The organism is Erwinia sp. 1181_3 (assembly GCF_052824965.1).
In genome coordinates, this window is record NZ_VTDE01000015.1 from 55966 (window position 1) to 105727 (window position 49762).

At 54.4% G+C, this 49762-nt stretch carries 46 protein-coding genes and 2 pseudogenes (1 of these 48 cut by a window edge); 27 read left to right on the top strand and 21 right to left on the bottom strand.

Features of this window, described 5'->3' with window-relative positions; genetic code table 11:
• The 3 genes from FY046_RS22270 to FY046_RS22280 form a co-directional block, all read left to right on the top strand.
• A protein-coding gene (locus FY046_RS22270; RefSeq protein WP_133846770.1) for a choline transporter crosses the window boundary here: on the top strand, positions 1–338 show its 3' portion. Its footprint begins 1702 nt before the window's first position; the window shows 338 of its 2040 coding nt (coding positions 1703–2040); its start codon lies off the left edge, out of view; the stop codon is at positions 336–338.
• Positions 339–450: 112 nt separating this feature from the next.
• On the top strand, positions 451–684 hold the full coding sequence (locus tag FY046_RS22275) for a type II toxin-antitoxin system Phd/YefM family antitoxin (protein ID WP_133846771.1): 234 nt from the start codon (positions 451–453) through the stop codon (positions 682–684).
• Positions 685–689: 5 nt separating this feature from the next.
• Positions 690–1019 carry a type II toxin-antitoxin system RelE/ParE family toxin gene (locus FY046_RS22280; protein ID WP_446186496.1) on the top strand — a complete coding sequence of 110 codons (330 nt, stop codon included), beginning with the start codon at positions 690–692 and terminating at the stop codon, positions 1017–1019.
• Positions 1020–1046: 27 nt separating this feature from the next.
• Here the strand turns inward: FY046_RS22280 and FY046_RS22285 are convergent, their stop codons facing one another.
• On the bottom strand, positions 1047–1907 hold the full coding sequence (locus tag FY046_RS22285; RefSeq protein ID WP_200643749.1) for a DMT family transporter: 861 nt from the start codon (positions 1905–1907) through the stop codon (positions 1047–1049).
• Positions 1908–2045: 138 nt separating this feature from the next.
• Between FY046_RS22285 and FY046_RS22290 the strand changes: the two genes are divergently transcribed.
• The 5 genes from FY046_RS22290 to FY046_RS22310 all read left to right on the top strand — a co-directional run bounded on the left by FY046_RS22290 (position 2046) and on the right by FY046_RS22310 (position 5555).
• Positions 2046–3428: an aminotransferase-like domain-containing protein gene (locus FY046_RS22290; protein ID WP_171149750.1), complete on the top strand. Its 1383-nt coding sequence runs from the start codon at positions 2046–2048 to the stop codon at positions 3426–3428.
• A gap of 172 nt (positions 3429–3600) precedes the next feature.
• Positions 3601–4083: an Hcp family type VI secretion system effector gene (locus FY046_RS22295; protein WP_171149749.1), complete on the top strand. Its 483-nt coding sequence runs from the start codon at positions 3601–3603 to the stop codon at positions 4081–4083.
• A 27-nt stretch (positions 4084–4110) separates the two neighbouring features.
• The gene (locus FY046_RS22300) at positions 4111–4710 is read left to right on the top strand and encodes a peptidoglycan recognition protein family protein (RefSeq protein ID WP_167863518.1); all 600 of its coding nucleotides are present in this window, start codon (positions 4111–4113) and stop codon (positions 4708–4710) included.
• Positions 4704–5120, top strand: coding sequence for a hypothetical protein (locus FY046_RS22305; protein WP_133846775.1), 417 nt, complete (start codon positions 4704–4706; stop codon positions 5118–5120). Before FY046_RS22300 ends, FY046_RS22305 begins: the two co-directional genes overlap by 7 nt.
• Positions 5121–5123: 3 nt before the next feature.
• Positions 5124–5555 carry a hypothetical protein gene (locus FY046_RS22310; protein WP_446186497.1) on the top strand — a complete coding sequence of 144 codons (432 nt, stop codon included), beginning with the start codon at positions 5124–5126 and terminating at the stop codon, positions 5553–5555.
• 75 nt (positions 5556–5630) lie between these two features.
• On the opposite strand, the gene FY046_RS22315 is transcribed toward FY046_RS22310, so the two are convergent.
• Positions 5631–6632 carry a LysR substrate-binding domain-containing protein gene (locus tag FY046_RS22315; RefSeq protein ID WP_421509803.1) on the bottom strand — a complete coding sequence of 334 codons (1002 nt, stop codon included), beginning with the start codon at positions 6630–6632 and terminating at the stop codon, positions 5631–5633.
• A gap of 81 nt (positions 6633–6713) precedes the next feature.
• On the opposite strand from FY046_RS22315, the gene FY046_RS22320 reads away from it, so the two are divergent.
• The 7 genes from FY046_RS22320 (at position 6714) to FY046_RS22350 (ending at position 14854) form a co-directional block, all read left to right on the top strand.
• Positions 6714–7667 (top strand): MBL fold metallo-hydrolase, encoded by a 954-nt coding sequence (locus tag FY046_RS22320; RefSeq protein WP_227536483.1) that lies wholly within the window; start codon positions 6714–6716, stop codon positions 7665–7667.
• 177 nt (positions 7668–7844) lie between these two features.
• Positions 7845–8405, top strand: a complete 561-nt coding sequence (locus FY046_RS22325; protein ID WP_133846779.1) for a GNAT family N-acetyltransferase — start codon at positions 7845–7847, stop codon at positions 8403–8405.
• 28 nt (positions 8406–8433) lie between these two features.
• Positions 8434–10053, top strand: a complete 1620-nt coding sequence (locus FY046_RS22330) for an ABC transporter substrate-binding protein (protein WP_446186498.1) — start codon at positions 8434–8436, stop codon at positions 10051–10053.
• 11 nt (positions 10054–10064) lie between these two features.
• A complete protein-coding gene (locus FY046_RS22335; RefSeq protein WP_446186499.1) occupies positions 10065–11057 on the top strand; it encodes an ABC transporter permease in 993 nt (330 codons plus the stop codon).
• A 3-nt stretch (positions 11058–11060) separates the two neighbouring features.
• The gene (locus FY046_RS22340) at positions 11061–11897 is read left to right on the top strand and encodes an ABC transporter permease (RefSeq protein ID WP_212816242.1); all 837 of its coding nucleotides are present in this window, start codon (positions 11061–11063) and stop codon (positions 11895–11897) included.
• Positions 11894–13489, top strand: a complete 1596-nt coding sequence (locus FY046_RS22345) for a dipeptide ABC transporter ATP-binding protein (protein WP_446186500.1) — start codon at positions 11894–11896, stop codon at positions 13487–13489. The genes FY046_RS22340 and FY046_RS22345 overlap by 4 nt, the downstream gene beginning before the upstream one ends.
• Before the next feature lie 24 nt (positions 13490–13513).
• A complete protein-coding gene (locus FY046_RS22350) occupies positions 13514–14854 on the top strand; it encodes an LLM class flavin-dependent oxidoreductase (protein ID WP_446186501.1) in 1341 nt (446 codons plus the stop codon).
• Positions 14855–14943: 89 nt separating this feature from the next.
• On the opposite strand, the gene FY046_RS22355 is transcribed toward FY046_RS22350, so the two are convergent.
• The 4 genes from FY046_RS22355 to FY046_RS22370 all read right to left on the bottom strand — a co-directional run bounded on the left by FY046_RS22355 (position 14944) and on the right by FY046_RS22370 (position 19026).
• Positions 14944–15765: a Cof-type HAD-IIB family hydrolase gene (locus tag FY046_RS22355; RefSeq protein ID WP_133846785.1), complete on the bottom strand. Its 822-nt coding sequence runs from the start codon at positions 15763–15765 to the stop codon at positions 14944–14946.
• Between the two features lie 17 nt (positions 15766–15782).
• A complete protein-coding gene (locus FY046_RS22360) occupies positions 15783–16856 on the bottom strand; it encodes an MFS transporter (RefSeq protein ID WP_133846808.1) in 1074 nt (357 codons plus the stop codon).
• 219 nt (positions 16857–17075) lie between these two features.
• Entirely contained in the window at positions 17076–18071 is a 996-nt protein-coding gene (locus FY046_RS22365) for an ROK family transcriptional regulator (protein WP_171149742.1), read from the bottom strand.
• Positions 18072–18147: 76 nt separating this feature from the next.
• Complete coding sequence (locus tag FY046_RS22370) at positions 18148–19026, bottom strand: LysR family transcriptional regulator (protein WP_133846809.1); 879 nt, start codon at positions 19024–19026, stop codon at positions 18148–18150.
• 231 nt (positions 19027–19257) lie between these two features.
• Here FY046_RS22370 and FY046_RS22375 point away from each other — a divergent pair, with 231 nt between their 5' ends.
• Positions 19258–20424 (top strand): MFS transporter, encoded by a 1167-nt coding sequence (locus tag FY046_RS22375; protein WP_133846787.1) that lies wholly within the window; start codon positions 19258–19260, stop codon positions 20422–20424.
• On the opposite strand, the gene FY046_RS22380 is transcribed toward FY046_RS22375, so the two are convergent.
• Both FY046_RS22380 and FY046_RS22385 read right to left on the bottom strand, forming a co-directional pair.
• Positions 20421–21071 (bottom strand): Qnr family pentapeptide repeat protein, encoded by a 651-nt coding sequence (locus FY046_RS22380; RefSeq protein WP_133846788.1) that lies wholly within the window; start codon positions 21069–21071, stop codon positions 20421–20423. The two genes, FY046_RS22375 and FY046_RS22380, sit on opposite strands and share 4 nt — an antisense overlap.
• Position 21072: 1 nt before the next feature.
• Positions 21073–22179: a tyrosine-type recombinase/integrase gene (locus tag FY046_RS22385; RefSeq protein ID WP_133846789.1), complete on the bottom strand. Its 1107-nt coding sequence runs from the start codon at positions 22177–22179 to the stop codon at positions 21073–21075.
• A 1306-nt stretch (positions 22180–23485) separates the two neighbouring features.
• Between FY046_RS22385 and FY046_RS22390 the strand changes: the two genes are divergently transcribed.
• On the top strand, positions 23486–23890 hold the full coding sequence (locus FY046_RS22390) for an H-NS family histone-like protein (protein WP_159338394.1): 405 nt from the start codon (positions 23486–23488) through the stop codon (positions 23888–23890).
• 38 nt (positions 23891–23928) lie between these two features.
• On the opposite strand, the gene FY046_RS22395 is transcribed toward FY046_RS22390, so the two are convergent.
• Both FY046_RS22395 and FY046_RS22400 read right to left on the bottom strand, forming a co-directional pair.
• Positions 23929–25287 carry a pyridoxal phosphate-dependent decarboxylase family protein gene (locus FY046_RS22395; protein WP_213202504.1) on the bottom strand — a complete coding sequence of 453 codons (1359 nt, stop codon included), beginning with the start codon at positions 25285–25287 and terminating at the stop codon, positions 23929–23931.
• The gene (locus tag FY046_RS22400) at positions 25284–26486 is read right to left on the bottom strand and encodes an MFS transporter (protein WP_213202501.1); all 1203 of its coding nucleotides are present in this window, start codon (positions 26484–26486) and stop codon (positions 25284–25286) included. The genes FY046_RS22395 and FY046_RS22400 overlap by 4 nt, the downstream gene beginning before the upstream one ends.
• Before the next feature lie 88 nt (positions 26487–26574).
• On the opposite strand from FY046_RS22400, the gene FY046_RS22405 reads away from it, so the two are divergent.
• The 7 genes from FY046_RS22405 (at position 26575) to FY046_RS22435 (ending at position 34315) form a co-directional block, all read left to right on the top strand.
• Complete coding sequence (locus FY046_RS22405) at positions 26575–27021, top strand: winged helix-turn-helix transcriptional regulator (protein ID WP_133846793.1); 447 nt, start codon at positions 26575–26577, stop codon at positions 27019–27021.
• Between the two features lie 113 nt (positions 27022–27134).
• The gene (locus FY046_RS22410; protein ID WP_133846794.1) at positions 27135–28763 is read left to right on the top strand and encodes a TIGR04028 family ABC transporter substrate-binding protein; all 1629 of its coding nucleotides are present in this window, start codon (positions 27135–27137) and stop codon (positions 28761–28763) included.
• Positions 28764–28769: 6 nt separating this feature from the next.
• A complete protein-coding gene (locus FY046_RS22415; protein WP_446186502.1) occupies positions 28770–29714 on the top strand; it encodes an ABC transporter permease in 945 nt (314 codons plus the stop codon).
• Entirely contained in the window at positions 29711–30571 is an 861-nt protein-coding gene (locus FY046_RS22420) for an ABC transporter permease (protein WP_159338390.1), read from the top strand. Before FY046_RS22415 ends, FY046_RS22420 begins: the two co-directional genes overlap by 4 nt.
• Positions 30568–32187 (top strand): dipeptide ABC transporter ATP-binding protein, encoded by a 1620-nt coding sequence (locus FY046_RS22425; RefSeq protein WP_242462109.1) that lies wholly within the window; start codon positions 30568–30570, stop codon positions 32185–32187. Before FY046_RS22420 ends, FY046_RS22425 begins: the two co-directional genes overlap by 4 nt.
• The gene (locus FY046_RS22430) at positions 32184–33215 is read left to right on the top strand and encodes a putative FMN-dependent luciferase-like monooxygenase (RefSeq protein ID WP_212816236.1); all 1032 of its coding nucleotides are present in this window, start codon (positions 32184–32186) and stop codon (positions 33213–33215) included. The genes FY046_RS22425 and FY046_RS22430 overlap by 4 nt, the downstream gene beginning before the upstream one ends.
• Positions 33212–34315: an alkylhydroperoxidase domain protein gene (locus FY046_RS22435; protein WP_446186503.1), complete on the top strand. Its 1104-nt coding sequence runs from the start codon at positions 33212–33214 to the stop codon at positions 34313–34315. The genes FY046_RS22430 and FY046_RS22435 overlap by 4 nt, the downstream gene beginning before the upstream one ends.
• A 1199-nt stretch (positions 34316–35514) precedes the next feature.
• Here the strand turns inward: FY046_RS22435 and map are convergent.
• From map to FY046_RS22455, 4 genes and pseudogenes are all read right to left on the bottom strand, one after another.
• Positions 35515–36294, bottom strand: coding sequence for a type I methionyl aminopeptidase (map, locus tag FY046_RS22440; protein WP_133846709.1), 780 nt, complete (start codon positions 36292–36294; stop codon positions 35515–35517).
• A gap of 5 nt (positions 36295–36299) precedes the next feature.
• Complete coding sequence (locus FY046_RS22445; protein ID WP_167863534.1) at positions 36300–36539, bottom strand: ParD-like family protein; 240 nt, start codon at positions 36537–36539, stop codon at positions 36300–36302.
• 150 nt (positions 36540–36689) lie between these two features.
• A pseudogene (locus tag FY046_RS22450) lies at positions 36690–37157 on the bottom strand (integrase core domain-containing protein); the annotation flags it as partial.
• 38 nt (positions 37158–37195) lie between these two features.
• Entirely contained in the window at positions 37196–37966 is a 771-nt protein-coding gene (locus tag FY046_RS22455) for an AraC family transcriptional regulator (RefSeq protein WP_167863535.1), read from the bottom strand.
• 115 nt (positions 37967–38081) lie between these two features.
• Between FY046_RS22455 and FY046_RS22460 the strand changes: the two genes are divergently transcribed.
• Positions 38082–38990, top strand: coding sequence for an EamA family transporter (locus FY046_RS22460; RefSeq protein WP_133846718.1), 909 nt, complete (start codon positions 38082–38084; stop codon positions 38988–38990).
• Positions 38991–39195: 205 nt separating this feature from the next.
• A complete protein-coding gene (locus FY046_RS22465) occupies positions 39196–40506 on the top strand; it encodes a methyl-accepting chemotaxis protein (RefSeq protein WP_167863536.1) in 1311 nt (436 codons plus the stop codon).
• A gap of 31 nt (positions 40507–40537) precedes the next feature.
• On the opposite strand, the gene FY046_RS22470 is transcribed toward FY046_RS22465, so the two are convergent.
• The 3 genes from FY046_RS22470 to FY046_RS22480 form a co-directional block, all read right to left on the bottom strand.
• On the bottom strand, positions 40538–41731 hold the full coding sequence (locus tag FY046_RS22470; RefSeq protein WP_167863537.1) for a CobW family GTP-binding protein: 1194 nt from the start codon (positions 41729–41731) through the stop codon (positions 40538–40540).
• A gap of 146 nt (positions 41732–41877) precedes the next feature.
• Positions 41878–43122, bottom strand: coding sequence for an LVIVD repeat-containing protein (locus tag FY046_RS22475; RefSeq protein ID WP_133846721.1), 1245 nt, complete (start codon positions 43120–43122; stop codon positions 41878–41880).
• Positions 43123–43132: 10 nt separating this feature from the next.
• Positions 43133–44197, bottom strand: a complete 1065-nt coding sequence (locus tag FY046_RS22480; RefSeq protein WP_133846722.1) for a sugar ABC transporter substrate-binding protein — start codon at positions 44195–44197, stop codon at positions 43133–43135.
• Between the two features lie 194 nt (positions 44198–44391).
• Between FY046_RS22480 and FY046_RS22485 the strand changes: the two genes are divergently transcribed.
• On the top strand, positions 44392–45480 hold the full coding sequence (locus FY046_RS22485; RefSeq protein WP_446186504.1) for an oxidoreductase: 1089 nt from the start codon (positions 44392–44394) through the stop codon (positions 45478–45480).
• Between the two features lie 497 nt (positions 45481–45977).
• Here the strand turns inward: FY046_RS22485 and FY046_RS22490 are convergent, their stop codons facing one another.
• The 4 genes and pseudogenes from FY046_RS22490 to FY046_RS22505 all read right to left on the bottom strand — a co-directional run.
• Positions 45978–46961 carry a replication initiation protein gene (locus FY046_RS22490; RefSeq protein ID WP_133846724.1) on the bottom strand — a complete coding sequence of 328 codons (984 nt, stop codon included), beginning with the start codon at positions 46959–46961 and terminating at the stop codon, positions 45978–45980.
• A gap of 1218 nt (positions 46962–48179) precedes the next feature.
• Positions 48180–48392, bottom strand: a complete 213-nt coding sequence (locus tag FY046_RS22495; protein WP_133846725.1) for a plasmid partition protein ParG — start codon at positions 48390–48392, stop codon at positions 48180–48182.
• Positions 48389–49015: a ParA family partition ATPase gene (gene parA, locus FY046_RS22500; protein WP_133846726.1), complete on the bottom strand. Its 627-nt coding sequence runs from the start codon at positions 49013–49015 to the stop codon at positions 48389–48391. The genes FY046_RS22495 and parA overlap by 4 nt, the downstream gene beginning before the upstream one ends.
• A gap of 533 nt (positions 49016–49548) precedes the next feature.
• A pseudogene (locus FY046_RS22505) lies at positions 49549–49762 on the bottom strand (hypothetical protein); the annotation flags it as partial.

The following is a 49762-nucleotide window of genomic DNA, read 5'->3' on the forward strand; positions in this document are numbered from 1 at the left end:
GGGCGAAAGTGCAGGTGAATGAGCTGCCCGCCGTGGATGACGAGCGTCTGAACCATCTGGAACTGCTGGTGGATATGGCTGATGAGCAGAGCTTCCTCTACCAGATTTGGCCGCAGCGTTATTCGGTTCCGGCGTTTACTTATCGTGCACGCAGTGGGAAATCGGACTACTTCCGTCTGGAGACCTTCCTGCTGGAGGGGACACAGGGCAACGATTTGATGGACTACACCCGTGAGCAGATCATCAATGACATTCTCGACCAGTATGAACGGCACCTGACCTTCCTGCATATTCACCGGGAAGCGCCGGGTAACGCCATGCCTTTCCCCGAAGCGTAACGGGTATAAAAACCAGACTCCGGTCTGGTTTTTTTTGCATCAAACGGGGATAATCATCTTTTAATGGTCTATATTCAGACCGGTTGCGCAACACGTTCAACGGGAGAATCCAGTGAGAGTAGAAACGATCAGCCACATTAAAAAAAATGCCGCCACGCTCGACGTCTCCGAGCCTATCATCGTGACGCAGAATGGTATCCCGGCCTACGTTATCGAATCCTATGCTGACAGGCAGGCTCGCGACAGTGCCGTTGCGTTGCTGAAACTGATGACGTTATCGGAAAAAGATGCGGCTGAGGGTAAGGTTTACTCACGCGATCAACTGTTAGCCAGCCTGGATAACTAACCGGAATGGCAGATGTCACGATTGAATACACCGGGACGGCAAGAAGCACATTATTGCAGTTGAGAAATCATCTTATCGCCTGCGGCGTTGCGCCTTTTCCCGTCATTGAGTGCATTATTGATGAGTTCGAAAGCAAAGTGTCCGCTTTTCCTGTGGGCTGCCAGCTGTGCCCTGAATTGCTAAAAATTGGTTCTGACCGCTATCGCGAATGCAAAACGCAGAAGGGTTACCGGGTACTTTACTCCGTCGACGGGTTTCGGATTCGGGCACACGCGGTACTGTCTCAACGACAGGATATTGTGCAGCTTTTGTATCAGCGACTGATTGAGTTTTGATACCCGGTTTCTTCCGGGTACCGCCTTTCAGGCGAAGCGTTTCGCCCCCGCCACGCAGAGAATAATCGCGCCCGCACAGGCCACCATTCCGAGGGCTACGGGTTCATGAAGGAACAGGGCGCTGAGCAGCAGCCCGAAAAAAGGTTGCAGAAGCTGGAGCTGCCCTACCCCGGCAATGCCCCCCAGTGCCAGCCCGCGATACCAGAATATAAACCCAATCAGCATGCTGAACAGAGAGACGTAACCGAGGCTGAACCACGCGGGAACGCTGATGCCATGCCAGCTATGCGGCAAATTGATCAGCCCTGTCACCACCATCACCGGCAGCGCCAGCAGCAGTGCCCAGCTGATCACCTGCCAGCCACCGAGCCGCCGCGATAACCCGGCCCCTTCTGCGTAGCCCAGACCGCACAGCAGAATAGCGGCCACCATCAGCAGATCCCCGGTTAACGATCCCGCCTGGTCGCTTGCGATGGCAAATCCCGCAACGATGCCTGCACCCAGCAGGGAGAACAGCCAGAATGCCGGGCGGGGGCGTTCACCGCCTCTGAGTACGCCAAAAATGGCGGTGGAAAGCGGTAACAGACCGATAAACACCAGCGAATGCGCCGCAGTCATCTCTCGCAGGGCAAGCGCGGTCAGCAGCGGAAAACCCACGACGACGCCAGTGGCGACAATTAACAGCGACAGGGCATCACTGCGCGCAGGACGTTTCTGACGTAATAGCAGTAATAATCCCCCGGCCAGTAACGCGGCAATGACCGCGCGGGCAGAGGTCAGAAACAGGGGCGAGAATCCCCCGATCGCTACCCTTGTCGCAGGCAGTGACCCGCTGAAAATGATCACGCCGGAAAGCCCACTCCACCACCCTGCTGTTGCTCGCGCCATATGTCCTCTGCTATGAATATAAACGGTAAACTCCCGCAGATAGTAGAGCGCATCGCGTGCAGTTCGAAGATACACTGCCATACAATTTTGTTGTTCTGTATGGCTTACACCACCCATACAGTTGATGGCTGAAAACGCATGACCCGCACAGAAACACTGATTGATGATATTCGCCGCAGGATAGCGACAGGCGCACTGGTACCGGGCGATCGGCTGGCGTCGGTGCGGCGCTATGCCGCCATGATGACGGTTTCCCCTTCTACGGTGGTGGAGGCTTATGATCGGCTGGCAGCCGAAGGGCTGATCCGTGCGCGTCGCGGGGCGGGTTTCTACGTTTCTGGAACCCCGCTGGTCACCCGAAGTCTGGCGGATAACAGCAACTCGCGGCGACGCGAAGTTGACCCGTTCTGGGTCTCGCGCCAGTCGCTGGATGCCAGTGCCGGGGAGCTGACGCCCGGCTGCGGCTGGCTGCCTGCCGACTGGATGCCCCATGAGGCGCTGCGCAAAGGTTTACGCCAGCTGACGCGTTCTTCCGATACGCTACTGACGGATTATGGCAGTTCGCGAGGGTCAGCGACTCTGCGGCATCTGCTGCTGGCTCGTTTCGCCCGCGAAGGGCTTTCGGCCTCGATGGAACAACTGATGCTGACCGGGTCGGGCAGCCAGGCGCTGGATTTACTCTGCCGCTTTCTGCTGCGTCCAGGTGACAGCGTGGTGGTGGACGACCCCTGCTACTTCAATTTCCAGGCACTGCTGCGTGCTCATCAGGTGAATATAGTCGGTGTGCCCTATACCCCAACCGGGCCGGATATTGCGGTGTTTGAGCAGGTTGTCGCGACGGTGCGTCCGCGCCTGTATATCACCAACTCCGCGCTGCATAATCCCACCGGCGCCTGTCTTTCCGCGCAAACGGCCTATCGGGTGCTGAGTGCCGCCGCGGCAAACGACACCCTGATCATTGAGGATGATATCTTTGCCGACTTCGAACCTGACCCTTCCCCACGGCTGGCGATCCCCGACGGGCTTGATCGCGTCATCCGTACGGGCAGCTTCTCGAAAACGCTTTCGGCTTCCGTGCGCTGTGGCTATATCGCCTGTCGCGCAGAGTGGATTGAAGGACTGATTGACCTGCAAATTGCCACCAACTTCGGTGGCCCCAGCCCATTATCCAGCGAGCTGATCGCCAGCGTACTGGCCGGGGGAAGCTATCGTAAACATCTGGCTGACGTCATCACGCGATTGGATCGCGCCAGAAAAGAGGCCACCGAACGCCTGAGCGCGCTGGGGATTACTCCGTGGATGGTGCCACGCGGCGGTTTCTACCTCTGGTGTCGCCTGCCGGAGGGCGTTGACTCTGCACTGATCGCCCAGCGTTGCCGGGAAGAGGGTGTCGTACTTGCCCCGGGGAATGTGTTCAGCGTTTCCCAGTCAGCGACAGCATATTTGCGTTTCAACGTGGCGCATCTGAATGCCCGTGTTTACCGCGTATTGCAACAGGCGATAGCGGAACAGCAGTCTTAAGGTGAAGTAGATCAGGTCATTTTTTGTCCATTATGAGGATAGTGTGATCTGACAGGCACAAACAGATCGTTATTTTATTTAGGCTGCCCGTCATGCGGTACGGGTTATGCATGGATTTCAACCCGTTACCTGAGGTGTAGATTTTTTACTGGTATTCAACAGGGATGAAATTATGGCGCAGGACGTTTTTATAAAGATCGAGGGTATTACAGGGGAATCTCTGGACGCTACGCACAAAGGAGATATTGAGGTTCTTAGCTGGGACTGGTCTGTGGGCCAAACAGCGAATATGCACTCTGGCAGTGGTGGCGGTGCGGGGAAATGCATTGTCGGGGATCTTCGTTTTGAACATTATTTCGATAAAGCCAGCCCAAACCTTCTGCAGTATTGCCTGACCGGAAAACATATCCCGGAGGCGGTACTGATCATGCGCAAAGCAGGCGGTTCTCCACTGGAATATCTGCGTATCACGCTTCAGGAAATTATTATTACCGGGGTTGAGTCTGTCGGTTATAACACCATGCCTGCCGCCAGAGAGGAGGTCGCACTCTCTTTCTCACGCGTAAAGGTTGATTATGTTCTACAGAATGCGGAAGGGACATCTGCGGGTACGATTTCTACAGGGTTCGACATTAAAGCGAATGCCATCATTTAAGTAAGCTGAACACAAGGAAGGGTAAATATGTTATTTGTGGATAAAAATGGTTTAGTAGATGCAACACGTATTAGTGTAAAACGATTCCGTACGATAGAACGTGGGGATATGGATCAAGTGAATGGGATTGTGGTGCATCAGACCGGTGGTTCAACTGCTGAGAGTGCTTTCAATAGCTACCAAAGTGCAGGTGCAAACGGCGCTCATTTCTTGATAGATAAAGAAGGTAAGATCTATCAAACCGCGTCATTGTTTAAAGTGACAAATCATGTTGGAAATATAAGATCCAGGTGTTACATGGAGAAAAAATGCACTCCATCTGAGATTTCCACAATAAGACCATTTTTAAATAAATATAAAAAACTTTCTCATTTAGAACAGAAGAAATCATATCCTGAAAGGTATCCAGCGAATTTCGACTCATTAGGCATTGAAGTTGTGGGTAAACCTGTTTCCGGTGAGGGAGAAAATGCCATTTATGAAACAGTCAATGATGCACAAAACAGTGCATTAAAATGGCTTGTTTATGAATTGTCGGATACGTTGAAAATATCAATGTCTGAGGTGTTTAGACATCCGGAAGTGTCATACAAAGTTAAGACTGAGGCAGGCACTGCAAAATGGTAAGGTACGGCTATTTTATATTATTATTGGTATTCGCCATCCCTGTAGCTTTTGCAACACATGTACCGTCCAGGAAAATTGTTGAGATAAAAATCAATGAAGTGGGTAAAAGCGAAGATGCATCGGAAAATGTTAAAAGTGGCTGTCGGACATTCGTCATTACAGAGGTGGATGTAAGATCCTTTTTTTCAAAATCTTATCCAGTTCCATTAAAATTCAATGTTCACGATCGCTATTCTCCCTGCTTTTCCAGAGGTGAAGTTAAGTTTAGCGATAACACACGAGGCGAGTGGAAAATATCCTCCAGTGGCGGGGGAACCTTGCTCTGGGATACTGGAGATGTGGCAACATTATTTTATGATGACTATCAATGGACAGATCCGTTTGAAGACACGTACAGCAGCGAGAACTGAAAAATGGTCAATATAAAGTTAATGGCATTTTTTATCATTTATTTATTTTCAGGTTTTTCATATTCAAAGGAGGTCAAAAATATTGAGAACCTCAAATATGACATCGTCGATGAAGGGCGCAGTAAGGTTGAGCAGGAAGGGTGTGCATTGTTCAGTCCAACTAAAGAACAACTTATTGACTACTTTAATAAGGCTACCAGAATGGACGAGGGTGGTTCAATAGGGAATCAGTATTATTCACCGTGCATAACAGTAGGAAAAGTTACCTTCGAAGACGGAAATTCAGTGAGCTTTACACTACAGTCAAGTGGATTCACTTCGGGTAACTTCGGGAACAAAGAGGCCATCTATTTTTTTCACAAAGACAACAAATGGTATGACCCTTTCGAGTGTACTTATGCCATGGGCGATGAATCCGAACCGGGATGCGATTAAACAGCCTGATAAAACGGATAAAGCCTTACCGCCTGGAGTACGTCTTCACTGGCGTACTCCGTTTCTGCCTTCACATTAAAAATCCTCTCGTTCCTGGCATGTCGGTTGGTCTCGCTCAGACATCCAATCCGCGCTGGCTGTCGTTTCATCCTCACCCGTTTTACCCATCTCCCCCCGCAGTTTTTCCAGTAGCCACAGCAATGCCGGGTCGTGACTGCGGCGGGTGTTCCACATCAGGGAGAGCGTAAAGTCCGGGGCGCTGACCGGAACGGCGCTACGGCATAAACCATAATGGTCAACCCAGCCGCTGGCCAGCCCGGTGGGAACGGTGGTCAGCGCGGGGATCTGCTTCAGCATTAACGGCAGTGACGAGAAATGCGGCGTCACATAGCGTACCCGGCGAGTGAGATTCTGGCGGCCCAGCTGTTCGTCTATCTGGCTGTGGCTGGCTCCCCGATAAGAAACCAGAAGGTGATCGTGAGAGAGATATTCTTCAATGGTTAGCGGCGAAGTAAGTGCTAACTGGTGGGGGTGCCAGAGCGTACAAAACCCCATGCGAACGACAGGCTCACGGATGACATCCGCAGGCGCCCCCTGCCCGACAGAGATCGCCACATCAACCTTATCGCGCTGCACCAGCTCTTCGTCGAGAAACGGATCGCTGGCCGTCGTCTGCAGTTGGATTCCGGGTGCCTCGCTGGCGAGTGTCGCCAGCAGCCCCGGCATCAGCCAGCGTTCCACCCAGTCACTCATCCCCAGGCGGAAAGTGTGCTCGTCCGTTGTCGGGTTAAATGTGGGCGGCTGAAACAGCACCTGCTGCATCCGTTCCATCATCGGCAGCAGTGAGACGACCAGCGCCTCCGCACGCGGCGTCGGCGCCATGCCTTTTGCCGTGCGCACAAACAGCGGATCGTTAAACATGGTGCGCAGCCGCGCCAGCGCGCCGCTGACGGCAGGTTGCCCCAGATGCAGCCGCTCAGCCGTACGGGATACGCTCCCCTCCCGGTGCAGCACCAGCAGCACCGTCAACAGATTCAGGTCAATGCGACTAAAATCATTTTCTCTGATGTTGCTCATTACTTTAATCGATTTGAATGATGATGAGGCGGTCAGGATACTGTCATTCACGCCAAAACAACACGACTAAGTGAGACTATCATGACGCTTCTGAAAATGCTGATCGCCAGCCTGGCCCTTTCCGGCACCGCCCTGGCGGCGACAGCGCCAGCTCCGCTGGAAACTCAGGCTCCGGGCTATTACCGTATGACGCTGGGCAAGCTGCGCATCACCGCCGTGTCTGACGGCACGGTCACGATTCCGCTGGACAAATTACTGACTCATATCTCCCCGCAGCAGTTGCGTGAACGGTTGGCCGCCGATGCCATGACTCCGCAGGTGGAGACCTCGATCAATGCCTTTGTGATTGATAATGGCCAGCAGCGGGTACTGGTGGATGCGGGAGCCGGGGATCTGTTCGGCCACAACGGCGGGCATTTACTGGAAAATCTGGCGGCAGCAGGCTATCCGGCAGAGACCATCAATGCGGTGCTGTTAACGCATATCCATGCCGATCACTCTGGGGGTGTTTCACGCAGCGGCAGGCCGGCGTTCCCCAATGCGCAGGTGTATGTGGAAAAGAAAGATGCGGATTTCTGGCTCAATCCTGCTAACACCAGCAAGGTGGAAACCAGCCAGGCGCATACCTTTGCCGAGTCTGAACGTACGCTGCGCCCGGTAATTGATGCCGGTCGCCTGACGACCTTCTCTGCGCCGGCTACGGTATTCGCTGGCATCCGGGCGGTTCCGGCAGCAGGACACACACCGGGCAGTGTGCTCTATCGCGTGGAAAGTGAAGGGCAGACGCTGGTACTGTGGGGCGATATCATTCATGCGAAAACGGTGCAGATGCCGGATCCGCATGTGGCGATTCACTTTGATGTGGATCAGCAGCAGGCCGTACGGACGCGTGAAGCGGTACTGGCGCAGATGGCGCAGGAAGGTGACTGGGTAGCGGCCGCACATATTGCTTTCCCGGGATTCGGTCATGTCAAACGTGACGGCAGCGGCTACCGTTGGGTGGCGGCAAATTATACCACTCAGTTAAGCCATTAATTATTCCGGGGCACGTCAGTGCCCCGAACTGTGTTTTTATCCTATCAGTACCTATTTTTCTTTCCTGCCTGAGAGTAAGCTTTTAACTACGCATCGTTATCATATTTTTATCTTTCACAGTTATTCATCATGCTGTTAATAATTGTCTCACCTTAACGCCACAAAGGTGGAGCGATCATGACTGAACGTATTCGTTTAGCTAAACCGGAAGACGCTGAATTACTGCATGATCTGTTACAACGTGCCTATGCACCGTTATTAACGCAGGGTATTCATTTCACCATTACCCAGGCCTCGGTGGGGGATGTTGCCGCCGTCATTGCCAGTGAATCCACCTTCGTCCTGGAACAGAACGGACAACCGGTGGCCACGCTGACGGCACGCTTCCCGTGGACTGAGACCAGGCGGCAGCTGGCGCCGTGGCCGTTCCTGCACTGGTTTGCCGTTGATCCGGCTCACAAAGGCCAGGGGCAAGGCAGCCGGATTATCCGCTATGTCGAAGAAAGTTTTCTGCGCGACACCTTAAAATCGCCTGCCGTTTATTTAGCCACCGCCATTAAACATCCCTGGCTGACCGATCTCTATTTACGCCGCGGCTATCAACCTTTTCACCGGGCAATTAATCCACTGGGCGTGGAACTGGTGTATTTAACCAAGGTGCTCGATCAGCAGCGATATCAAAACGCCAAAATAAAAGAATACGTGCACGACTTTATTGAAACCTCACTCACCGCCTGAACGCGTTGATGACTTATCTGGGAAAACTATGCGCTTAAATAATAAAGTGGCCATGATGGCCACGTTGTCATTGCTGTCGATCTCTATTGCCTCTTCTTTTGCTGCTGATAAACCGCGTTCCGGAGGCACTTTAACCTGGGGTGTGGAAACCGAGCCTAATACGCTCAACCCTCAGCTCAATGGCCAGTCAAAGGCCGAACTGATCCTGCGCGTGGCCTATGAATCCCTGCTGGCACGTAAGGCCGATGGCAGCTTTGTTCCGTGGCTGGCCGAGCGCTACCGCGTTGAAGACGGCGGGAAACGCCTGTACTTCACCCTGCGTAAGGATGTGCACTTTTCCGATGGTGAGAAGTTCAACGCCCATGCGGTGGCGGAAAACTTCCGCCATATTCAGGATCCGGCCTACTGCGCAGGCTCAAGCCTGTGTGCACTGGGCGGCCATATCGCCACGGTGGAAACCCCGGATGACAGTACGCTGGTGATTACACTGAAAGACGCGTATTCGCCCTTCCTCTCCTTTGCTGCCGGGCTGAAGTTGATTTCGCCAAAATCCTGGCAGTCGCCGCAGTTGAAATCAGGCGGAACCGATCTCGCCGGAACGGGGCCGTTTATTCTCCAGCGCTACGAAAAAGGCCAGCAGATTGTCTATGTGAAAAACAAAGATTATCGCTGGGCATCGGCCAACGCGGCGCATCAGGGGCCGGCCTGGCTTGATGGTGTGACCTACCGTTTCCTGCCTGAATCTTCAGTGCGTACCGGGGCGTTGTTATCAGGTCAGGTGGATCTGATTGAAGGGGTTTCCGGGAACGATGCGGCTGAATTTAAAGATAACCCTGACTTCAGCTATCAGCATGCGCTGAATGCCGGCACGCCTTACTCGCTCTTCCTGAATGTGGAATATGGCCCGACCCGTGAGCAGAAAGTGCGTCAGGCGCTGCTACAGGGCCTGGATATTGATCCGATCCTGAAGTCGATCTATCGCGGCGAACGCACCCGCGTCTGGGGCATCACCTCACCGGTTGATCCGCTGTATGACGCAGGTCTGGAAGGCAAATACGGCAATAACCCGACGCTGGGTAACCAGTTGCTGGACGAAGCGGGCTGGACATCGCGGGATGCGGAAGGGTTCCGTACGAAGAACGGTCAGCGACTGAGCATTGAAATTATTCAGGCGCAGGCCACGGTGCGCGATCAGCGTGACGTGCTGTTGCAGGCCATTCAGGCCCAGGCGCGCCAGCGACTGGGCGTTGAGCTGAAGCTGCGTTATGTCGACTCCGGCACCTACAGCGAGCTGCGTAACAGCGGGCAGTTTGGGTCGATTGCCAACTCCAATACCGAAACTGACGGTATCGATATTGAAAACCACTACCTGCCGGTGAAGGCGGGAGGGGCAATTAACTACAGCCGCACATCGGCACCTGAACTGCTGCCGTGGCTGAAAGCCGCCTCCTCCACGCTCGATACCTCTGCGCGTCGCGGCTTCTATGGCCAGCTGCAACAGTTTGCGATTGTGCAGCAGGCGGTGGCCATCCCGTTATACGAGCCGGAAGATCAGATTGCCGCCGCCAGCTACGTGCAGGGTGCCGGCTTCCGTCCCTTCAAACAGATGCCGGAAAATGCGTACGACATCTGGTTAAGCGATCACTAAAGGCAAACATCATGAGCAGCGAAACCACGTCCCTCCTTAAACATGTCGTGCGGTCACGTCCGGCCCCTGCCACCACATTGTGGTGGCGTATTAGCGGCCGCATTGGCGGTGGTGTTCTGGTGCTGTGGGCGGCGGTCAGTCTGTCGTTTGTTGGCGTCTGGCTGGCACCGGGTGACATTGTCAGCCTGCTGGTGGGTGAGCAGGTACGTACACCGGCCATCGAAGCGGCTATCCGCGCCGAGTGGGGGCTGGATCAACCGCTGTGGCAGCAGTATCTGAGCTATCTGTGGCGAATTGCTCATGGTGATTTTGGTCGTTCCTATCTGCTGAACGTCGATGTGGGACCGCTGGTGGGATCACAGTTATTGCCCACGCTGAAACTGACCGGTGCAGCGCTGGTGGTCAGCGTGATCTTTGCACTGGTCGTCGCCGTGACCACGGCGCATCGTCGCTGGGGACGCCGGCTGGCGAGCGGGCTGGAGCTGGTACTGGCTTCCACCCCGTCGTTCTGGCTGGGCATTGTTCTGCTGTTTGTTTTCAGCTTTACGTTGCGCTGGTTTCCGGTGGCCGGGGATCGCAATTTCTCCGCGCTGGTTTTGCCGGCGCTGTCGCTCGGGCTGGCCCAGGGGGCCGTCGTGTCTCAGGTGTTGCGTCGCGGTCTGGAAGATGCGCTCGATCAGCCGTTTTCGCTGACGCTGCGTGCCTGGGGCATCGGTAATCTGCAGATACTTCTGCGCCATGCCCTGCGTCATGCTGCCCTGCCTGCGGTCACCCTCACAGGCTGGCTGGTTGGCGGTCTGCTCAGTGGCGCGGTGATCACCGAACAGGTGTTCAGCCGTCCCGGTCTGGGCAAAGTGACGGTGGACGCGGTACTGGGGAAAGACCTGCCGGTAGTGCTGGCCGTGGCGATCCTGTCCGCATTGATTTATGTGGTGATGAGCACGCTGGTGGACATTCTCTATCTGTTACTGGATCCCCGCTTACGCCATCAGGCACAGGAGTAAAAAATGTCGGATATCGCCAGTTTACGCGTACCGCTGCGCCTGCCCGTTGGGCTGCTGCTGTCACTGCTGTTTCTTACCGTTCTGACGCTGGCAGCCTGCTTCCCCGGCTGGCTGGCACCGGACGACCCGCTGCTGGCTGACCCGGTTAACGCCATGCAGGCCCCCTCCTGGCAGCACTGGTTAGGGACCGATCAACTGGGGCGCGATCTACTAAGCCGTGTGATTTACGGCAGTCGTTATTCACTGCTGATTTCCGTTGCCGCGATGATGCTGGCGGTACTGGGTGGCTGTCTGCTGGGATTGCTGGCGGGGCTGGCGCGGGGTGTTCTCGATGAAGCCATTGGCCGCACGCTGGATGTGATTTCAGCCTTCCCGGATCTGCTGCTGGCGCTGATGCTGATTGCCTTTACCGGACCCGGGACAACCAACCTGATCATTGCGCTGGGTGTGGCATCGGTGCCGCGCTTTGCGCGCGTGGTCAGGGCGCAGACGTTCCTGGTGGCGCGTTCGGGCTACGTGGAACAGGCCCGTACCTTTGGCCTGCCCTGGCGGGTGCTGGTATGGCGCCATGTGCTGCCCCATGCGATAGCCCAGGTGCCTGCGCTGGCAACGCTGGGGCTGGGAACGGCCATTATCGGTACAGCCGGGTTGAGCTTCCTCGGCATGGGGCCACAGCCGCCGACAGCGGAGTGGGGGTTGATGCTGGCGGAAGGGCGTAACTATCTGCGCAACGCCTGGTGGACCGGCGTCTGGCCGGGTGTCGCCATCACGCTGACCGTGGTGGCGGTCAATACTCTCGGCCGCCACTGGCAGGCGCATTTTGAAGGGAAACGACTGTGACGGCACTGATTGATATTCACAACCTTAATATCCATTTTGGCCACCATCACGCGGTGCGCGATTTCAGCCTGACCCTGCAACCCGGTGAGTCGGTTGCGCTGGTGGGGGAGTCCGGTTCGGGTAAAACGGTGACGGCGCGGGCGCTGCTGGGGTTACAGGCCGCGGAGGCCAGGCTCAGCGCTGAGACGTTTAGCCTTATGGGGCAACCGGCTCTGAACCATTCTGAGCGTCAGTGGCGCACGGTGCGCGGGCGTCAAATCGGCTATGTGCTTCAGGATGCGCTGGTGTCACTCGATCCCCTGCGTACCGTCGGGCAACAGCTTGCCGATGCATTATGGGCTGCCCGGCAAACCCCGCCTGAAGCGATTAAGGCGCGCAGCCTGCAACTGCTACACGAAGCAGGTATGGCTGATGCGCAACAGCGGCTGTCGGTTTATCCGCATCAGCTTTCCGGTGGCCTGCGTCAGCGGGTGCTGATTGCCTGTGCGCTGGCCGGGCAACCGGCCCTGCTGGTGGCGGACGAACCGACTACAGCGCTGGACATGACGGTGCAACAGCAGATCCTCACTTTACTGCGCAGGCGGCGTGAACAGGGCCAGGCATTGCTGCTCATTAGTCACGATCTGGCGGTGGTGGCCGAGCTCGCTGATCGTGTGCTGGTAATGCGTGAAGGCGAAGTAGTGGAGAGTGGTCCGACCCACGCGCTGCTGACTGCACCGCAGCATCCCTGGACCCGCCGTCTGTTGCAGGCGATTCCACGGCCACAGAACCGTGGCCTGCGGCTGGCCTCGCCTGAACCACAGCGATTGCCGGAGAAAGCGCCTCCCGGTGACGTACTGATTAACGTCAATGGCGTGCACAAATATTATGACGACCGGCATGTGGTGAACAATGTGTCGTTTGAACTGCGTGCCGGGGAAACCCTGGGTGTGGTGGGTGAGTCGGGTTCCGGCAAAAGCTCTCTGGCCCGGCTGGTGCTGGGGCTGACGGAGCCGCAGCGCGGTGAGATCACCCTTGGCGGGCAGCGCTGGAGTCACCAGCCGGAAAAACTGCGCCGTGCACGCCGTCAGCAGTTGCAGTTGATTGCGCAAGATCCGCTCAGCTCGTTTGACCCGCACTACAACGTGGAACGGCTGATCGGTGAGAGCCTGGATGCCGCAGGAGTGTATGGCGAAGCCCGCCGGCAGCGGGTGATACACCTGCTGGATGAAGTCAGTCTGAGCCGCAGCCTTCTGACGCGCTACCCGCGCGAGCTTTCCGGCGGTCAGCGTCAGCGCGTGGCCATCGCCCGTGCCTTTGCGCCTAATCCGGCACTGCTGGTGGCCGACGAGCCCGTCAGCGCACTCGATGTCTCTGTGCAGGCGCAGATCCTCGATCTTCTGGCCGATATGCAGGCCGAACACCGGACGGCACTGCTGTTTATTTCACATGATCTCGGCGTGATCCACCACCTTGCCGATCGGGTACTGGTGATGAAAGAAGGCCGTGTGGTGGAGAGCGGTGAGGTCGGAGAGGTGTTTAACCGCCCTGTTCATCCCTGGACCCGACAATTACTGGAAGCGCTACCGGCACTGCCCGGCCGCGCTGCCTGAGCTATCCCTGAAAGGAGTTCTATCATGAGTCAGACTCAAACCCGCATCCGTCTGGGCGCCATTATCCAGGGGCCATCCGGCAATATGTCGGCCTGGCGTCATCCTGATGCGATCAGCGATGCCAGTATCAACGTTGCATATGTCACCGCGCTGGCGCAGCAGGCAGAACGGGCAAAATTTGATTTCCTGTTCGTGGCGGATGGCTTGTACATCAATGCCAAATCGATCCCACACTTCCTCAACCGTTTTGAACCTGTCACGCTGTTGTCAGCGCTGGCGCTGGTCACGCAGAAAATTGGCCTGGTGGCGACGCTGTCCACCTCTTACAGCGAGCCGTTTACCGTCGCCCGCCAGTTTGCCAGCCTTGATCAGCTGAGTGGCGGACGTGCCGGATGGAATGTGGTGACTTCGCCACTGGAAGGGTCGGCGAAGAACTTTTCCCGTGACCAGCATCCTGAGCACAGCGAACGCTATCGTATCGCCAGCGAATATTTACAGGTCACCAAAGGTCTTTGGGATTCATGGGAGGAAGATGCCTTTGTGCGTAATAAACAGAGCGGCGAGTTCTTTGCGCCGGAGAAGCTGCATACGCTGAACCATAAAGGTCATTACTTCTCTGTGCAGGGGCCGCTGAACGTTGGCCGTTCGCCGCAGGGGCGTCCGGTGATCTTCCAGGCGGGGGCATCTGAGGCCGGTAAAGCGTTTGCCGCCGAAACCGCCGATGCCATTTATACCCGCCAGGAAACCCCGGAGCTTGCCCGGGCATTTCGTGAAGATGTGCGCCGCCAGCTGGTGGCGCGCGGGCGCAATGCCGATGACATTCGCGTTTTCCAGGGCATCAGTGTCATTATCGGTGACGACAGTGCCGATGCCGAGCGTCGTTATCAGCAAACGGCACAGCTGGTCACGCCGGAAAAAGCGCTGGAGTACCTTGGCCGTTACTTCGAGCATTACGATTTCAGCCAGCATGAGCTGGATGCACCGTTCCCGGATATTGGTGATCTGGGGCAGAACAGCTTCCGCAGTACCACCGATACCATCAAGAAAGAGGCGCTCGACCGTGGTTTAACCCTGCGTCAGGCTGCGCTGGAAGCGGCCACTCCGCGCCCGACTTTTTCCGGCACGGCAGCACAGATCGCGGATGGTCTGGAACAGTGGTTTACCCGTGGCGCGGCCGATGGGTTTATCGTACGCGGCGGAACGCCAACGGCGTTTGATGATTTTGTCGATCAGGTGATCCCGATCCTGCAACAGCGCGGCCTGTACCGTCACGACTATGAAGGCAATACTCTGCGTGAACAACTGGGGTTGAGTGAGCCTGAGAACCAGTTTGCGATAAAGACGGAAGAGAGGCGGGTTGGTTGAGCAAGTAACGCATTATAGTTACAACATACATATCACTGAGTCAGTTATCGATACATTAAGCATCGGTAACCGATTCAGCAACATTCACTTTATACGTTCGTCGTAAAAAGACCTTCTCCAGACAAGCAGCGCTCAATAACCTGAAGCACCCCCTCTTCATCATTCGACGGTGCCAGATAGCCAGCGGCCGCTTTTGCTGCTTCTGATCCGTTACTCATGGCAAAACCAAAGCCCGCATGGCGCAGCATTTCCAGGTCGTTTCCACCGTCACCAAATGCCAGTACCTCATTATCTTCGATACCGTAACGCTGCTGGATGCGTTTCACCCCATTGGCTTTATGATTTCCGGGGATAATCAAATCGACAGAGCCATGACCACTGGAAACGGGTACAACAATATCGCCCAGTTCTCGCTCAATATTCACCATCAGCTCACTGACATCGGGCTGATGAAAACCCAGGGCAAACTTAAAAACGGTATCGTCAATCTCTGCATAATCATCAACCCTGTCGAGGTGATGATAAAAAACACGCATATCGGCAAAGAAATCTTCACCCGCGCTGGACAGCATATACGCGCCCTTTTTACCGCAGACCAGAAAACGGACGCCGGTCATCGCCCCGATCGTCGCGATCACTCTGTTGACGTCATCGGGTGCCAGCCGGCCACAATAGACCTCCTGCTGTCTGTCAACAATGTAACCCCCATTCTCCGCCACATAGGCAATGTCAGCATCAATCTCCGGGAAGAAGCTTTTCAGCTGGTAATACTGGTTACCGCTGGCGACCACAAATTTAATCCCCTGTTGCTTCATCTGCTGGTACTGGTCAGCAAAACGGGCGCGTGCATAGTCACCCTGGCTATTCAGAAACGTGCCATCCATATCTACCGCAATCAGTTTGATGCTCATTACCACTCCTCGTTAATTTAGGCGTATTTCAGCTTAGAGGCACCGAGAACGATCACCACAAATGCCATCGCGACCAGAGAGAAGGCCACATAGAGATTGGCCAGATGGGCAATCCAGCCAATCACGGCCGGGCCGCCCAGCACCCCGAAATAGCCCAGCGTAGCGACCATCGCCACGGATCGATGCACCGGCATCGCTTTCTCCTGCCCTGCCAGGGTGATCAGGACAGGGACAATGTTGGCAGCACCGATACCGACCAGGGCAAAGCCGAACAAGGAAGATCCCCATCCCGGTAGCAGCACAACAATCAGGTAACCCGCAATACCCAGTATTCCACCCGACATCAGCACGCGCTTACGCCCCAGTACCTTCACCACGCGGTCACCAATAAAACGCATCAGCGACATCGCAATCGCAAAGGTGGCAAACCCCCATCCGGCATGTTCAACCGCCATCTGGCGATCCTGCGTGATGAAAATACCGCTCCAGTCGAGAATCGCGCCTTCGGCCATAAAACAGATCATCGCCATAATCGCCATCAACACCAGACGGAAATTGGGGCGGCTGGCGTTCCCCTTCTCCTGTTGCGAGGTTTCGCCACTGGCAGCAAGTAAGGCAGGAAAAGAGCAGGCGGTCACCAGCACAACCAGCGCAATCGCCCAGAATGACGTGGCCTGCGGCGTCAGACCGGCACTCAGCAGCATGGCTCCACCACCGGCTCCGGCAATCCCTCCCACGCTCCACAGACAGTGAAACCCGGACATCAGGGGTTTATCGGCGGCCTGCTCGACCAGGGTCCCCTGCACATTCATCGCCACATCTGCCAGCCCGATGCCCATGCCAAAAACAAACAGACTGATGGCCAGTAAACGGATATCGCTGAGCGTGGCCAGCAGCGGCAGCATCAGGCAATACACTATCACCGCCGCAATAATCACCCGGCGGCACCCTGCCAGGCCAATAATGCGTCCGGATCCCAGCATCGCTATCAGCGATCCACCGCCCAGGCACAGTAACAACAGTCCCAGCTGACCCGCTTCGGCATGGGTTCGCATCTGAGCATAAGGCACCAGTGCGGCCCATAACCCCATTGCCATACCCGTGACAAAAAAAATGGCCCGGGTAGCCCTACACCGGGCGGGGCTTCCTGTCTCTTGCGGGTCGTTTTTGACTGTCATCGGCAATTTATCCTTTTCTTTAATTACTTATTAAAAGACATTTAATAAGTAAAAGTATAAAGCGTGAGCGAAAAGGATGTCAATCGGCGACGGAAAGGTTTAACACAGAACCCGAGGGATGAAGAGCAGGATCTACACGATAAACAAGCGATGGAAGTTGTAGTTTTCCAGCGTCAGCTCCGCAATACCTTGCAGATAGTCCTGACGAATCGAGGGGCGATAGATCAGCGCAGGAAGATGTTTCTGCGGAATAGATTGCTGGCAGATTTGCATGATGTCGGGCAAATCTGCTTCGCACAGACGAGGCCCTGACAGCGCGACCGTCACAGGATTGATCAGCGCCGCCAGCGAGACAACAATATTAGCCAGTTCCTGCGTCAGCGTTAACGCGGTGGCAGAAAAGGGCAGCCGGGACACTTCCCCCGCAAAATTATTCGCGCCGGCCAGCACCTGCCCGTTGATCACAATCCCACATCCCGTGCAGGGGACTTCCGGTTTGTAGATATAGGCAACCGGTGCGCTGACTCCCGCGCAGCTGCTGCGGTAAAAGCCCCAGGCAGTGAAGTTGATATCGTTGCCGACTTCAGTGAAACAACCTGACTTTAAACGGATTTCCTCAACAATATGCCTGTCGGTAAACAGTGAAATATCGCAGGACGTGACCACACCATCGACGATCACCCCGGGCAGACCTAGGCCAATGGTCTGTACGCCAGGGAACTCAGACAGCAGTGTATCGATGAGTTGATAAAACGTCTCTGCGGTTAGCGGCAAAAAGGGACGGTCGCCGCTTGCCAGCAGGCCGCCGGTGGCAGAGGTTAACGACCAGACCAGTTCAGCGTCATCATCACTGCCTGCCGCGTAGAGGCTGAGGACAGAGAAAAAATCAGGATTACAGGCATAACGCTGTGCAGGCCTGCCGCCACGGGAAGCCTCATGTTCCAGCGCCAGCACTTCTCCGCTGAGCGTCAATTCGTTAAGCACGGCTCCGCAGGTGGCCGCACTCAGCCCTGTCTGGGCTGCCACGTCACCTTTGGTCGCCGGGCCCAGTGATTTCAGCGTACGAACGACCCGCGCAACATTATTTTTGCGCATTTCACGGGTGGTGCGGTTTAACGGAGTATTCATTTTCCCTCTTCGGCTCACAAAAAACGGGTTAATTTACCATAAAGCCGGGTACCCGGCGCACTAACCTGCCCCGCTCTCATGACGGAAACACTCTGGCAGCAAGAAAATCAACCAGCGCACGGATTTTCGGTGAAGCATGGCGGCTGGCGGGCCACAGGATATGAAACGTCCCCTGCCATTCGACAAAGTCTCCGAGGATCGGCACCAGACTGCCGTCAGCCACCAGATGACGACAGGCAAAATCCGGCAGACAGGCAATCCCCAGTCCACGCAGTGCAAAGCAGACGCGCGTTTCGATATTATTGCAAACCATTGAGGTGGGGATCGCCAGGTCGGCCGCCCCGCGCAGCGGCCATTTTTCCAGCTTACCGGTATGCGGAAAACGATAATGCAGGCAGTGATGTCGGAGCAGATCGCCAGGAGCCTGAGGCGTTCCCTTCTCTGCCAGATACGCAGGAGAGGCAACCAGCAAAGCGCTGAAGTAGCCCAGATGCCTGGCCGATAAGCGCGAATCAGCCGGTTCACCGGTTCTGATCACGGCATCGAATCCCTCTTCAATGACCTCCACTAACTGGTCGGTAAAATCCAGGTCCAGCGCAATATCCGGATACTGGCGCATAAAATCACCGAGCACCGGCAGCATCAGCGTACTCACCATCGGCAGGCTGATACGCAGGCGACCAGTGGGTTTTCCGCTCGCCTGAGACAGCTCCAGCTGCGCGGCCTCAACCTCCGCCAGAATACGACGGCAGCGCTCCAGAAACAGTGCCCCTTCCGCCGTGAGGGTGATGCTGCGGGTACTGCGGTGGAAGAGACGTACACCGAGTTTTTCTTCCAGCCGCGCCACATTTTTCCCCACCGCTGAAGGCGACAGACCCAGCTGACGACCGGCGCTCACAAAGCTACGGGTATCAGCCACCTGCACAAAGACGCTAAATCCACTGAGACTGTCCATCATTACTCCATTCAAGAATTTTATTCCGTAGTTAACTGAACTATACCCTGGTTTTTCTTTAATGAGGTGTCGATTAAGGTGTGATGACGATCCCCTTACTGATGATGAGACTCTGTTGATGCACACCCTTTTATCTTCACTGGCCCGCCCTGATGACCTCCCGGCGGCCTTCCAAACCGTGGTACAGCAAGCCATCGACGAGCAACGTGATACGGTGTACGGCGTATGAAAATGATGGATGTATCCTCAAAACTGCCTGTCTCCGCCCTGCTCGCGCTGGCCACGGCGGGATTTATTACCATTCTCACCGAAGCCCTTCCGGCGGGTCTGTTATCACAGATCGGTGGCAGCCTGCTGATTACACCAGCGCTGGCCGGGCAACTGGTCACGGTGTACGCCATCGGTTCTCTTCTGGCCGCCATTCCATTAACGCTCGCTACGCAAACGCTGAGACGCCGGCCTCTGCTGTTAAGCGCCATTGCCGGGTTTGCTGTCGCTAATACCCTCACGGCACTTTCCCACCACTATGCGCTGACGCTGGTCGCACGCTTCATTGCCGGTGTTTCGGCGGGATTATTGTGGGCACTGATTGCTGGTTATGCCGCCAGAATGGTGCACGAGTCCATCAAAGGACGCGCCATTGCCCTGGCGATGGTCGGCACGCCGCTGGCGTTATCAATAGGCATTCCACTGGGCACCTGGGTGAGTGAGATCATCGGCTGGCGGAGCTGTTTCCTGGCGATCAGCGTGCTGACTCTGGTCCTGGCGGGATGGATAATGATTAGCGTGCCTGATTTCCCCGGTCAGGCAGCGGCAAAACGTCAGCGCTTGCTGAATGTTCTTCGACTTCCGGGGGTGCGCCCCATCCTGCTGGTTACCCTGATATTCGTGCTGGCGCATAACATCCTTTACACCTATATCTCACCGTTTCTCCAGCATGCAGGGATGGGCAACAGCATCAGCCTGATCCTGCTGGTGTTTGGCCTGACGTCACTGTTGGGGATAGGGGTTGTCGGGACGCGAGTGGATGGCGGGCTGAGAGGGCTGTCTTTGCTGGCTACCGCGCTTTTCGCACTGTCAGCACTGGCATTGACGTCGGGAAATCCACTGGTGATTTATCTTGCAACAGGCGTCTGGGGGCTGGCCTTCGGAGGTGCCCCGGCCCTGTTTCAGACCGCGCTGGCAAACAGCGCCGGGGATGCCGCTGACGTTGCGCAGTCGATGCTGGTCACCGCATGGAATATGGCGATTGCCGGCGGTGGGTTGGCGGGTGCCGCGATACTGAACGGCTTTGGTCCCACCCTTTTCTCACCGGTTTTACTGGTGTTACTTATCCTGACGTGGCTGATCATATTGTCGGCGCGACAGCACGGGTTTCCTGCCGCTGAAGACGGTTAATCCACGACCATAATCCCAAGCCTTTCAACCAGAATGCTGACCTGAGCGCTGTCCAGCTTTACCCCCTCCAGGTCAGTGCTGCGAAGGTCGAGTTCACTGGTGATGGAACGTGTCAAATCACAGTGGGTGAAGTCAGCGGAACGCCAGTCAAACGTGCTGAATTCACCACCCGAGAGGTCGGAACCGCTGAAGGTCGCCCCCAGCACATGGGTACCCACCCAGCGGTTCTCCCACAGTTCACATTTCTCCAGCACCACTTTGGAAAAGTTGGCATAGCTCAGATTGGTTTTGGTGATAAACGCGCTGCAGAACCAGCTCTTTGTCGTGATCATGTTCATAAAGCTGGCACCGCGGAAGTCAGCCCCTTGCGCTCGGCATTCACTGATCTCAATGCCCAACGCGTTGACAGAACGAAAATTATTCATCGAGATATCACAGTGCTTAAAGCTGGCATCCTTCAATGTTGCCCGGCTGAAGTTACAACCCTGCTCACTTTCCCGATCGTAAAACTGGCAGTGAAGAAAACGCGTGTCGGTCAGGTCGCAGCCCGAGAAATCGCAGTTGATGAACTGCGTGTTTTCTACAATGCTGCCCGTGAAATGGCGTGGGATGAACTTTTCATTACGATAAACCGGTGATGTGGTCATGTTAAGGTTCCATGTATAGCAGTGCGCGTTCGTCGAGCTGAAGTTTTTCCCCGGGATAGCGATGTTCCAGCAGGTGGTAAGACTCAGCGGCGATAATATGTTCAATACTGTCAGACAGCGCATTCAGCGCGTGTTGCATCTGCGGCAAATAATTGTGGGTGTCATAAACACGGTCAATCCCTTCCAGCGCATGATTCATGATCTTACGGGCGACATCATTCGGCGTGTTCAGTGCGGCCAGCCTTGAACGCGCGCTGCGCCGCAAATCACGGGTGGTAAAGGGGGCAATTCCGAGACCACGGTCAGCCCGTATCATACGACGCAGTGCCTGTGTAATGGCACCGCGTGATAAAGGCTGTGACAACGTCACGGGGGACGGCACCAGCCAGGGTGATTCTTCCGGACTGGACTGCATCAACGCGTGAATACAGACGCGCATCAGAGGAGTCAGCGGAAGAATATGTTCGCGCTGCGATTTGTTACGCGTGCCCTGCCGCCAGATCCCGGAAGTCAGATTGAACTCGTCTTTACGCGCCTGCACCACTTCATCCGGCCTGCGGGCCGTCAGTAAACAAAAGCGCAGCGCCCAGCGGCACTGTTCTGAGAGGTCCCAGGCATCCAGGCCGTGCCAGAAGACCCAGACTTCAGCATCGCTGAGCGTACGGTTACCCGGAGGCGCACTTCTGCCCGCGACATCACGTTTTTTCATCGCACTGAGGGGGGAGTGTTCAAGATAGCCCTGCATTTCGGCCCAGGCAAAGAACTGCTTGCACAACGCAAACACCCGCCGCGCCTCTTCTTTTTTGCCGTCGGCGATCAGAATATTAAACAACCGGTTAAGCTGAAGTCGTGTAATGGATGACAGGGGTCGTTCACCTATTGCCGGTAGCACATGTTTCAATAAGGATGAGATAGCAATCTCCGGGCGGCGGCGCGTTTGCAGCAGCGACAACCTGACCCAGAGTTTCATCACCTGCGCCACAGACCCTTCATCGCCGCTGGCTTCCAGCTCGGTCAGGGATGACGTACTTACCGCGTTCAGCCACAACACCACATGACGCCCGACATGCGGAGAAGTAAGAACCTCAGGATTCTGGGATTCAGACATCCTGTAATCCTGAGATTCTCTTATCATATGATTTTATCATCTTCACCTTTCGGAGACATTACCAACGGGGCTTACCGCTACAGAGAGGTTGATTTTACCGTGTAAAAGCATATGACTCCAGACTTAATAGGTCTGGAGTCACACAGATTACGCAGCGCATTCACTTCCGTTTCTTGTAAAGGAGATAGCCATGAAAAGAAATAAGGCCCGACCACCTTGTTCTCACTCTTCCCAGGAAAGATCGGATACCTCATCTGAGCAGTATTCCGGAGGGAATGGCGCCTCTTTAATTATCCATTGACGGCAATCCATAATAAGACAGAGGAATGGCATGTTGTGTACCCCGCACAGATAACAGGAAATATCCGGCTGCAGGATAACCGGAGCAGGAAATGACCAACCAAAAGTAGACAACAGAAAGGAAATATCGACATTTACTGGGCTATTTCATTCAGAGTGACCGCACTCTGTTATGTTAATTCAGCCACCACACAGCAGAACGCACGACCAGGATATAGGGGTAAGAGGGGAGATACATTAACCCCTGAAACAAGGTTTCGTCAGGAAACTCACCGTTTTTATCCTGAAAAACCCAGGCGAATATGCTGAAGATAATCGCATGTCAGGTTATATTTCACACTTAGAATGTTGTAACTAAAAAATTATAAGTCACTCCCAATCACGAAAAAAAACACGTCCCCTTTGTCTTTTGCCCCGTCACGATCGCCCTCAAACAACAGTGATAATACCTGACGCAACATTCATGTTCATCCCGAACCAGGGTGAAAATAGGAGCACAGGATAAATTGCCTCATCACACGGATAAAAATCAGTCGAACTGACATCGATTTTTTACTTCCCGAATGAACGCGCTCAATTTCCCAATCTGCAATACACAATGACTTTACGACGGTCTGACGGTACTCAGTCATATTGCGTGATGCCGTAACTAACACGATGTGAAAAAACGCCTCAAAGAAATTATATTGGAAAACATAAAATCCATTTATTACAACACGTTGCAAAGAGCATGGCTGTGGAAAATATAGTATGATTTACCAGTGGCGAATAGGGGTAAACTTTCAGAAGTAAACACCTCAATCAAAAGAATTGTTAAGATTTATCCCATAAGTTGTAAATATAAGAACACCCGGACTTACCCAATAGCAGAGTAAAATGGTATCCAGGTAACATTTGAACTAACATTTTTCTAGTTTAGTGTTTTTTCACTCTTCATTTGTCTGTACACTGAGTCTTGTCACAATAGTTACTAATTTAAACCAACTTACAGGTTACGGATTCCGTTATGAGCGAAACGCTGAAAGTATTAAATAATATTCGCACCCTTCGTGCCCAGTCTCGTGAAGTGTCTTTAGTTGAACTGGAAGAGATGCTGGAAAAACTTGAAGCGGTAGTGAACGAAAGACGTGACTCAGAAGCCGCTATTGCTTCTGAGATTAAAGAAAAAGAAGAGAAACTGGCTAAATACCGCCAGATGCTGCTGGAAGACGGTATCGACTTAAGCGAACTGACTGCAGCCGATAATACGACGGGTAAGACTCGCGCTAAACGTGCTCCACGCCCAGCCAAGTATTCATATACTGATGAAAATGGCGAGAAGAAATCATGGACCGGCCAGGGGCGTACCCCGGCTGTGATTAAGCAGGCACTGGATGCCGGCAAAAAACTTGAAGATTTCCTGATCAAGTAAATGCCAACCGGCCGCCTGACAGGCGGCCGGATGCATTTTCAGCTGACAGACTGCGTCTGCTCAAACAACTGCCTCAATAATACCACCAGCTTCTTCGCATGTTCCTCCTGCGTTCGCCATGAACACACACTGATGCGTAATGCCGCTTTTCCCTGCCACAACGTCCCTGAAAACCAGGCGTCTCCGGATCCCTGAAGTGCTTCACGTACGCGCTGAGTATGTTCATCGTCCTGTGCACGAAATAAAACCTGATTGAGTATCACCCGATTCAATATCTCGAACCCGGCGTCCTGCAGACCTGACGCAATCTGACACGCCAGCGCACAATGCTGCTCAACCAGGGTGGCCACGCCCTCACGACCCAGCGTACGCAATGCCGCCCAGACCGGAATACCCCGCGGGCGACGGGAAAACTCCAGCGTCAGATTTTTTTGCGCATCCGGTGCCGCCACTGCATAGGCCGCATCAGCATTCATCGCCGAGGCAAGCGCACCCGGATGACGGCAGATCGCCATGGCGCAATCATAAGGGGTATTCAGCCACTTATGTCCGTCAGTCGTCCAGCTGTCCGCCTTCTCAACACCCTCCGTGAGCGCTTTCAGCGCTGAGGCGCGCGCCCAGAGACCAAAGGCACCATCGACGTGTACCCAGGCACCGACAGCATTCGCCGCCGGGATCAGCGCCGAGAAATCATCGAATTCGCCGGTATTTACCTCGCCAGCCTGTAAACAAAGAATCGTGCGGTGATCAAGGGCGGGCAGGCGCGTCAGATCAATCTGTCCCCGACCGTTCACCGGCGCAACGTTCAGGTGACGCAGTCCGAAGCCCAGAACCCGCAGGGCTTTTTTCACCGTGATATGCGTCAGTTCGGACACAACCACCCTGATTTCCGGCGCGCCTGCCAGCCCGTCATGGTCAATATCCCAGCCCTGACGCAGTAACAACTCACGCCGGGCCGTCACCAGGCAACTCAGCGTACAGGCCGTGGCGCTGGTGCCAAACCCTACCGTACTGTCACGTGGCAGGTCGAGGACCTCCAGCAGCCAGCGCCCGGCCTGCCGCTCCAGCGTGGCGGAAACGGGTGAGTTATCCCAGCCAGAAGCACACTGATCCCAGGCAATCATCAGCCGCTCGGCTGCCGCGGCCACGGGCAGTGAGGCACCGATAACAAAACCATAATAGTTCGGGCCGTTGGATGCCGTGGTGGCGGGCGATCCGGCATCATCCAACAACGCCAGCGTCTGCTCTGCGGGTAACCCGTTCACCGGCAGCGCTTCATCAAAACGCGCCAGCCCGGCAAGCGCCGCAGCATCGGGAAACACCCGGCGGGTAGCCAGCGAGGCGCTGTAGCTCAGGGCACGCGCATCTGCGGCAGAGAGTAATTCCCGTTCGTTCATAACTGACCTCGTATTAATCGCATCATCACCCAAAACAGTAACGCCAGCAGACTGACGGCAGCGCCGCACAGGCACACCGCGTCCCACCCTCCCCAGGCAAACGCCTGGGTTGAAATCAGCGCTCCAGCGCCGCTGCCAGCGGAATAAAACAGCATATAACCCGCAATCAACCGCCCTCCGGTTTCCTGCTGACTGGCAAAAATCAGGCTCTGACTGCTGACATGTAATGCCTGCCCGGCTGCATCCAGCAGCAGGATCCCGGCCATCAGCAGTAGCAATGACCCTGCCCCCAGCCACAGTGGCAACCAGCTCATCAGCAGTACCACCAGCGCCAGCGAAGAGGTGCGTTCTGCCAGCCCTTTGTCAGCCCAGCGTCCGGCACGACCCGCGATAAGCGCACTGATCGCGCCCACCAGCCCCAGTGCACCAATCTGTCCATGGGTCAATTGCCAGGGCGGGGCACGCAACAGTAATACCAACGCACTCCAGAAAATATTGAAACTGGCAAACATCAGTAACGCCAGCACACCACGCACCTGCAATACCCGGTGAGTAAGCAGCAGACGCCACAGAGAAAACATTACCTGTGACCAGCGTACAGGCGCAGCCTGAGGTAAATCAGGCAGCCTGCGCCACAGGATCGCCGCCAATAGCAGCATCACCAACGCAGAACAGACGTAAACGCCACGCCAGCCGGTAATATCTGACACCAGACCCGCGGCCGCACGCGCCAGCAGTAATCCAATCACCACGCCACCGGAAACGGCACCCACCACACGCCCACGCGTTTCCGGGCTGGCCGCCGCGGCCGCATAGGCAATCATGCCCTGCGTCATTGCCGTTCCCAGCAGGCCGATTAGCAACATCGCTGCCAGTAACATCAGCACATGCGTGGCCACAGAGACCAGTAACAGCGCCAGAATTAATCCCGCAAGCTGATAGCGCATCAGTCGACGCCGGTTAAACACATCCCCCAGCGGAACCAGCAGCAGCAACGCCAGTGCGCAACCCACCTGGGTGGCAAAAATCACCCCACCGACAGCCGCAGAGGAGATGGAAAAAGAGTGCGCCAGCGCATCCAGCAGCGGCTGCGCATAATAGACGTTCGCCACGCTCAGGCCGCTACTGCAGGCAAACAGACTTACCTGCAATGACGATAAGCCTGTACTGTCCGCGCTCTTCGCTACCCATGTATTCATGCCATGCCCCAATTGGTTTCAAATTAAAACCATTTGCAGCCTGCCGCAAGTGGTTTTAAAATGCAACTAAATTGACGAGGAAAAAATCATGACTGACCGTTTACCTCTCAGCCAGTCGTCCTGCCCGGTCGCACGCAGTGTTGATCTGATTGGCGATCGCTGGCTGCTGATGATCCTGCGCGATGCGTTTGACGGCGTGCGCCGCTACAGCGAGTTTCAGCGTAACCTGGGGGTGGCACGCAATATTCTCGCCGATCGGCTGAAAAAGCTGGTCGAAGCCGGACTGCTGCGGGTGCAACCGGCCTCTGATGGCTCGGCCTGGCAGGAGTATGTGCTGACCGACCGCGCCGGGGACCTGTTTCCGTTGATTGTTTCTTTGCAACAGTTTGGGGAACAGCATCTGTTTGCTGCCGGTGAAACCCATTCCGATTTACTGGAAACCACCAGCGGTAAACCGCTGGCACCGCTGCGGGTGTGCAACCAGCAGGGAGATGCGATCACCCCTGAAATGACCTGTGTGCAAAAATACGCCTGATCGTTATGCAAAAAACGCAAATAGCCAGATGAATTTCTTGGTTCTCCTGACCCCTTGTCAGGCCTGATATTTATTGTCAGCCACTTAGCACACTGACAATAAAGGAATTCACCATGCGCGTTGCTCTTCGCCTGACGGCACTTGCCGGGGCCATTGCCTTACTGAACGCCACCGCCGCATCGGCCGCAGACAAACCTGTACAGGGCGGCACCCTGGTGTATCTGGAGCAGCAGGCTCACACCAATCTTTATCCTCCGGCCGGGGGCTTCTATCCGAACGGCGGGATTCTGAACCAGATCACCGATAAGCTGACCTGGCAGAACCCGGAAACCCTGCAGGTGGAGCCGTGGATAGCAGAGAGCTGGACGCACAACGCTGATAATACCGAGTACACCTTCAAAATCCGCCCGGGCGTCACCTTCTCCGATGGCACACCGCTGGACGCCGCAGCAGTAGCGAAAAACTTTGATACTTACGGCCTGGGGAATAAAGCCCAGCGTCTGCCCGTTTCAGAGGTGATCAATAACTACGATCACAGCGAAGTGGTTGACCCGCTGACGGTCAAATTCTTCTTTAAAAAGCCGTCTCCTGGCTTCCTGCAGGGTACCGCCACCATCGGTTCCGGTCTGGTATCACTCAGCACGCTGGCACGTAACTTTGATGCCCTGGGCGATGCCCGCCACATCATCGGTTCCGGGCCGTTTGTTGTCAGTGGCGAGAAGCTGGGGCGTGAAGTCGATCTGGCGGTGCGCAAAGACTATCAGTGGGGGCCAAAAAACCTCGCGCAGCAGGGGCGGGCGAACCTCGATGGCATCAAAATTATCGTGACGCCGGAAGACAGTGTGCGCATCGGCGCGCTGCTGGCAGGCCAGGCGGATGCCATCCGCCAGGTGCAGGCTTATGATGAGAAACAGGCACAGCAGCAGAACTTCCCGATTTATGCGGCTCCGACACGCGGTGTTAATGACAGCCTGAGCTTCCGCCCGGATAACCCGCTGGTCGCCGATGTGAAGGTGCGTAAAGCGCTGTTACATGCCACCAACAGCAAACAGATCGTTGATACGCTGTTCTCTCCAAATTACCCACAGGCGAAGTCGGTACTGGCCACTTCAGCCGCAGGCTTCGTCGACCTCAGCGATCGACTGACGTTTGATCCGGTACTGGCGAAAAAACTGCTGGATGAAGCAGGATGGAAACCGGGCAGCGACGGCATCCGTGAGAAAGACGGTAAAAAGCTGGCACTGGCGGTGTATGAGTCCCTGCCACAGCCGCAGAATAAAGAAGTGTTACAGCTGGTGGCTCAGCAGTGGAAGCAGGTGGGGGTCACCCTGACTGTGCGTGCAGGCGATGCGGGCAGCAAAACCGTCGACAGCCTTGATCCGCTGAAAACCCCGCTCAATGTGACCGAAGTGGGCCGCGCCGACCCGGATGTGGTGAAAAGCTCGTTCTATCCGACCGTGCGTGATGCGCTGCTTCAGAAAGGCGGCTCCAGCAGCCTGGTGAAAAACTTCCGCGACGACAAACTGAACGCCATTCTGGACGGCATCGCCAGCGAAACCGATGCGAAAAAACGTCTGGAACTCACGGGCGACGCTCAGCGCTATCTGATCGATAACGCCTATAACATTCCTATCTTCGAAGAACCGCAGGTGTTTGCGGGCGCGCCGTGGCTGAAAGGTCTGACGTTTGAAGCCGTCGGCCGACCAAGCTTCTATGCTGTCTGGCTGGAAAAACGGGGGTAAGCCACCATGACCGGTTATCTTACCCGGCGGCTGGGGCAGGCACTGCTGGTACTGTGGGCGGCGTTTACCGTCTCTTTTATTCTGCTCCAGGTACTGCCCGGCGATGCGATCCTGATTAAGTTTCAGAATCCTGACCTTGGCCTCAGCCCGGCACAGATCGAAGAGATGCGTCAGGCCTACGGTGCCAGTACGCCACTCTGGCAGCAGTATCTGCATACCCTCGCAAGCATGCTGCACGGTGACTTTGGTTTCTCCGTGCAGGCCGGGGTGCCGGTCAGTGAGCTTCTGGCGGAGAATTTCCCCGCCACCCTGCGCCTGGCCGTGCCGGGGTTTCTGCTGGCTACCCTGCTGGCGGTGCTGATTGCCTTCTCATCCAGCCTGGTGGGCCTGCGCTGGCTGCGTAATGCCCTGCAGGCGCTACCGTCGCTGTTTATCTCACTGCCGACCTTCTGGCTGGGGATTGCCCTGATCCAGGTATTTTCCTTCCAGCTACGTTGGATCCCGATTATTAACCCCGGCGAATGGGTCGGACTGATCCTGCCGGTCATCACGCTGGCGGTACCGATTTCCGCCCCGCTGGCGCAGATCCTGATCCGCAGTATTGACCAGGTCCGGACCCAGCCGTTCGTGGCGGTCGCGCGTGCCAAAGGTGCCAGCCAGCGGCGCGTACTCTGGCATCACGTGGCGCGCAACGCCCTGCTACCGGTACTGACCATCGCCGGGCTGCTGCTGGGTGAACTGATTGCCGGCGCACTGATCACCGAAACGGTCTTTGGTCTCAGCGGCCTCGGCCAGCTGACTCAGCAGGCGGTCAACAATCAGGATGTGGCGGTATTGCAGGCGGTAGTGATGATTTCAGCGACCGGGTTTGTGCTGATTAATCTGCTGGTCGATCTGTTCTCACCGCTGCTCGATCCGCGACTGAAACATTTTACGAGGGCGACATCATGAGCCTGGTGGATTTGAACAGCATCACAGGAACCCGCCATCGCCGTGCAGGCAGCGGGTGGTATCAGCGCCTGAACCCGGGCCTGACGCTGGCATGGGCAGTGATGATTCTGGTGATCCTCTGGGCACTGGTGCCCGGCTGGTTCACCGACTGGAGCAGCACGGAAGGCGTTGCCGGCGCGCAGCGTCTGGCACCGCAGGCCGGTCACTGGCTGGGTACGGACCAGCTGGGCCGCGATGTGTATGCCCGCATCGTATGGGGCGCCTCCCATTCACTGAGCGGGGCACTGGTGGCCGTGGCCCTGGGCCTGACGGTCGGCACCTTACTGGGCGTAACCGCCGGATCGCTGGGCGGGCGTAGCGAGGGCGTGATGATGCGCCTGGTCGACGTTCTGCTGGCGATCCCCGGCCTGCTGCTGTCATTAAGTATTATTATTTTGCTCGGCTTTGGCACGGTCAACGCCGCCATTGCCGTGGGTATCACCTCAGTGGCGAATTTCGCACGTCTGGCCCGTTCGGAAGTGGTGCGCGTACGTCACTCAGAATACGTTGAAGCTGCCCGCGGCAGCGGGGGCACTTTTATCGCCGTGCTGTGGCGTCATATCCTGCCGAACTCACTGACTCCGGTGCTGGCGTTCTCTGCGCTGCAGTTCGGCAGCGCGATTCTGGCAATTTCAACGCTGAGCTTCCTTGGCTACGGTACACCGCCGCCGACCCCGGAATGGGGCCTGCTGATTGCCGAAGGCCGTAATTACATCTCCACCGCCTGGTGGCTGACCACCTTCCCCGGCGTGATCGTCGTGGCGGTGGTACTGGCCGCTAACCGTATCAGCCATCACTATTCAGGAGGCCGCCGGTGAGCGAATCCATCACTCCGGTACTGAAAATCGAGAACCTCAACATCGCCTACCGCAGTGGCCAGCAGCATAAACGCGTGGTTCACAATGTTTCCTTCCAGGTGAACCGTGGAGAAGTGGTGGCGCTGGTGGGGGAATCCGGCTCCGGTAAAACCACCACCGCGCAGGCGATTATCGGCCTGCTGACGCAAAACGGTGAACGCGAGAGCGGGAAAATCTGGCTCAACGGTACCGAGATCACCCACTGGTCGCAAAAACGTCTGGATGCCCTGCGCGGTGCCAGCATCAGCCTGATCCCACAGGACCCTGGCAGTTCACTGAACCCGGTGAAAACCATTGGCGACCAGGTGGGTGAGATCCTGCTGCTGCATGAACGACTGTCACGCCGGGAACGCGAAGCACGGGTGATCGCCCTGCTCGCCCGCGTCGGCCTGTCACACCCTGAACAGCGCACACGGCAATATCCGCACCAGCTTTCCGGCGGGATGAAACAGCGGGTACTGATTGCCATCGCCATTGCGCTGAAACCGGCCCTGATCATTGCTGACGAACCGACCAGTGCGCTGGACGTTACGGTACAAAAACGCATTCTTGATCTGATTGACGAGCTACGGCGCGAGTCCGGCACGGCGGTGCTGTTTGTTACCCATGACCTGGCGGTGGCGGCGGCACGAGCCGACCGCATTCTGGTGTTTCGCCAGGGGGAGATTCAGGAGCAGGGCAGCACCGATGCGATTATCCACCGCCCGCAGCATGCGTATACCCGCCAGCTGTTTGCCGATGCACCTGCGCTTTCCGGTACGCTCGCCACGCCGCCTGAAGCCAGTTTTTCCCAGCCCGCCATCGAGATCAGCGGCCTGAACAAATACTTTTCCCTGGGCAAAGAGGAAGGTTTTCAGGCGCTGAACAACGTGTCCTTCAGCGTGGCACGTGGCACCACTCATGCGCTGGTAGGCGAGTCCGGCTCGGGTAAAACCACTCTTGCCCGCATTCTGCTGGGCTTCCAGCAGGCTGACAGCGGGCGCATCGTGCTGGACGGCATTGATATCAGCGGACTGCACGGTGAAGCCCTGCGCCAGCTGCGGCAGAAGATCCAGCTGGTGTACCAGAACCCGTTTGCCTCACTCGATCCCTCCCAGACGCTGTTTCGGGTGATTGAAGAGCCGCTGCTGAACTTTGCTCCGGTCAGCCGGGAAGAACGCCGCCAGCGAGTGGAAGAGGTGGCCAGCCGCGTGGCGCTGCCTCTCGCCCTGCTGGATCGTAAGCCTCATGAACTGTCCGGCGGCCAGCGCCAGCGCGTGGCCATTGCCCGGGCGCTGGTGCTGCGGCCGCAGATCCTGGTGCTGGATGAAGCCACCTCCGCGCTGGATGTCACCATTCAGGCGCAGATCCTCACGTTGCTGCAACAGTTGCAGCAGGAGCTGGGGCTGACCTATCTGTTTATTTCTCACGATCTCGCCACGGTTCGCCAGCTGGCGCACAGCGTTTCGGTACTGCGTGCCGGGCAACAGGTTGACTGCGGCAATACTGCCGACATTTTCTCGCTTCCGGCCAGCGATTATACCCGTGAACTGATCGCCGCCATCCCTGCGCTGACACGCGCTAAGGACACCGCATGACCACCAAACGCCTTGGTTTTTTCACCCGCCTGCTGGATAAAACCAGTGCCGGAGAACGCTATCGTCTCGCCACCCTGCAGATCCAGCACGCGGAGCGCTGGGGCTATGATACCGCCTGGATCGCCCAGCACCACTTTCATGAGAACGAAGGCGGCCTGCCCTCTCCGCTGCTGTTTCTTGCCAGTGTGGCGGCGCAGACCTCGCGTATCCGCCTGGGCACGGCCATTATCACCCTGCCAATGGAAAATGCCCTGCGCGTGGCCGAAGACGCCGCCGTGCTCGACCTGCTGAGCCAGCAGCGTCTGGAGCTGGGGCTGGGTTCCGGCGGAACGCACACGTCATTTCTGCCGTTCGGGCTGACCTTTGATGAGCGCGCCGCCGCCTTTAATACCGGGCTGAACACCCTGCTGCAGGCCTGGGGCGGTGATGCCCTGGGCCATGACGACAACCGCCTCTACCCGGCCGCACCACAGCTGGCAGAACGCATCTGGCAGGCGACCTTCTCCGTGGCGGGTGCCACCCGCGCCGGCGCAGCCGGGCATGGCCTGATGCTGTCACGCACGCAGCCGCGGCCCGTCGGAAACCCTCTTCTGCCGCTGGATGAGATACAGAACCCGATGATCGATGCCTATCTCGCGGCGCTCCCCGCAGGGACGATTCCCCGCATTCTTGCCTCGCGTACGGCTTTCGTCAGTCGCGACGGGGCAGAAGCACGCCGCCTGGCACTGCCAGGCCTGACGGCACAGGCTATGCAACATCGTGCAGCGGGCCATGTGGTGCCGGGGAATACGCTGGACGATTATATTGCCGCCTTCGATGTGCATCTCGGTACGCCGCAACAGGTGGTCACATCCCTGCAGCGCGACACCGCCCTGGCCCGTGTCACTGACGTGTCGTTCCAGGTGCATTCGATCGATCCACCGCACGAGCAGATCCTGACCTCCATTGAGCTGCTGGCCACTGACGTCGCCCCGGCGCTTGGCTGGCGCGCCCCTGTTAACGCCTTCTCCCACAAGGAAACCGTATGACACAGTCCATTGATTTACTGCAACAGCTGGCCGGGATCGCCCCGGAGAGTGCACTGGCCGCCGCACGCCAGACGCGTGATGCCGCCACTGAACATACTCAGGGCAGCTACGATGTGTTGTTCTCTGCACACAACGGCGATGACTTCCCCCTGATCGCACGGCTGGCGATTGCCCAGCAGGTTGCCCACTGGCACGGCGAATCGCGCCTGGCAGAGCATTACGCCGCACGCCAGGCAGGGGCGCAGCCGGAAGCAAAGTGGCAAAGCGCACTGGCACACGCGGAGCGGCTGACGTTTAAACCCGCAGCCGCAGAGCCTGAGCATCTGCGCGAGCTGGAGCAGGCAGGATGGTCAGCCGCCGCTATCGTGACGCTGTCACAGCTGGTGGCGTTTGTGAGTTTCCAGAGCCGTCTGTTACGCGGCCTGCGCCTGCTGGGTGGCGAAGATGTGGCCGCAGGCACTGTCGAGCGGACTCCGGCCGCCGTCTGGCGCACCGAATCGCATACACTGAGTGGCCAGCAGGCGCCGGTGCGCTTTACCCGTGATGAGCTAGGCTGGGAACCGTGGCTGGCCGCCAAACCTCTGGCGGAATTTAATGCGGTCGAGCAGGCCACGCTGGCAAAATTCGGTCACACAGAGTCTGATTACTTCCGCCTGCTGGCACGTAACCTGCCGCTGCTGGAACAGCGCACGCTGACGGATAAAGGGATTTTTTATACAGCAGGCGGACTGCCGCGCAAAGAGCGTGAGCTGGCTGCAACGGTGGCCAGTAAAGTCAACGGCTGCATCTTCTGCGCCTCTGTTCATGCGCGTAAGGCGGGACAACTCTCGAAACAGCCGGAAGACGTGCAGCGTTTTATTGATATCGCGCCTGGCCAGCCGCTGGCGGCCGATCAGGATGACCGCTGGCTGGCGATCATTGACCTTGCCGCCTCCCTCTCAGCCACGCCGCCGACACCCCGTCTGGCACAGCTGGAGACCTTGCGCGCCCAGGGGCTGAGCGAACTGGAGTTACTCGATCTGGTGCAGTCCACCGCGTTCTTCGCCTGGGCCAACCGCCTGATGCTGACGCTGGGCGAACCTTTCGTGCCCGCCGCGTAAGCTGCGTATAGCAAAACAGGGTGAAGAAGTTTCACCCTTATATCACTTATTGTTTTTTCGAAATATTATCGAATGTAGAAATATTGTTGCAGCTAAAGATATCAATATAAGCGCGACGACAATGACACTAAGATTACTAAAGATGTAAAAAGGATTTGAATAAGATGCAAACTTATCAGCGATATCTATTGGAATAAATCTAAAAAATAGTTCAAAAAAAGCAATAGTAAATAACATGAAAATAAAGACAAAAATCAGCTTCTTTGTTATCCATTTAGACAAAATAAATCCTCCATAATTCTTACGCGTAGTATTTTCCTATCTAACTCTTGAATAAGATTGTTTTTCCTATCAACTTTGTCCAATTCATAGTTCAAATATATTTTTACCATATCTAATATCACATCATTTCTTTTATAAACTTCAGAAATAGATAAGAAAAACCTTTTATTCTCATTGTTGAGTTCAGAACATACATCATTATATCTGTCAAACGGGCATGAACCGTACCAGGTTACCCTCTCAAATCCATCTCTAACATCATTAAGAACTTGAGTACTACCCGTTCTGAAAGCTTCTGCAGCCTTATCCAGAGCCAGCGCTTCGCTTCCATTTTAACTTTAAGATGTGATGCTAATCACATAATAGATTTCCTTTTCTATCAGATGTAGTATTATATGCGGAAATTACAATACAGGAGTTTGTACTTTGAAGAAATGGATTTTTTTCACACTAACCTTGCTAATCACATTCATAGTGGTCATCACCACTGCCCTCATTCTTATTTTTAAATTCTTTCCATCTTATATAATTTACCGCATTGCCAAAACAACAAACATTTTTAGCTCTGAAAGCGACTTTGATTCGTTTTTTATTCTACTGTTGGTAATATCAAGTGTAATATCATACTTAATTTCGCGTTTTATCTTCCAAAAAGCAGAAAACAAAAATGCTCAAAAATAATTTTTTCATAAAATCACTCATTGATTGTTTTTTATTGAGTTATATGTCATTTTTGTTTGTTTACTTTCCTTTATATTCTCCCCCGACAGATGGTTTTTAACAAGCATTTCCATACTACTAATCAGCTGTATTGTAACTTTTTTATGTCCAAAAAAAAAACCAATAAAAATAGATAGTTTAAAAGGCACTTATCCGTGTCTGTTGTAAAACAGGGTGAAGAAGCTTCACCCTGTTGTTCACACCGCCGGGTACTGCCCCGTGCCATCCGGCCACGGCGTCAGTAAATCAAACCCCGTTTCTGTCACCGCAATCGTGTGTTCCCACTGTGCGGACAACGAACCATCCAGCGTCACCACCGTCCAGTCATCGGACAGTACATCGGTCTCTTCCTTTCCGGCATTAATCATCGGTTCAATGGTAAAAATCATTCCCGGCTTCAGTCGCATTCCACGCCCTGCCGTGCCGTAGTGCAGCACATCTGGCGTATCGTGATAAACCTGACCAATACCGTGCCCGCAGTAGTCCCTCACCACCGAGAAACCGGCTTTTTCCGCCACCTGCTGGATGGCAGCACCGACATCCCCAAGCCGGGCACCCGGACGTACCGCCCGGATCCCCGCCAGCAGTGACTGGTAAGTCACTTCAACCAGCAGCCGCGCCTGTTCAGAAGGTTTTCCGACAAACACCATACGGCTGGTATCACCGAACCAGCCATCTTTGATCACCGCGACGTCAATATTCACGATGTCCCCTTCCTGCAACGCCTTGTTATCCGGGATGCCGTGGCACACCACGTGATTCACGGAGGTACACAGGGTGCGGGTGTAGCCGTGATAGCCAATATTCGCCGGGATGATGCCCAGTTCATTGACAATATAGTCATGACAGCGCCGATCCAGTTCATCGGTCGTCACACCGGCCTGCACAAAGGGAACGATCATTGCCAGGACCTGTGCCGCGGCATGGCCCGCTGCGCGTGCACGTTCGATTTCATCAGCAGAGTGGAGAGTTACCATCGTTTTCAGACCGCCTTTTCTGTTTTCATGTCGCCATTGAGAATACGGGCCAGCTCCATTCCCCCATCCAGCTCTGCCTGCACCAGCGCTCTGGCCAGTTCATGATGCGTGAGCGTGGGATAGAGCTCGGCCAGCATGCCGATTTTTAACCAGTGCTCCGCCTGTGAATTGATTGAACGACTCATCGCCTGGCTGGCAATGCGCAGGTTCTCATGCATCAGGTCGGAAATTTTGACGATTCCCATATGGCACCTATACGAAACATATACGGAACGTATATTGGCAGATTTTTGGGGTGATGGCTATTTGTGTGTGATGAATGATTTTATCAGCGAGATTTATATCGTTTGAACATCGTGAATGATACCCATGCTGCTACTGAAAGTATCACAGCTTTAGTTCCGGGCACTTTTTGAGATTTCCTGTTTCTCAGCCATCAGACGGTATTCTTGCGGCGTCAGGTTATTCAGGGACTCATGAGGTAGCTCACTGTTGTACTCAGTCTGCCAGCGTTCCGTTATTTTCCGTGCTTCATTCAGTGTTCTGAACAGATAAAAATCCAGTATTCCGGTCCGGTACGTTCGAGCAAACCGTTCTATAAACGCGTTCTGTGTTGGCTTACCCGGCTTGATAAATCCCAGCATCACGCCACGCTCTTCAGCCCATTGTGCCAGTGATATCAGTTCCGGCCCGTTATCCATCCGCATCTTCAGTGGATATCCACGGTTTGCTACTATTCTGTCCAGCACCCGCACGACCCGCTGCGCCGGGATATTCAGGTCAATGTCGATAGCCAGAGCTTCACGGTTAAAATCATCGACGACGTTGAAAGTCCGAAAACGTCGGCCACACTGCAATAACTCAACGATTTTCATCTACTTCATTCCTTTGTTTTACATGATCAGAAAAAGTATCGACTTGGGTTCTCACCCAACACACTTTTGAAGACCGTCGAGAAAGCGCCAGGGCTGCTATATCCAAGCTCCAGGGCAACGCGCGTGATGGACTCCCCGTTCCCTAAACGAACCACAGCAGCCAGAAGACAAGCCTGCTGTCGCCACTCGATGAAACTTATTCCCGTATGCAGGCGGAACTGCCGCGTGAATGTACGCCGACTCATACCAGAGCATTCTGCCATATCGTCAATCCCCATTTCCAAAGAAGGTGCATTCAAAAACACATTGCACGCACGGGCAAGACGCGGTTCATCAGGCATAGGAGCGTTAAGCGATAACGGGGGTAGTCTGGCGATCTCATGGAGCAGCAGCCCCAACAGGTAACCATCACGCCCGCTGGCAGGAAAGAGAGCCGGTACGTCAACAGCGTTTTCAAGAAGTTGCCTGACCAGTGGAGATACACCAAAAACCTGGCAATGAAGGGGAAAGCCCAGGCGTTGCGCAGCGTCCGGACGAATATAGGTATTCAACATAGTCACAGACCCGCGCATGTGCATGGCATGGGGCATACCCGCAGGCACCCAGATGGCTCTGAGTGGTGGGACGGCCCAGTTACCCCGTTCAGTTTCGACGGTGATGACACCGCAGGCAGCATAAGCGAACTGTCCCCTCAGATGGCTATGCCTGGGGAACAGTTCGCCATCAGCGTAGTCCTTCTTCGTCACCACCAGATCGAGAGGCGTGTCTTCGTATACATCACAGGGATCGGTTTGCATGGCCCAATTTTAATCATAATTGACCTAAAAAAGAAAGCAGGCCACACCGGTCGATGGCATCTTTGTCGGATATTAAAGGAAGTCTTTCATAATTCGAGAATAAGGGTCGCCAGTCATGCACAGAAAACACATTATCCTTGCCATATTGGTCACGGCAATATGGGGGATCAACTTCCCAATAACCAAACTTGGGCTGGCCAGAATTGATCCGTTGCTTTTGACCGCTATACGATTTTCATTTACCGCATTTCCGCTGGTGTTTTTTATTAAACGCCCCCAGGTCGCACTGCGCTGGCTGGTTGCATATGGATTGATCTTCGGCGCAGCCATGTGGGCATTGATCAATCTGGGTATTTCAATGGGGGTGCCGCCCGGTAGTGCAGCTCTGCTAATACAATTTAGCGCGTTTTTTACACTTGGCTGGGGTGTGTTGTTGTTTCGTGAAAGTCTGACATGGCCACAACTGATCGGCCTTTTTTTGGCTGCAATCGGGTTGGTCTGCATACTGATGGAAAGCCCGGGAAAATCCACGACAATCGGTTTTATTCTGGTGATGATCAGTGCGGTAGCCTGGAGTGTTGGCAATATCATCATCAAGCTATCCAAAGTCAAAGAGATATTCGCTTTCGTTGTATGGGCAAGCATTTTTTCCCCCATCCCTCTCCTGGTGATGACATGGTGGTGGCACGGGACCGCCCCGTTCTACGCTCTCTTGCCTGGTATGCGTAGCGTGGAAGTCTTTTCTCTGACATTCCAGGTGTATGCAGCCACCCATTTCTGCTATTGGGGATGGAATCTGCTGCTGCGTGAATATCCGGCATCCCGAGTGGCGCCGTTGTCACTGCTGATCCCTGTATTTGGAACAATTAGCTCTGTTTTCATCATCCATCAAAAACCGGGTGCCTGGGGCTGGGCTTCCATAGCAATAATTTTGCTTGCGCTCATTGTTGGGATGAGGCGAGGCAAAGCAGTGGTTGTGAAAAAAGGCATGGCGCATAGGACAAAGAAACACGCCTCCCTTTAAGTTTTAAATTATTAGATCAGATGGCAGTTCACACCCGCTGGTACGGGTAACTCGGCCTCCTGATATGAAGATACACTCACAGTAACTATATTTATAGCGCGCTATATACTTGCGAGCTATATAAATGCAACCTGATTAATTACTCCCTGTGCGCAACTAAACGGTGCGCACATGAATTGCCACCCTTTGAAGCCGGTACGCTGCTATGAACCTTTTTAAATTCTTTAACAGGCTGTTCTCGCGGCCGTCATGGGAACGAAGCACACTTTCATCGCTTGCCAACGCCATCGCCATGATTGAGTTCACCCCTGAAGGTAAGGTGATAACAGCAAATACCCTGTTTCTCGAAAAGATGGGTTACTCACTGAACGATGTGGCTGGCATGCATCATCGTATTTTTTGTGCCCAATCAACATTGCTTTCTCCTGACTATGACCGGTTCTGGAAACGCCTTGCTGCAGGTGAGAGCTTCAGCGATAAGTTCCTCAGACTGACGAAGAGCGGTCAGCCGGTCTGGCTTGAAGCTCATTATGTTCCTGTCCTCAACGACCGGGGGAAAACGATAAAAATAGTCAAGCTTGCATCTGATATTACCCAACGGATTGCCGATGCCCAGGAGCAACGTGCAATGACAAACGCCATACAACGTTCTATGGCGGTCATTGCTTTTGACCTGGAGGGCAACGTTAAAAGAGTCAACGGCAATTTCCTCAAAACCATGGGCTACAGCGCTGGCGAGGTTATTGGTCAGCATCACAGTATCTTCTGCTTACCAGAGGTTAAGCACAGCCGTGAGTATGAGGATTTCTGGAAGCAGCTGCGCGCAGGAAATTTTGTCTCAGGACAGTTCCAGCGTACGGACAAGCAAGGGCGTGCCGTATGGCTGCGGGCAACCTATAATCCAGTATTTGATGAAGAAAAAAATCTGAATGAAATTGTCAAATTTGCGACCGACGTCACCCCTCAGGTCCTTAAACAGTTACAGGAGAGAAAGGCCGCAAATCATGCCTATAACGCCGCACAGGAAAGCAGTAAAAACACACTGGCAGGCGTCGATATTATAGAAAAAACATCGGGCAAGGTGAATACCGTAGTGGCAGGACTCAACAGCGTTTCTGAGAACATTTCCTGTCTAAATAGCGAATCATTCCGCATCGGGAATTTGATTAAGACGATCAGCCGGATATCTGAACAGACGAATCTTCTGGCACTAAATGCTGCTGTAGAGGCCGCCAGAGCCGGAGAGCATGGGCGCAGTTTTGCTGTGGTGGCGAATGAAGTCCGCTTGCTGGCCGCTAACATTAATAAAGCCAGCCTGGAGATAGCCAGCGTGCTTGAGACAAATCAGGCAATAGCCGTGCAGGCACAGAGTAATATTATCAAAAACCTTGTCAGTGCCAACGAGGGACTTTCGCTGGTGCAGGAGGCCGGGGGGATTATCGTTCAGATTCAGGAGAATTCTGCCAGGGTAGTCAGTGCAATTGATGACGTTTCACAGCACCTTTCAGGCAAGTAGGGGCGCTGTGGAATAAATCTAACGCTGATCTTTAGCTCTTCAACCGCCCTACCCGCTGTGGCCAGGGATCGATAAATTCTCCCCCGGACTGCCACCAGTCAATTTCCTCTTCCGTCAGAAAACAACGTCGCAGCGCCTGGCAAAAATCATCCAGCTGATTACGCTGCCCGATCACCGTCAGGCTGCAACGACGGTCGCCAAAACGCCCGGGCATCGCTTCCAACTGCTGTTGTAAAATATGGCGCTCCTCGTCATTCAAACGATTGTCTTCATGTGCCAGCACGCCGGCTTTCCAGTAGCTGATAAACTCCAGGCTGATACTGCCGGAAGCCTGATTCCACAGCAGCGCGAGATCGTCACGGCCGGGCAGCCAGAAAAAGCCTTTACTACGATGAATGCCCTCACCCAGATGCTGCTGCCAGGTATCCCACAGGCGCTGCGGGTGGAAAGGACGTTCGTCGTGGATCACCCGCGATTCAATATCGTACGGCTGGTGGTCTGCCGGATGCTCAATCGCCACTTCCAGCTCCTCAATCAGTGTGGCGACCCGCTGAAAATCGTAGTCGGGCATCGCCAGCACATCGTCCAGCTCAATGTTGCCCCAGGGAAGGGCCACAATGGCCACACCGGGATTGATTGTATGGAGCGTGCGGGCAATTTTCATCACGCTGTCGGTGGGCAGACGGTCGACTTTGGTCAGCAATAACTGGCTGCAAAACAGCAGCTGTTCGGCCAACAGATCCTCAACCCCCCGCCGCTGCTGACGGACATTCTTCTGCCAGCGGGGAAGCAGCGTACTCCCCCCGGCATAATCATTTTCCAGCATCACGGCATCCATCAGGGAGAGCAGCCCCTGCAACCTGACATGAGGATGGTGGCGCAACAGCTTAATCAGCGGCAGCGGGTGGCTGCTGCCTGAGGTCTCCAGAAAGAGATGGTCCGGCCGGTTCTGTGCAATCAGCTCATCCAGCGCGGTGGCCAGTTTTGCTATGCCGCCGGGGCTGCTGATGCTGTCGGCCGACACGGTGATGAAATTGTGTTTTTCACGTCCGACAATTTCCGTATTGGCAATCAGCACACCGTCGATATTCAGCTCGCTCATATCATTGACGATCACACTGACCGACAGATGCTGCCGGTGCGCCTGCAACAGCAGGCTTTTCAGCAGGGTTGTTTTCCCTGCGCCGAGGAATCCATTGAGGATGGTTAAGGGTATGCGCTGCATCGGCCGTGTGATCCTGAATATGACGAGTGAGATAGTGTGTATGTTATATCATAACAATTTAAATAGCAGCATCATAAGCAGAGTATCCCGATGGCGTGACAATAAAAAAGGCGCCGGGATCGGCGCCTTCAGCGAGGGTTCAGTCATTACCCAAGATATTCAATAATCGACAGCCCGCCGTTATAATCGGTACTGTAAATAACCCCCTGAGCATCAACAAAAACGTCGCAGGACTGAATCACCTGCGGACGGCCGGGACGGGTATCCATCATCCGATCCGGTGCAGCAGGCACCAGCGCACCGGTTTCCACCGGGCGGTAAGGGTTGCTGATATCGAAGGCCCGGACACCAGCATTCTGCCAGGTGGCAAAAATCAGAGTCGAACTGATAAAGCTACCGGGACGGTTCTCATGCAGATTATGCGGGCCAAAATGCGCCCCTTTTGCCACATAGTCCCGTTCGTCAGGCTGCGGGAAGGTAGAGATGCTGACCGGATTGGCTTTATCGCGAATATCAAACAGCCAGATGTGCTTTTCACCATCCTCCTGATTGTCCAGTACCGCCTCATCCAGCACCACCAGCAGATCCCGGTCCGGCAGCGGCAGCGCGGTATGCGTCCCGCCCCCAAACGGCGGGCTCCAGTTACGGTGACTGATCAGCTTAGGTTCTGACCGGTCACTGATATCCAGCAGCGTCAGCCCGCCGTCACGCCAGCTGCCGTAGGCCACATCCCCGCTGATGATGGCATGGTGCAGGGCGTAGCGCCTGCCCTCTTCCCAGTCCGGCGTTTCTCCGGCAGCCGTGTTCATGCCCGGCAACCACCAGCGCCCGGCCACTTCCGGTTTACGCGGATCGGCCAGATCAATAGTCAGGAAAATATAGTCACTGAAGCCGTCAATCAGTGCCGAGACATAGGCCCAGCGGCCACCCACGTACCAGATACGGTGAATACCGATGCCGTTAAGGGAGAGGAAACTGATCTCACGGGGTTTGTCAGGGGTGGAGATATCGAAAATGCGCAGCCCGGCACTCCAGCCTTTGTCCTTCACATCGCTGACCGTTTCACCAACCGAACGGGTGTAGTACACCTTTTCATCGGCAAAACGGACGTCAGCAAACAGATCGCGGGCGTTAATCACCAATAACAGGTCGTCATGAGCCTGAAGATGCACATTCCAGGTGCCTGGCGGCGCGGGAATATACGCCACCGTACGGGGATTTTTGGCATCACGGACATCAACCACCGAGAAACCCTGTGACACCATATGGCCGATATAGGCATAGCCACGATGGACCATCAGCTGGACACCATCAGGACGTCCACCCTGATCGCTGTGGCCGATCAGTCGCATATTGCGGCTGTATTCCGGCACGGGAAGCGCGTTACTCATCTGCCACTCCTTATTTTTTGTACTTCGCTTCCAGCGTGGCGAACCACGGCGCGATAAAATCTTCCGTCTGGCCCCAGCCCGGGATCACCTTGCTCAGACCCGCCACATTTACCGGACCTGGCTGGCTGACCAGCAGCGCCTGTGGGATCACAGTGGCTTTGAAGTCATAGGTCGCAGGTGTCACTTCACCCGCCAGTTTGAGTGCGATCAGACGCACGTTTGTGGCGCCGATCAACTTGGGATCCACCGCCGCAGTGACTTTCCACGGGCTGCCGGCTTCACGCATCAGTTGCAAATCCTGATTAGAGACATCGATACTGTAAACTTTGATCTCGGTACGTCCGTTCTCTTTTAACGCTTTGACTGCACCCTGTGTGAAAGCATCCCAGGTTCCCCAGATCGCATCCACTTTCCCTTTGGGATATTTGGCCAGTAAGGCGCCCACTTTGTTAGCGGTATCGCCCTGTACATCGGACGAGACGGCACCCACTGACTCGAGCTCATGAATACCCGGGTTCGCCTGCAGCAACGCTTTATAGGCTGCCTGGCGACGTTCCATCGGCGGGAAGCCAGCCACCCACAGCTTGATAATGTTGGCTTTGCCGTTATGGTCCTTGATCAACTGGCCAAAGGAGAGCGTGGTCAGCGAGGCATCGTCCTGCTGGGTTACGGTGGCACCCGGGATCTCGCCATCAACCGCCGTATCAAATACCGACACGGCAATACCGCTGTCGGCAATGCGTTTAATCAGGGCACTGGAATAAGGTGCGCGCCCCTGAGACAAAATAATACCGTCATATTTCTGGCTGATGGCCTGATTCACGAAGTCCTGAAAACGGGCATCGTCACCGTTACTTAAAAAGGTACTGACTTTAAACCCCAGCGCTTTCGCCTGCTGGGTTGCGCCCTGGACGAACTGAGTCGTGTTATCGTCCGACCCCAGATTGCGGATCACCGCAATACGTACCGGGCCATTATGGCTGGCAATTTTTTCAGGTACCGGAACCAGCGTGGCGGCGTGAACCGGTAAAACGCTGGCAACCCAGAGTGCCAGTAAAGGAATAAGTGGTTTCATGTAAAAATCCCTGTAGCGGAATAAGAAAAGTGACGTATCGTTTTTAGTGGCCGCAGTCGCTGACGGCCCGGCCTGTCACTTTTTCACAGCAGCCAACCCACTGACAAAGAAGTAAAAAGAATATAAAGCTATAAAAAAAGTATTAGCCTCACACCGGCCACAGCCCCAGGATAGTAAGAAACAAAGGACTTTTTATGAACAATACCGATATTCAGGTCGTGGTCGGCCCGGCCAATTACTATTCTCATCCTGGTGCCCTGCTGCGTCTGGACGATTTTTATCATCAGGAACAGCTTTCCCGCGCCGTCTGGATCTATGGTGAACGTGCCATTGCCGCGACACACCCCTTTTTACCCGAAAGTTTCTCTCTGCCGGGTGCACGTCACCTGCCGTTTGGCGGGCACTGTACCGATCCGGATCTCACCGCGCTGGCACAAGCTTCCGGCGACGATCGTCAGGTGGTGATCGGCATCGGTGGAGGTGCCCTGCTGGATACCGCCAAAGCACTGGCCCGGCGACTGGATGTGCCCTGTGTGGCCATTCCCACCATTGCCGCAACCTGCGCGGCCTGGACACCGCTCTCAGTCTGGTATAACAGCGCCGGTCAGGCATCCCATTATGAGGTGTTTAACGATGCTAACCATCTGGTGCTGGTGGAGCCTGAAATTTTACTGCGCGCTCCGGTGGAATATCTGCTGGCCGGGATTGGCGACACGCTGGCGAAATGGTATGAAGCGGTGGTACTGGCCCCGCAGCCAGATACCCTGCCGTTGACGGTACGGCTGGGGATCGACACGGCGGCCACGCTGCGTGATGTTCTGCTAAACCAGAGCGCAGCTGCGCTGGAGGATCAGCGCAATGGCGTATTAAGCCAGAATTTCCGTGATGTTATTGATGCCATTATCGCGGGCGGTGGGATGGTCGGTGGGCTGGGGGAGCGCTACACGCGCATTGCTGCGGCGCACGCAGTCCACAATGGTCTGACGATCCTGCCTCAGACTGTACGTTATCTGCACGGCACAAAAGTGGCCTACGGCATCCTGGTGCAGTGTGTACTGTTATCGCAGATCGATACCGCCCGACAGCTGATTGCCGCCTACCAGCAGTTTAATCTGCCCACCACACTGGCAGCGCTGGGTGTTGACATCAATAACCACACGGAGATTGACCAGGTGATTGCACACACACTGCGCCCGGCAGAGTCGATTCATGCCCTGCCCGTTCCGGTAACGGCTGAAAGCCTGCGCGCCGCATTTATCACGGTAGAAGCTCTCGGCCAGTAAACAAGTGTGAGTCACACGGCTGAAAAGCCTTATTATTCAATAAGTTTTTTTCTTTCCACATCAGGAAGGTTCCCGTCAACGGCGAAAATACGCTTAATGTGGAGAAATTTTCTGTCACGTCCGGCAATGATGCCTGCCGTAATAGGGCCGGTTCACCAGATAACTGTTGGAGAGGGCAAATTCAACCCGGTAAAATTCATCCTTAGAATAGGATGAGGCACAACCTATGCCTCCCTGAGGATCTTCAATAGCCTCAAAGCGAACAATTTTTTCCTGCGGAATACCGACTCGCTGCAGACCAGAAGAGGAACGTTGAATGGAGTAAATATGAGGCAGTGAGGTTTCTTACGTGAGGAAATGCATCTACCGAATCTGTTTTCAAACGAAGCCCCACCGCTGGCTACGAAATTTTATCCACAGAAACGGGGGATAATACGGTGAGTAACTTCGTTTAACCCCTGCAAAACTTCCATCCTTAAAAAGGAAACAAACTGATTTTACTGAGGTTTTTTGGCACGTTCAGTCACTTCGCTCATCACTCGCTTATGGCTGATTTTATCACCGATAATCTTGTACCACCCCGCCAGTTTCCTGACGTCCGTCAGTGGAACTTTCTCGCTCTGATCGTACGTTGTCAGACGATTGCGGTATTGTTCCATGATAGTGATGCAACGCCGTGCCCAGTCACCTTCAAGCTCCGATCCCACCACTGCACGCGGGCGACGGGGAAATTTCGGCCGCAGCGGCTTACTGGCTTCCGGAGTGGATTCATCCACATAGGAAAATTTAATCGATACGACTGTACGACCTTTTTTGATCGGCTCCCAGATCACGGAAATATCCGTATTGGCATTGATTCGCGCCAGCGTCGGCTCAAGCAATTTCTGGCGGAAGTCGCGATAGTCCTCGTATTTCCCCTGTAATCCGGCCTTTTCCCGCATCCAGTCCAGTGCCAGCGTCACCTCAATCGCCTTACTGCTTTTTCGTCCATAGAGGTTTTTCGCTTTGATCAGCCAGCCGTAAAGCCGCACGGAAAATGACGTGTCGAGCTTGGCAATATTGGCAAAATTCAGCTTGGTAAAGGACTCTTTCAACTCATAGAGATAGGGAGCGACATCCTGCCCAAAGCGGAGAACGACAGCACTCTGCTCATCGCTGCTCACGTATTCAAGACGAGAAAACCACGATAGCTGAACGGTACGCATCTTGCCCGTTTTACGATCGGGCAGGTAGATGGTGACCGGTTTTTTCATCAGGCTCTCGGCCGCTTCCCGCAACTGGCGATGGCTGCTGGTTGGGTTAAGGCCGTAGATACGTTGATAATCATGAGGAAAAAGGCGGTACAGCGCATCGGGCTGGGGCTTCCTGCTGTCGATCTGTGCCAGTGCAAGGTTCAGCAAACGCATTTCATCAAGCGTGACGCTGTAAGCCCCTTCAAGGAGATCATTACCTTGCACAACGGTCAGTTTGTTCAGCTCCATGTAGCAGGATCCCTTTGTGGAATGTTCAGCAAAGTATTCCACACAAAAATTATTGAGGTAAAGTGAAAAATAATAGTTATTACCTATTTTAAATCAGTAAGTTAAACGGCGCACCGTCATATTCAAACATAAAATACTTCCACATATGCACTCGCATGGATCATTTACCCCCCCCAAAGGATCGTTCCTCATTCAGTTTCCAACAGAAAAAGACTCCACATTAGCCCCCCAACAGGAACAGAAAATCTTTCCACACAGGTAACTTCTCTTGTAGACAGACTCCGGATTCAGACGTTTTTTGCAGCATAGATGTTCCAAAGTATTTTTTATTATTAATTTTCATATGGTTATAGATAAAGCCATCATAAAATCTTTCCACATAAGACATTATCGCCCTTCCCTGCCGTTGATGTTAGTGATCTACTCAGCCGTGTAAACGGCCTTTTGCAGAAAATCACTCCACGTATCACAGGAAATCTTTCCACGTTTCATTCACCGATGTGCCGCTTGCGGCGAGCTGCATAAAATCTTTCCACATATATGAATAAAGTGACATGGTCACCTATCCGCTGAGCAACAGAAAATCATTCCACTTTTAGTTTTCAGAGGGCTGAACACCCGCAAACATAAAATTCTTCCACATAAGGGATGCTCAATCTAATGATCAGAAAATCCTTCCACGTATCCGGTAACGATGACGGTTAACTTATTGGCTGCACTGAATAATTATCTCATGCTGTCGCATTGTTGTCTGGCATCAGCGTCTGCGTTAATGTGACACAGTCACTTTTTATGGCACGGGAATAGAAAATTTATCCACATATTAGCGGAAAGAAGGAGGATGAAAGCATGAGAGCCGAGGGATCGTCAGACAGGATCGGGGAAAGAGTTATCAACAGGAAATTTTTCCACATAATAATATTCTGATAAATCAGAAAGTTATCAACAGGAAAAAACTCTACATATAACAGGAAATCACTCCACATAGAGCATAAAATCACTCCACCTGGCGCAGGAAATCACTCCACATATTGCTCTGTAATCTGTTGATTATCAAAATGAAATCGGGCCCTAAAAGAGAAAGATCTAAACTATAAAAAGAAAAACAAACACTATCGGATCTTTTTTTGAAGCAGGATCCTTTCAGGCGATCCGTTTTACTATCGGTAATCTTAGCCAGAAAGGATCGTTTGCATGATCAGGGGATGAGGATGTCTGCTATCTGGCTTCGTTCTCAGGCAGCCAGCCCTCAATAAGCTCAGTCAGGACATCTTTCATTTCACGCCCCTGCAGGAAACAGGCTGTTTTGAAGCGACGGTGCAACTCTTCATCGATGTTCGTCTGCAGTTTTTTCACTGTTCCGCCGACAGGTTTGCTGACAGCATCCAGTGCAGGCGCCAGCTGACGGTGCTGTCCGAGTTTCATTTTCATGCCAGTAACTCCAGGATCTCATTCGTCATCACTTCAATCTCCCCTTTCGCATTGCCGTCGGTGGTATCAAATACGGTCCCGCCATCCAGCATCGTGCGGATATAAACCTGGCGCTGCGTTGTGGCTGTTCTGAGAGCTGGAACCCCCGTATCCTCGATCGACTCTTTCAGCACTTCCAGCATGCGTGTAGAGGCCACTTTTTTGGTGATCAGGAAGCGTGCTATCACCGGTTGCAGATTCTCCCTTGCCTCGACCACGGCCAGGATAGCGCCACAGGCGGCAAAATCGAGGGGGGAAGGTGTTACCGGGATCAGTACCAGGTCACTGACCATAACAGCTGCGGAGGAAATTGCAGTGATGGCGGCTGCACCATCGATAACGACGTAGTCGTAATCCTTCAGCTGCTTACGGACGGTATAGACTTCTTTTTCTGAGGCGGCTTCTGCAAGATCAAATTTGCATTTTGTTTCGTCGTACCAGTTGCTGATGCTGCCCTGAGGATCGGTATCGACCATGACAACACGGTGCCCTTTGCGCGCAAGACACGTGGCAATATTGATGGACGTTGTGGTCTTCCCTACCCCGCCCTTCCCGTTCAGGAAAGAGATGATTTTTGTCGCCATGACGCACTCCTGCAGGTTTCAGGCTGGAATCTCAGGATTATGTAATCCCAGGATTCTATGATATTAAAATCTTAGGATTCTGAGATGCCAGAATATCGTAATAACCAGTTGTAAACAATATCCTGACATTCGATAATCATGTAATCATGTAATCATGTAATCATGTAATCATGTAATCATGTAATCATAGGGTTATATGCTGGCATTATCCATCGGGCTTGTAGGCTATGACGTCAGCCTGAACGGCTAATCATCTGTAATGATGACTGCGTGCATCATTATCTCAGCGATAAATTTCTCCCCTGAGTGCTTTTTCTTTATTATCGCTCTTAATGTGAAGCCTTATGGGAATCGCGCTTCTCGGTTTCACCGTGAGGAGTTTGACAGTACTGCGAACGAACCACTTAACGGAATTAAAGGCTGTAACACGCAGTGTGTGAATCATAGGATTTCAGGATTATGGAATCCCAGGATGATGTGATTAGCTCACCTTGAGATGGATAATTTTATGTTTCCCCTGCCCTGATATCCGTTCAAAATAATCCTGCAATCCTGCAATCCTGCAATCCTGCAATCCTGCAATCCTGCAATCCTGCAATCCTGCAATCCTGCAATCCTGCAATCCTGCAATCCTGCAATCCTGCAATCATTTCGTTGACATCATTACTCTGCCCTGGTTGAGTATGCTGAGATGCTGAGATGCTGAGATGCTGAGATGCTGAGATGCTGAGATGCTGAGATGCTGAG

Coding starts and splice junctions, on each gene's coding strand:
- FY046_RS22280 (WP_446186496.1), top strand. CDS start 690: ATGGCAGATGTCACGATTGAATACACCGGGACGGCAAGAAGCACATTA.
- FY046_RS22370 (WP_133846809.1), bottom strand. CDS start 19,026: ATGGACAGTCTCAGTGGATTTAGCGTCTTTGTGCAGGTGGCTGATACC.
- FY046_RS22355 (WP_133846785.1), bottom strand. CDS start 15,765: ATGAGCATCAAACTGATTGCGGTAGATATGGATGGCACGTTTCTGAAT.
- FY046_RS22360 (WP_133846808.1), bottom strand. CDS start 16,856: ATGGGGTTATGGGCCGCACTGGTGCCTTATGCTCAGATGCGAACCCAT.
- FY046_RS22390 (WP_159338394.1), top strand. CDS start 23,486: ATGAGCGAAACGCTGAAAGTATTAAATAATATTCGCACCCTTCGTGCC.
- FY046_RS22465 (WP_167863536.1), top strand. CDS start 39,196: ATGAACCTTTTTAAATTCTTTAACAGGCTGTTCTCGCGGCCGTCATGG.
- FY046_RS22285 (WP_200643749.1), bottom strand. CDS start 1,907: ATGGCGCGAGCAACAGCAGGGTGGTGGAGTGGGCTTTCCGGCGTGATC.
- FY046_RS22495 (WP_133846725.1), bottom strand. CDS start 48,392: ATGAAAATGAAACTCGGACAGCACCGTCAGCTGGCGCCTGCACTGGAT.
- FY046_RS22340 (WP_212816242.1), top strand. CDS start 11,061: ATGTCGGATATCGCCAGTTTACGCGTACCGCTGCGCCTGCCCGTTGGG.
- map (WP_133846709.1), bottom strand. CDS start 36,294: ATGGTAACTCTCCACTCTGCTGATGAAATCGAACGTGCACGCGCAGCG.
- FY046_RS22455 (WP_167863535.1), bottom strand. CDS start 37,966: ATGCAAACCGATCCCTGTGATGTATACGAAGACACGCCTCTCGATCTG.
- FY046_RS22320 (WP_227536483.1), top strand. CDS start 6,714: ATGACGCTTCTGAAAATGCTGATCGCCAGCCTGGCCCTTTCCGGCACC.
- FY046_RS22325 (WP_133846779.1), top strand. CDS start 7,845: ATGACTGAACGTATTCGTTTAGCTAAACCGGAAGACGCTGAATTACTG.
- FY046_RS22490 (WP_133846724.1), bottom strand. CDS start 46,961: ATGGAGCTGAACAAACTGACCGTTGTGCAAGGTAATGATCTCCTTGAA.
- FY046_RS22405 (WP_133846793.1), top strand. CDS start 26,575: ATGACTGACCGTTTACCTCTCAGCCAGTCGTCCTGCCCGGTCGCACGC.
- FY046_RS22445 (WP_167863534.1), bottom strand. CDS start 36,539: ATGGGAATCGTCAAAATTTCCGACCTGATGCATGAGAACCTGCGCATT.
- FY046_RS22335 (WP_446186499.1), top strand. CDS start 10,065: ATGAGCAGCGAAACCACGTCCCTCCTTAAACATGTCGTGCGGTCACGT.
- FY046_RS22485 (WP_446186504.1), top strand. CDS start 44,392: ATGAACAATACCGATATTCAGGTCGTGGTCGGCCCGGCCAATTACTAT.
- FY046_RS22305 (WP_133846775.1), top strand. CDS start 4,704: ATGGTAAGGTACGGCTATTTTATATTATTATTGGTATTCGCCATCCCT.
- FY046_RS22385 (WP_133846789.1), bottom strand. CDS start 22,179: ATGTCTGAATCCCAGAATCCTGAGGTTCTTACTTCTCCGCATGTCGGG.
- FY046_RS22295 (WP_171149749.1), top strand. CDS start 3,601: ATGGCGCAGGACGTTTTTATAAAGATCGAGGGTATTACAGGGGAATCT.
- FY046_RS22300 (WP_167863518.1), top strand. CDS start 4,111: ATGTTATTTGTGGATAAAAATGGTTTAGTAGATGCAACACGTATTAGT.
- FY046_RS22435 (WP_446186503.1), top strand. CDS start 33,212: ATGACACAGTCCATTGATTTACTGCAACAGCTGGCCGGGATCGCCCCG.
- FY046_RS22430 (WP_212816236.1), top strand. CDS start 32,184: ATGACCACCAAACGCCTTGGTTTTTTCACCCGCCTGCTGGATAAAACC.
- FY046_RS22310 (WP_446186497.1), top strand. CDS start 5,124: ATGGTCAATATAAAGTTAATGGCATTTTTTATCATTTATTTATTTTCA.
- FY046_RS22330 (WP_446186498.1), top strand. CDS start 8,434: ATGCGCTTAAATAATAAAGTGGCCATGATGGCCACGTTGTCATTGCTG.
- FY046_RS22470 (WP_167863537.1), bottom strand. CDS start 41,731: ATGCAGCGCATACCCTTAACCATCCTCAATGGATTCCTCGGCGCAGGG.
- FY046_RS22475 (WP_133846721.1), bottom strand. CDS start 43,122: ATGAGTAACGCGCTTCCCGTGCCGGAATACAGCCGCAATATGCGACTG.
- FY046_RS22480 (WP_133846722.1), bottom strand. CDS start 44,197: ATGAAACCACTTATTCCTTTACTGGCACTCTGGGTTGCCAGCGTTTTA.
- FY046_RS22350 (WP_446186501.1), top strand. CDS start 13,514: ATGAGTCAGACTCAAACCCGCATCCGTCTGGGCGCCATTATCCAGGGG.
- FY046_RS22375 (WP_133846787.1), top strand. CDS start 19,258: ATGATGGATGTATCCTCAAAACTGCCTGTCTCCGCCCTGCTCGCGCTG.
- FY046_RS22380 (WP_133846788.1), bottom strand. CDS start 21,071: ATGACCACATCACCGGTTTATCGTAATGAAAAGTTCATCCCACGCCAT.
- FY046_RS22415 (WP_446186502.1), top strand. CDS start 28,770: ATGACCGGTTATCTTACCCGGCGGCTGGGGCAGGCACTGCTGGTACTG.
- FY046_RS22400 (WP_213202501.1), bottom strand. CDS start 26,486: ATGAATACATGGGTAGCGAAGAGCGCGGACAGTACAGGCTTATCGTCA.
- parA (WP_133846726.1), bottom strand. CDS start 49,015: ATGGCGACAAAAATCATCTCTTTCCTGAACGGGAAGGGCGGGGTAGGG.
- FY046_RS22395 (WP_213202504.1), bottom strand. CDS start 25,287: ATGAACGAACGGGAATTACTCTCTGCCGCAGATGCGCGTGCCCTGAGC.
- FY046_RS22290 (WP_171149750.1), top strand. CDS start 2,046: ATGACCCGCACAGAAACACTGATTGATGATATTCGCCGCAGGATAGCG.
- FY046_RS22365 (WP_171149742.1), bottom strand. CDS start 18,071: ATGAATACTCCGTTAAACCGCACCACCCGTGAAATGCGCAAAAATAAT.
- FY046_RS22460 (WP_133846718.1), top strand. CDS start 38,082: ATGCACAGAAAACACATTATCCTTGCCATATTGGTCACGGCAATATGG.
- FY046_RS22420 (WP_159338390.1), top strand. CDS start 29,711: ATGAGCCTGGTGGATTTGAACAGCATCACAGGAACCCGCCATCGCCGT.
- FY046_RS22315 (WP_421509803.1), bottom strand. CDS start 6,632: ATGAGCAACATCAGAGAAAATGATTTTAGTCGCATTGACCTGAATCTG.
- FY046_RS22410 (WP_133846794.1), top strand. CDS start 27,135: ATGCGCGTTGCTCTTCGCCTGACGGCACTTGCCGGGGCCATTGCCTTA.